The 57671-nt window shown below is 71.4% G+C and carries 41 protein-coding genes and 1 other RNA gene (1 of these 42 running past the window's edge); 15 read left to right on the top strand and 27 right to left on the bottom strand.

What is annotated here, in order from left to right; all coding sequences use genetic code 11:
• From BGP73_RS00220 to BGP73_RS00205, 4 genes are all read right to left on the bottom strand, one after another.
• Nucleotides 1–140, bottom strand: the 5' portion of a protein-coding gene (locus tag BGP73_RS00220) for an FAD binding domain-containing protein (RefSeq protein ID WP_069811089.1). The gene continues 757 nt to the left of window position 1, outside the view; the window shows 140 of its 897 coding nt (coding positions 1–140); its start codon is at nucleotides 138–140; its stop codon lies beyond the left edge, outside the window.
• A 338-nt stretch (nucleotides 141–478) separates the two neighbouring features.
• A complete protein-coding gene (locus BGP73_RS00215; RefSeq protein ID WP_069811087.1) occupies nucleotides 479–2197 on the bottom strand; it encodes a beta-N-acetylhexosaminidase in 1719 nt (572 codons plus the stop codon).
• 66 nt (nucleotides 2198–2263) lie between these two features.
• A complete protein-coding gene (locus BGP73_RS00210) occupies nucleotides 2264–2557 on the bottom strand; it encodes a DUF3039 domain-containing protein (protein WP_069811086.1) in 294 nt (97 codons plus the stop codon).
• A gap of 105 nt (nucleotides 2558–2662) precedes the next feature.
• Nucleotides 2663–3241: a YqgE/AlgH family protein gene (locus BGP73_RS00205; RefSeq protein WP_069811084.1), complete on the bottom strand. Its 579-nt coding sequence runs from the start codon at nucleotides 3239–3241 to the stop codon at nucleotides 2663–2665.
• A 294-nt stretch (nucleotides 3242–3535) separates the two neighbouring features.
• Between BGP73_RS00205 and murA the strand changes: the two genes are divergently transcribed.
• A complete protein-coding gene (gene murA / locus BGP73_RS00200) occupies nucleotides 3536–4870 on the top strand; it encodes a UDP-N-acetylglucosamine 1-carboxyvinyltransferase (protein WP_069811082.1) in 1335 nt (444 codons plus the stop codon).
• Nucleotides 4871–5071: 201 nt separating this feature from the next.
• Here the strand turns inward: murA and BGP73_RS00195 are convergent, their stop codons facing one another.
• The 9 genes from BGP73_RS00195 to ftsE all read right to left on the bottom strand — a co-directional run bounded on the left by BGP73_RS00195 (nucleotide 5072) and on the right by ftsE (nucleotide 15664).
• On the bottom strand, nucleotides 5072–5353 hold the full coding sequence (locus BGP73_RS00195; RefSeq protein ID WP_069811080.1) for an HU family DNA-binding protein: 282 nt from the start codon (nucleotides 5351–5353) through the stop codon (nucleotides 5072–5074).
• Between the two features lie 306 nt (nucleotides 5354–5659).
• Nucleotides 5660–7096, bottom strand: coding sequence for an NAD-dependent malic enzyme (locus BGP73_RS00190; RefSeq protein WP_069811078.1), 1437 nt, complete (start codon nucleotides 7094–7096; stop codon nucleotides 5660–5662).
• A 532-nt stretch (nucleotides 7097–7628) separates the two neighbouring features.
• Complete coding sequence (locus tag BGP73_RS00185; RefSeq protein ID WP_069812013.1) at nucleotides 7629–10031, bottom strand: HelD family protein; 2403 nt, start codon at nucleotides 10029–10031, stop codon at nucleotides 7629–7631.
• 223 nt (nucleotides 10032–10254) lie between these two features.
• Nucleotides 10255–11223, bottom strand: a complete 969-nt coding sequence (locus BGP73_RS00180) for a LysR family transcriptional regulator (protein ID WP_069811076.1) — start codon at nucleotides 11221–11223, stop codon at nucleotides 10255–10257.
• A gap of 471 nt (nucleotides 11224–11694) precedes the next feature.
• Nucleotides 11695–12073, bottom strand: a transfer-messenger RNA (tmRNA) gene (ssrA, locus tag BGP73_RS00175).
• A gap of 113 nt (nucleotides 12074–12186) precedes the next feature.
• Nucleotides 12187–12699, bottom strand: coding sequence for an SsrA-binding protein SmpB (gene smpB, locus BGP73_RS00170; RefSeq protein WP_374701103.1), 513 nt, complete (start codon nucleotides 12697–12699; stop codon nucleotides 12187–12189).
• Nucleotides 12700–12767: 68 nt separating this feature from the next.
• Nucleotides 12768–13931: a S41 family peptidase gene (locus BGP73_RS00165; RefSeq protein ID WP_069811073.1), complete on the bottom strand. Its 1164-nt coding sequence runs from the start codon at nucleotides 13929–13931 to the stop codon at nucleotides 12768–12770.
• Between the two features lie 68 nt (nucleotides 13932–13999).
• Entirely contained in the window at nucleotides 14000–14920 is a 921-nt protein-coding gene (ftsX, locus tag BGP73_RS00160; RefSeq protein ID WP_069811071.1) for a permease-like cell division protein FtsX, read from the bottom strand.
• 54 nt (nucleotides 14921–14974) lie between these two features.
• Complete coding sequence (ftsE, locus tag BGP73_RS00155; RefSeq protein ID WP_069811070.1) at nucleotides 14975–15664, bottom strand: cell division ATP-binding protein FtsE; 690 nt, start codon at nucleotides 15662–15664, stop codon at nucleotides 14975–14977.
• Between the two features lie 291 nt (nucleotides 15665–15955).
• Here ftsE and BGP73_RS00150 point away from each other — a divergent pair, with 291 nt between their 5' ends.
• Nucleotides 15956–16147, top strand: coding sequence for a hypothetical protein (locus BGP73_RS00150; protein WP_069811068.1), 192 nt, complete (start codon nucleotides 15956–15958; stop codon nucleotides 16145–16147).
• Between the two features lie 125 nt (nucleotides 16148–16272).
• Here the strand turns inward: BGP73_RS00150 and BGP73_RS00145 are convergent, their stop codons facing one another.
• The 4 genes from BGP73_RS00145 to BGP73_RS00130 all read right to left on the bottom strand — a co-directional run bounded on the left by BGP73_RS00145 (nucleotide 16273) and on the right by BGP73_RS00130 (nucleotide 21657).
• Entirely contained in the window at nucleotides 16273–16917 is a 645-nt protein-coding gene (locus BGP73_RS00145; protein WP_069811066.1) for an LPXTG cell wall anchor domain-containing protein, read from the bottom strand.
• Between the two features lie 288 nt (nucleotides 16918–17205).
• Nucleotides 17206–18312 (bottom strand): peptide chain release factor 2, encoded by a 1107-nt coding sequence (gene prfB, locus BGP73_RS00140; protein ID WP_069811064.1) that lies wholly within the window; start codon nucleotides 18310–18312, stop codon nucleotides 17206–17208.
• A gap of 136 nt (nucleotides 18313–18448) precedes the next feature.
• Complete coding sequence (locus BGP73_RS00135) at nucleotides 18449–19720, bottom strand: serine/threonine-protein kinase (protein WP_069811063.1); 1272 nt, start codon at nucleotides 19718–19720, stop codon at nucleotides 18449–18451.
• A 296-nt stretch (nucleotides 19721–20016) separates the two neighbouring features.
• A complete protein-coding gene (locus BGP73_RS00130; RefSeq protein WP_069811061.1) occupies nucleotides 20017–21657 on the bottom strand; it encodes a serine/threonine-protein kinase in 1641 nt (546 codons plus the stop codon).
• Nucleotides 21658–22084: 427 nt separating this feature from the next.
• Between BGP73_RS00130 and BGP73_RS00125 the strand changes: the two genes are divergently transcribed.
• From BGP73_RS00125 to BGP73_RS00100, 6 genes are all read left to right on the top strand, one after another.
• Nucleotides 22085–25462, top strand: a complete 3378-nt coding sequence (locus BGP73_RS00125; RefSeq protein ID WP_069811059.1) for an FtsK/SpoIIIE domain-containing protein — start codon at nucleotides 22085–22087, stop codon at nucleotides 25460–25462.
• Nucleotides 25463–26042: 580 nt separating this feature from the next.
• Nucleotides 26043–27368, top strand: coding sequence for an ABC transporter substrate-binding protein (locus BGP73_RS00120; RefSeq protein WP_069811057.1), 1326 nt, complete (start codon nucleotides 26043–26045; stop codon nucleotides 27366–27368).
• Between the two features lie 19 nt (nucleotides 27369–27387).
• A complete protein-coding gene (locus BGP73_RS00115) occupies nucleotides 27388–28743 on the top strand; it encodes a carbohydrate ABC transporter permease (RefSeq protein WP_079127091.1) in 1356 nt (451 codons plus the stop codon).
• Nucleotides 28740–29648, top strand: coding sequence for a carbohydrate ABC transporter permease (locus tag BGP73_RS00110; protein WP_069811053.1), 909 nt, complete (start codon nucleotides 28740–28742; stop codon nucleotides 29646–29648). Before BGP73_RS00115 ends, BGP73_RS00110 begins: the two co-directional genes overlap by 4 nt.
• Nucleotides 29649–30108: 460 nt before the next feature.
• Nucleotides 30109–31077 (top strand): DMT family transporter, encoded by a 969-nt coding sequence (locus tag BGP73_RS00105; RefSeq protein ID WP_069811051.1) that lies wholly within the window; start codon nucleotides 30109–30111, stop codon nucleotides 31075–31077.
• A gap of 143 nt (nucleotides 31078–31220) precedes the next feature.
• On the top strand, nucleotides 31221–31841 hold the full coding sequence (locus tag BGP73_RS00100; protein WP_069811050.1) for a LysE family translocator: 621 nt from the start codon (nucleotides 31221–31223) through the stop codon (nucleotides 31839–31841).
• A gap of 129 nt (nucleotides 31842–31970) precedes the next feature.
• Here the strand turns inward: BGP73_RS00100 and BGP73_RS00095 are convergent, their stop codons facing one another.
• The 3 genes from BGP73_RS00095 to BGP73_RS00085 form a co-directional block, all read right to left on the bottom strand.
• Complete coding sequence (locus BGP73_RS00095) at nucleotides 31971–36983, bottom strand: NAD-glutamate dehydrogenase (RefSeq protein ID WP_069811048.1); 5013 nt, start codon at nucleotides 36981–36983, stop codon at nucleotides 31971–31973.
• 468 nt (nucleotides 36984–37451) lie between these two features.
• Nucleotides 37452–38123, bottom strand: coding sequence for an HAD family hydrolase (locus BGP73_RS00090; protein WP_069811046.1), 672 nt, complete (start codon nucleotides 38121–38123; stop codon nucleotides 37452–37454).
• A 59-nt stretch (nucleotides 38124–38182) separates the two neighbouring features.
• Nucleotides 38183–38680, bottom strand: coding sequence for a DUF6912 family protein (locus BGP73_RS00085; RefSeq protein WP_069811045.1), 498 nt, complete (start codon nucleotides 38678–38680; stop codon nucleotides 38183–38185).
• Between the two features lie 359 nt (nucleotides 38681–39039).
• Between BGP73_RS00085 and BGP73_RS00080 the strand changes: the two genes are divergently transcribed.
• Nucleotides 39040–39567: an Rv3235 family protein gene (locus BGP73_RS00080; protein WP_244501034.1), complete on the top strand. Its 528-nt coding sequence runs from the start codon at nucleotides 39040–39042 to the stop codon at nucleotides 39565–39567.
• 137 nt (nucleotides 39568–39704) lie between these two features.
• On the opposite strand, the gene secA is transcribed toward BGP73_RS00080, so the two are convergent.
• Nucleotides 39705–42536: a preprotein translocase subunit SecA gene (secA, locus tag BGP73_RS00075; protein ID WP_069811043.1), complete on the bottom strand. Its 2832-nt coding sequence runs from the start codon at nucleotides 42534–42536 to the stop codon at nucleotides 39705–39707.
• A 323-nt stretch (nucleotides 42537–42859) separates the two neighbouring features.
• On the opposite strand from secA, the gene BGP73_RS00070 reads away from it, so the two are divergent.
• Nucleotides 42860–44065 carry a winged helix-turn-helix domain-containing protein gene (locus tag BGP73_RS00070; protein ID WP_069811041.1) on the top strand — a complete coding sequence of 402 codons (1206 nt, stop codon included), beginning with the start codon at nucleotides 42860–42862 and terminating at the stop codon, nucleotides 44063–44065.
• Here the strand turns inward: BGP73_RS00070 and BGP73_RS00065 are convergent.
• The 6 genes from BGP73_RS00065 to mtrA all read right to left on the bottom strand — a co-directional run bounded on the left by BGP73_RS00065 (nucleotide 44058) and on the right by mtrA (nucleotide 51602).
• Entirely contained in the window at nucleotides 44058–44801 is a 744-nt protein-coding gene (locus BGP73_RS00065; protein ID WP_069811040.1) for a response regulator, read from the bottom strand. The genes BGP73_RS00070 and BGP73_RS00065 overlap by 8 nt on opposite strands.
• 349 nt (nucleotides 44802–45150) lie before the next feature.
• Nucleotides 45151–45837: a ribosome hibernation-promoting factor, HPF/YfiA family gene (hpf, locus tag BGP73_RS00060; RefSeq protein WP_069811039.1), complete on the bottom strand. Its 687-nt coding sequence runs from the start codon at nucleotides 45835–45837 to the stop codon at nucleotides 45151–45153.
• A 381-nt stretch (nucleotides 45838–46218) separates the two neighbouring features.
• Entirely contained in the window at nucleotides 46219–46932 is a 714-nt protein-coding gene (locus BGP73_RS00055; protein ID WP_079127090.1) for a ComF family protein, read from the bottom strand.
• 81 nt (nucleotides 46933–47013) lie between these two features.
• On the bottom strand, nucleotides 47014–48867 hold the full coding sequence (locus BGP73_RS00050; protein WP_069812010.1) for an LpqB family beta-propeller domain-containing protein: 1854 nt from the start codon (nucleotides 48865–48867) through the stop codon (nucleotides 47014–47016).
• Complete coding sequence (gene mtrB, locus BGP73_RS00045; protein ID WP_069811038.1) at nucleotides 48857–50911, bottom strand: MtrAB system histidine kinase MtrB; 2055 nt, start codon at nucleotides 50909–50911, stop codon at nucleotides 48857–48859. Before mtrB ends, BGP73_RS00050 begins: the two co-directional genes overlap by 11 nt.
• Nucleotide 50912: 1 nt before the next feature.
• Nucleotides 50913–51602, bottom strand: a complete 690-nt coding sequence (mtrA, locus tag BGP73_RS00040; protein ID WP_212732769.1) for a two-component system response regulator MtrA — start codon at nucleotides 51600–51602, stop codon at nucleotides 50913–50915.
• A 409-nt stretch (nucleotides 51603–52011) separates the two neighbouring features.
• Here mtrA and BGP73_RS00035 point away from each other — a divergent pair, with 409 nt between their 5' ends.
• The 5 genes from BGP73_RS00035 to BGP73_RS00015 are packed head-to-tail and all read left to right on the top strand — an operon-like array spanning nucleotide 52012 to nucleotide 57533.
• Complete coding sequence (locus tag BGP73_RS00035; RefSeq protein ID WP_069811036.1) at nucleotides 52012–53277, top strand: DUF7544 domain-containing protein; 1266 nt, start codon at nucleotides 52012–52014, stop codon at nucleotides 53275–53277.
• Nucleotides 53278–53281: 4 nt separating this feature from the next.
• Complete coding sequence (locus BGP73_RS00030) at nucleotides 53282–53974, top strand: DUF4129 domain-containing protein (protein WP_069811034.1); 693 nt, start codon at nucleotides 53282–53284, stop codon at nucleotides 53972–53974.
• Nucleotides 53971–55248 (top strand): DUF4350 domain-containing protein, encoded by a 1278-nt coding sequence (locus BGP73_RS00025; RefSeq protein ID WP_069811032.1) that lies wholly within the window; start codon nucleotides 53971–53973, stop codon nucleotides 55246–55248. The genes BGP73_RS00030 and BGP73_RS00025 overlap by 4 nt, the downstream gene beginning before the upstream one ends.
• Entirely contained in the window at nucleotides 55229–56194 is a 966-nt protein-coding gene (locus BGP73_RS00020; protein ID WP_069811030.1) for an AAA family ATPase, read from the top strand. Before BGP73_RS00025 ends, BGP73_RS00020 begins: the two co-directional genes overlap by 20 nt.
• A gap of 25 nt (nucleotides 56195–56219) precedes the next feature.
• Nucleotides 56220–57533, top strand: coding sequence for a DUF58 domain-containing protein (locus tag BGP73_RS00015; RefSeq protein WP_069811029.1), 1314 nt, complete (start codon nucleotides 56220–56222; stop codon nucleotides 57531–57533).
• Nucleotides 57534–57671 lie beyond the last annotated feature (138 nt).

The raw sequence follows: 57671 nt of genomic DNA, 5'->3' as shown, positions 1-57671 counted from the left end.
CCGGAGTTGACGGCGGTCATCAGGTCGGTGCCGCCTGCGACGGGCACGGCGGTGGGCATCGCGGCCAGCGCCGCCACTGCCTCGTCCAGCGAGGTCGGCAGCGTCACCGTCTTCGCCGCCTGCGGTGCGTGCGTGGTCAACCCAGCTGCCCCTTCCCGGTGTCCCGCCTGTTCCGCGCGTTCCGGCTGTTCCGCCGTACGGTACGCGTTCACGACCCGGACGTGGCAACTCTGGCACATCTTCGCGGCTGCTCGAAGCGAGGATGCCCGAAGGGCGGTTACTTCCCGAACCTACGGTTTCCGGGGCTGTCACCCGTACCGGTGGATTGGCGCTGTTCGACTGAGCTGTACGCGTTGCGCCGCCGTGTGTTCGACGGCTCTCCGGCCGCGTCCCCATCGGCAGCGGGCACGGTCGCCGGCGGCATCGGCGGCCGGCGACGTCTCCCGACACCGCCCGGTCGCCGGCCGGTCGGCGCGCCTCAGCCGGCCGGGGGCGGTCCGTCGATCGGGCGTCCGAGAGTGCCGCTGACCCCGTCGGGCAGCGGGCGGCGCTGCCAGGGCCGGGGCCCGTCTGGCGGACGGTAGTCGACGCCCAGGGCGTCGAGGCGGGCGTAGTGGCCGGTCATCCGCGCCTCGAAGGCCGTGAAGTCCCGCTCCGCGGAGGGAGGCAGGGCGGACCAGGCGACCTCCGCGAAAGCGGCGAGCCGGGGGAAGACCTGGTAGTCGACCCGCTGCCGGGTCTCCGTCACCTCCGTCCAGACGTTGGCCTGCGCGCCGAGCACCCGTTCCGCCTGATCCGGTGTCAACTCCGCGGGCACCGGCTCGAACCGGTAGACGTCCTCCAGGGTGCGGACATAGCCGATCGGCATCGGCTCGTCGTCTCCGGGCGCCTGCCGGTGGTCGAGGTAGACGTGCTCCTCGGGGCACATCACGACGTCATGTCCGGCCCGGGCGGCCGCGATCCCGCCGGCGTAACCACGCCAGGAGGCGACCACCGGCCCGGGCCGGCCGCCCTCCGTCGGTCCACGGCCGCCGAGCCCGCCGCCCTCCAGGATCTCGTCCCACCCGACGAGGCGCCTCCCCCGGTCGCCGAGCCAGCGGGCGAAGTGCCGGACGAACCAGCTCTGCAACTCCTCCTCGCCCGCCAGACCGAGTTCGGCGATCCGGGCCTGCGCGGCGGGCGACCGCCGCCACTGCTCCTTGGGGCACTCGTCGCCGCCGACGTGGACATAGGGGGACGGGAAGAGGTCGAGGACCTCCTCCAGCACCCCCTCGTAGAAACGGAGGGTGGAGTCGGCCGGGGAGAGCACGTTGGGGCTCACGCCCCAGGTGGTCATGGTCTCCAGGGCCCGGGTGTCCACCGCGTCGCCGTTGCCCAACTCGGGGTAGGCGGCGATGGCCGCCTGCGAGTGGCCGGGGATGTCGATCTCCGGGATCACGGTGATGTGCCGCTGCGCCGCGTAGGCCACGATCTCCCGGACGTCGTCCTGCGTGTAGTAGCCGCCGTGCGGCCGCTCGTCCCACAGCGGGGAGGCGCGGTGACCGTACTTGGTGCGTCTGCGCCAGGCCGCGACCTCGGTGAGCCGGGGGTGCCGCCGGATCTCCAGCCGCCACCCCTGGTCGTCGGTCAGGTGCAGGTGGAGGACGTTGAGTTTGTGGGCGGCGAGCAGGTCGAGCCAGCGCAGCACACCGTCCTTCGGCGTGAAGTGGCGGGCCACGTCCAGCATCATGCCGCGCCAGCGGAACCGCGGCGCGTCCTCGATGCTTACGGCCGGCACCTCCCACCTCGCCGCCGGGTCCACCGGGGCCCGGCGGAAGGCGGCCGGGCCCAGCAACTGGCGGAGGGTCTGGCAGGCCCAGAACACCCCGGCCGCACCGCCTCCCCGGATGTCGATCCGCCGGGAGTCGACGGTGATCCGGTACGCCTCCGGAGATCCCGGGCCCCGCTGCCCCGCGAGTTCCGGGAGGAGCCCGAGGACGATCGCGCCGCCCGGACCGCCGCCCGGGTCCGGCCCGGGCGGCAGCGGAAACCCGGTGGCCGCCCCGAGGGTGTCGCGCAGCCAGCGCGCCGCCGACTCGCTGCCGGGCCCGGCGACCAGCGCCGTCCGGGCATCCAGGAGGAACGCTCCGCCCGGCCCCGGGGCCGACCGCAGCGGTTCGGGCAGCAGGGCGGCAGCGCGCGGACCGTCAGTGACCACGGCACCCCACCCCGTACCCGCCAGGGCCGGAAGAGGGGGAAGGCCGGGCCACGCCGGCCTCAGGGGCTACTTCTTGCCCCCGCCGTCGCCGCCCTTGCCCTTGTCGCCGCCCGCGGACATCGACTCGTAGATCTCCTTGCACATGGGGCAGACCGGATACTTCTTCGGGTCGCGGCCGGGCACCCACACCTTGCCGCAGAGCGCCACGACGGGCGTGCCCTCGAGCGCGCTCGCCATGATCTTGTCCTTCTGGACGTAGTGCGCGAAGCGCTCGTGGTCACCGTCGCCGTGTGAAACCTGCGGCGTCGGCTCTACGAGGGTGCCGGTCCCTGTACCGCGCTCGGGCTCAAGAGTGCTCATAGGATCCAAGGGTACCCAGGCACCGCGCGGAGGGCGGTACGCCCACCCGACCGACCGCCCCGGGCATCCGGCCCGCTTCGGCCCGCGGTCCGCCGCGGCGCGCGGTCAGTTCAGACTCGGGTCGTCCGGATAGGTGGCCACCATCGCGAGTTCGCTGCGCTGCCTGCGCAGGACCGCCCGCCACAGCCGCTCCGGATCCGGCGAGGAGACATCGCCCGGCTCGGAGTCGACGACGTACCACGCCCCCTCGGCGAGTTCGTCCTCCAACTGCCCGGGACCCCAGCCGGCATAGCCCGCGAAGATCCGCAACGAACCGAGTTCGGCGGCAAGCAGCTCCGGTGGCGCTTCGAGGTCCACCAGGCCGATCGCCCCGTGCACCCGGCGCCAGCCGAGCGGGCCACCACTGGACAGCGCGTCCGACTCCCCGGGCACCACCGCCACCCCGAGCGCCGAGTCCAGCGAGACCGGGCCGCCTTGGAAGACCACCCCGGGATCGCCGGCCAACTCCGCCCAGGAACCGAGGATGTCCTGGACCCCGACCGGCGTCGGCCGGTTCAGCACGATGCCGAGCGAACCCTGCTCGTCGTGGTCGAGGAGCAGCACGACCGCGCGGTCGAAATTGGGGTCGGCAAGCACCGGGGTGGCGACCAGCAGCCGCCCTGTGAGCGAGGACACCTCCGTCATGCTGTCAATGATCCCGCACCTTCTACTTCCGTGGGGAGTCGAAGGGCGAAGGTGGCCGAAGGAACCCGGGTCGTACGGCACGGGCGGCCGCACGCCCCCCATACGCCCCCGGGACGCCTTCGCAGCGCACCGCTGTCCGGCAGCCACCGAGAGCGACACTCGCCGCACAGGTGTTCCCATCCGGGTGCGGTGCAGGTCACAGCGGAGGCCCCGCGGCCACACGGGCTCACAGCGGCCGCCCGTCAGCCGCTTACCATTCCCTTGGCCCTGCCCGACTTCAGGAACGCGAGATCGATGACCGGCACCGACGATGTACTGCTTGTTCACGGCGGCACCCCGCTGGAGGGCGAGATCAATGTCCGCGGCGCGAAGAACCTCGTGCCGAAGGCCATGGTCGCCGCTCTGCTCGGCAGCGGACCGAGCCGGCTCCGCAACGTACCCGACATCCGCGACGTGCGCGTGGTGCGCGGCCTGCTGCAACTCCACGGCGTCACGGTCCGCCCGGGCGACGAACCCGGCGAGCTGGTCCTGGACCCCTCGCACGTGGAGAGCGCCAACGTCGCCGACATCGACGCCCACGCGGGTTCCTCACGGATCCCCATCCTCTTCTGCGGCCCGCTGCTGCACCGCCTCGGCCACGCCTTCATACCGGGGCTCGGCGGCTGCGACATCGGTGGGCGGCCGGTGGACTTCCACTTCGACGTGCTGCGCAAGTTCGGCGCGACGATCGAGAAGCGGGCCGACGGCCAGTACCTGGAGGCCCCGCAGCGGCTCCGGGGCACCCGGATACGGCTGCCGTACCCCTCGGTCGGCTCGACCGAGCAGGTGCTGCTGACCGCGGTGCTGGCGGAGGGCGTCACCGAGCTCTCGAACGCGGCGGTGGAACCGGAGATCGAGGACCTCATCTGCGTGCTGCAGAAGATGGGCGCGATCATCTCCATGGACACCGACCGCACCATCCGCATCACCGGCGTCGACAAACTGGGGGGCTACAACCACCGGGCGCTGCCGGACCGGCTGGAGGCGGCCTCCTGGGCGAGCGCGGCGCTCGCGACGGGCGGCAGCATCTACGTCCGCGGGGCCAGCCAGCGGGAGATGATGACCTTCCTCAACACCTACCGCAAGGTCGGCGGCGCCTTCGAGATCGACGACCACGGCATCCGCTTCTGGCACCCGGGCGGCCCGTTGAACGCCATCGCCCTGGAGACGGACGTCCACCCCGGTTTCCAGACCGACTGGCAGCAGCCGCTGGTGGTGGCCCTCACCCAGGCGTCCGGGCTCTCCATCGTCCACGAGACGGTCTACGAGTCGCGGCTGGGCTTCACCTCCGCGCTGAACCAGATGGGCGCCCACATCCAGCTCTACCGGGAGTGCCTGGGCGGTTCGGCCTGCCGGTTCGGCCAGCGGAACTTCCTGCACTCCGCGGTGGTCTCCGGCCCCACCAAGCTCCAGGGCTCGGACCTGGTCATCCCGGACCTCCGGGGCGGCTTCTCGTACCTGATCGCGGCTCTGGCGGCGCAGGGCACCTCGCGGGTGCACGGGATCGACCTGATCAACCGGGGTTACGAGAACTTCCAGGACAAGCTGATCGCGCTCGGCGGGAAGGTCGAACTGCCCGCCGGGGCCTGAGCGAGTCGACCGGAAGCGGATCCGGCGAAGGGCGGTCCACCCTCTCCGGGAGGCCGCCCTTCACGCCGCCGTGGGCTCCGCACCTCGGCGGGGCCGCTGCCCGGCGGCCACTTCCCGGCGCGAGGTCTGACGCGTGCACCCCCAGCGACCACTGGGGGTGCCCCCGAAGCGCGCGTCGGGTGGCCGCCGCCGGGAGGGGACTTACTTGCCCTTCGCGGCTTCCTTGAGCTTGGAGCCCGCGGAGACCTTCACGCTGTAGCCGGCGGGGATCTGGATCGGGTCGCCGGTCTGCGGGTTGCGCGCCGTGCGGGCGGCCCGGTGGGTGCGCTCGAAGGTCAGGAAGCCGGGGATGGTGACCTTCTCGTCGCCCTTGGCGACGACCTCACCGACGGTCTCGGCGAGGGCGGCCAGCACGGCGTCGGCGTCTTTGCGGGTCACCTCGGCGCGCTCGGAAAGAGCGGCCACCAGCTCACTGCGGTTCATATGTACTCCCGTGTTCTTCTTGCCAATGAGGCGTGAGATCTAAGCCGATGCTGCCAGGGCCCTCGGACAGTCCCCGGATCCGGGTCCGTTGCCGGACCCTCGCGCCCGGGTACGCATCCTGCCCCCACCTGCGGCGGGAAAGCCAATCCGGCACCCTGAATAGTCATCCATAAGCGTCACCGCCTCACTCGGTGACGCTCCGTAGCCCCTCAGCAGCGTACCGCGCGGGGTTACTTCAGGTTTCGCGGCTGTTTTCTGCCGATCAGCCTATGGGGCGGTTACGCCCCGTGCTCCACGACGCGCCGTTCAGGAGGTCGCGGTGGCCGGCTCGGCAGCCGCTCCGGCCGCCCGGGCGGCCTGGTTGACGGCGCCCGCCACCGCCCCCGCGACCTTGTCGTTGAACACGCTGGGGATGATGTAGTTCGCGTTGAGTTCGTCCTCGGCCACGACATCGGCGAGCGCCCGGGCGGCGGCCAACATCATCTCGGTGCTGACCGTGCGGGACTGCGCGTCCAGCAGCCCGCGGAACACCCCCGGGAAGACGAGCACGTTGTTGATCTGGTTGGGGAAGTCGCTGCGTCCGGTGGCGACCACCGCGGCGGTCTGCCGCGCCACCGTGGGGTCGACCTCCGGCTCCGGGTTGGCCAGGGCGAAGACGATCGCGCCCTCGGCCATCGATGCCACGTCCTCGCCCTGGAGGACGTTGGGGGCGGAGACGCCGATGAAGACGTCCGCGCCCGCGACGGCCTCCTTCAGCGTGCCGGAGACGCCCTCGGGGTTGGTGTGCTCGGCGATCCAGCTCAGCGTCGAGTCGGGGTCCTCACCGGCGAGGTCCTCGCGCCCGGCGTGCACCACACCGTGGATGTCGGCCACGACCGCGTGCTTCACCCCGGCGGCGAGCAGGAGTTTGAGGATGGCCGTGCCGGCCGCTCCGGCACCGGACATCACCACCCGGACGTCTCCGATCCCCTTGTCGACGATGCGCAGCGCGTTGGTGAGCGCGGCGAGCACCACGATGGCGGTGCCGTGCTGGTCGTCGTGGAAGACCGGGATGTCGAGCGCTTCCCGCAGCCGGGCTTCGATCTCGAAGCAGCGGGGAGCGGAGATGTCCTCGAGGTTGATGCCGGCGAAGCCGGGCGCGATGGCCTTGACGATCTCCACGATGGCGTCGCTGTCCTGGGTGTCCAGGCAGAGCGGCCAGGCGTCGATACCGGCGAAGCGCTTGAACAGCGCGGCCTTGCCCTCCATCACGGGCAGCGCGGCCTTGGGCCCGATGTTGCCCAGACCGAGTACGGCCGAGCCGTCGGTGACGACGGCGACGCTGTTCCGCTTGATGGTGAGACTGCGGGCGTCCTCGGGGTTGTTGGCGATCGCCGTGCAGACCCGGGCGACCCCCGGGGTGTAGACCATGGAGAGTTCGTCGCGGTTCCGGATGGGGTGCTTGGATGCCATCTCGATCTTGCCGCCGAGGTGCATCAGGAACGTACGGTCCGAGACCTTGCCCAGCGAGACGCCCTCGATGCCCCGGAGCTTCTCCACGATCTCGTTCGCGTGCTCGGTCGAACCGGCACCGATGGTGACGTCGATGCGCAGCCGCTCGTGGCCGGAGGCGGTGACGTCGAGGCCGATCACCGAGCCGCCCGAGGACTCCACGGCCGTGGTCAGTTGGCTGACCGAGGTACCGCTGGTGGGGACCTCAAGCCTTACCGTCATCGAGTAGGAGACGCTGGGCGCCGTTGCCATGGCCGACTTCCTCTGCTTTCCCATGTCAGGTGCTGCGACGCCCCCGGTAGGGGTGGCGAGGGCACGCTCGTTCGAATGGTCCCACCTACCAGTCGGTAAACGGTAACCACCCGAAGTACTGGAAAGTATTTTTTCACGAGCGGAGATGCTCGCTCTGTCTCGGCCCGACCAGCGACCGGCCGGATTCCTTGTTGAGCACCTTCAATGGTCGTTCGGGTGAGAGTGGGTTACCTCACACCCCAGCCGCCGACGGGCCTCGGGCACCAACGACGGCGGGCGCTCCTCCGTCTTACGAAGGGGCGCCCGCCGCAACCGATGATGACACCGACCCGCCATGCTCGCCTCGCGGCAAGTGGTCGCTCGAAGCGACAATGGTTGGGCCCGGGGGCTTGGATCGGGCCGGTGCCATAACCACCGTAACACCGTCGGCCGCGCGGATCAGCTGCACGATCCACCGAATTCCGGTCGCAGTTCCGGGGCCGGCCGAGGCCCGGTCCAGCGCTCCGCGGGAGGCGGCCGGCGGCCGGTTCCGTCAGTCCCGGAGCAGGTCCGGGACGCCGTCCGCGTCCGGCGCGTCCCGCTCCGCCGAGAGCACCGAGAGCCGCTGGGTGGCCCGGGTCAGCGCCACGTACAGCACCCGCAGCCCGACCGGGGACTCGTCGGCGATCTCGGCGGGCGACACCACGACCGTCGCGTCGTACTCCAGCCCCTTCGCCTCGAAGCTGCCCACCGGCACCACCCGGTCACCGAGACCGTCCAGCCAGCGACGAGCCTCCTGCCGACGGCCCATCGCGACGATCACCCCGACCGTCCCCTCCACCTGCGAGAGCAGTCGCTCCACCTCGGCCCGCACCGAGGACCCCAGCCCGCCGGCGGCGACGTCGAAACGGGGCTCGATCCCGGTCGAGCGGACCGCCTCCGGCGACTGGGCGCCGGGCATCGCCAGCGCCAGCACCCGGCCCGCCACCTCGGCGATCTCGGCCGGGTTGCGGTAGTTGACGGTGAGGGTGAACCGTTTGCGCGGGCGTCTGCCCAGCGCCTCGTCCCGGGCCTGCTCGGCCTCCTCAGGGTCGGCCCAGGAGCTCTGCGCCGGGTCGCCGACGACCGTCCAGGTCGCGTGGCGGCCCCGCCGGCCGACGAGCCGCCACTGCATGGGGGTGAGGTCCTGCGCCTCGTCGACGATGACGTGCGCGTAGTCCGTCCGCTCCTCCTCCCGCCGCTCGGCCCGACCGCGGCTCGGGGCGCTGCGGTCGGCGTAGGTGGTGACCTCGGTCAGTCCGGTGAGTTGGTCCAGCGGATCCGCCTGCCGCCGGCGCGGACGCGCCGGGGCCCCCAGCAGGCCGTGCAGTTCGTCCAGCAACGCCACGTCGTGGACGGACAGCGGACCGTTTCCCAGCGCGTCCAGCCGCCCCAGCGACCGGGCCAACGCCCGGGTCTCGGCGGGGCGGAGCAGCCGACGCGCCCAGCGCCCGAGCCGCCGCTCGTCGGCCATCGCGGCCAGCACTCGCCGCGGGGTGAGCTCCGGCCACCAGGCGGCGAGGAACTCCTGGAACTCCGGCTCTCCGGAGACGTCCTCGTCGAAGCCCTCTCGCACCTCGGCCAGGAGTTCGGGGTCGGTGAGGTGGCGGCCCGCGCCCGACTTCTCCCAGAGCGCGTCGAGAAGCAGCCTGCGGGCGCGCGGGCGCAGCAGGTTGACCGGGGCGGTACCGCCCAGCACCGCCCGGCGGATCTTGCGCAGTTCGCCGCTGTCCAGCTCGATCCTGGAGCCGGAGGCCAGCACCCGGAGCCGGCTGGGCGGCCCGGGCGGAGGAGTGTCCGCGGCCTCCGCGCCCCCGGGGCCCGCGGCGTCGTCGAGGGAGAGCTGACCGCTGCCGCTCTCCGCGGGCGCACCGGGGGGCGGGAGCTCCAGTGCGCCGCGGGCGGCCCGGCGAAGCACCCCGACCATCCGGGAGGAGCCCTTGACCCGGGCGACCTGCGCCTCGTCGTAGGCCGTCGCCTCGGCGCCGTCCACCAGCGACCCCACGGCCCGGATCGCCACCTGCCCCTCCTCGCCGAGCGAGGGCAGCACCCCTTCGGTGTAGGCGACCAGCAGCGGAGTGGGACTGACCACCAGGATGCCGCCGGCATAGCGCCTGCGGTCCTGGTAGAGGAGGTAGGCGGCACGGTGCAGGGCGACCGCCGTCTTGCCGGTACCCGGTCCGCCGCTGACCTCGGTGACCGAAGCCGCCGGGGCCCGGATCACCTCGTCCTGCTCGGCCTGGATGGAGGAGACGATGTCCCGCATGGCGTGGCTGCGTGCCCGGCCCAGCGCCGCCATCAGGGCGCCGTCGCCGACCACCGGCAGCGGGGCCCCGTCCCGGGTCACGCTCAGTTCCGGTCGGAGCAGGTCGTCCTCGACCCCGAGCACCCGGCGGCCCCGGCTGCGGATGACCCGGCGCCGGACGACCCGGCCCGGGTGCCTGGGCGTCGCCCGGTAGAAGGGCGCGGCGGCCGGTGCCCGCCAGTCGACGACCAGCGGTGTGTAGTCGGCGTCCAGGACGCCGAGCCGGCCGATGTGCAGCGTCTCGGCGATCTCCGCACGACCGGGGGCGCCGTCCTCCCCCGGGAGGACCGCGTCCTCGGCGGGTTCGACGGAGGTGTACGCGCCGTCCGGCCCGCGTTCGCCGTCCTTGCCCGGCAGCAGGTCGATGCGGCCGAAGAGGAAGTCCTCGAACTCCGAGTTGAGCCGGTTGAGGTGCACCCCGGCCCGGAAGACCTGGGCGTCCCGCTCGGCCAGCGCGCCGGGCGTACCGACGTGCACGTGCCGGGCGGCGTCGTCCATCAGGAACTCGGCCTCGTGGATCTTCTCTTCGAGGCGTAGGTACACCTCGTCCAGGTGGCGCTGTTCGCCGGCGATCTCCCGGTCCCGTGTCGACTCGACCGTGGCTTGCTGCATGGCTCCCTGCGCGGCCACCCGGGCCCCTTTCTGACGTATTGGGCAGCCGTCAACCGTACGCCAAGCGGGCTTGGGGCGCACGCGGCGCCGACTGGCTGGCGCGGCGGCTGTGAGCTGCCGGAAACCGCCGGCTCCGGATTGCCCGCTCACTCCGATCGGTGCCCGGAGGCGGTCGGGCGCCGTCGGGCAGCCCGCTTCCGAAAGTCCGCGGCCCCCCGGGTGTTCAGCCCCGCTCCGCCTCCTCCCGGGGGAGCCAGGAGCCCGGCGGCCGTTCCAACCAGCCGTGGGCGGCGGCCAGGTCACCGGCGGCCGCCCGCAACGCCGCCAGCCCCGGATGGTCCAGCCCGGGTCGCCACACCATGGACACCGGGGAGAGCGGCACGGGATCGGTGATCGGGCGCAGTACGGACCCGGGAACCGCCATGAACTGGACGCTCGCCAGCACGGGCCAGCCGAGCTTCCGCATCACCCGGGTGAACTCCGCCTCACCCTGGATCGGGGGGATCGGCGGGGCGATCCGGATCCCGCGGTCGGCGAACAACTGGACGGCGAGATCCGTCCACTCACCGGTTTCGCTGTTCCCCGCACCCGCGTACAGCATCTCCCCGGCGAGTTCGCCGAGGGGCACCGTCTCCCGGTCGGCGAGCCGGTGCCCCTCGGGCAGCAGCACGGCCAGCGGCTCGTAGCGCACCGGCAGGTGGTCCAGACGGGCGCGGATGGGGGCGGGCAGCCCGGCCACTCGGCCGAAGGAGACGTCGAGGCTGCCGGCGGCGATGTCGGCGGCGGCGCGGGTGAGCCCGGAGTAGTACCGGGCGAAGAACTCCGCCTCGGCGGGCGCGGTACGGCGGGCGGCCGACAGCACCCGGTTGCCGGTCGAGGCGTCCGCCGCCACATCGACCAGCAGGGGCCGCCGGAGGCCCTCGGCCGTGCCGGAGGCGGCGTCGACCAGCTCGCGCTGCGCGGCGAGTACCCGCTCCGCGTAGGGCAGTAGCCGCTCCCCCTCGGCGGTCAGGGCCACCTTGCGGGTGGTCCGGTCGAAGAGCCGGGTGCCCAGGGCGGTCTCCAACCGCCGGACGTCCCGGCTGAGCGCCTGCTGTGCCGTATGGAGCCGGGCAGCGGCTCGGGTGAAGTTTGATTCGGCCGCGACCATGACGAAGGCGCGCAGCAGTCTGGGATCGATGTCCTGGGGCACCGCCCCAGTTTCACAACCGAGGCGCGTGAATGGCTACCGAAGAGGTGTTGGACCGGGGAGGCGGTCCGGCCGGACAGTTGTCCCGTGATCCGATTCCTCGCCTTCCGGCCGATCGTCCCCTCCGATCCCCCGCTTCCTGATCCTCCGCCTTCCGGCCGTCCGCCCCCGGGCCTTCCGTCGTCGCGTTCCGAAGCCCTGCCCTCGGCCGGGCCCCGGAGGCCGGGCGCCACCATCCCGGCACTCGGCAGCGCACTCGGCCGGCTGGCGTCGGCCGTTGCGCGCGCTCGGGGCCACCGCACCCGCCGCGGACGGCCGACCGGCAGGCCGCTCACCCACCCACCTCCCGGGAGGGGTGACGCTCCCACCTCGCCCGATCAGGAGGACCCCACGCCGGACTGCCCTCGGGCATGACAAAGCGCCCTGCCCGATCCCACCACCGGTCGGGGCGGAGGGCTCGCGCAGGGCGCTTCACAGTGGAGATGGCGGGAATCGAACCCGCGTCCAACGGTGCGGAAACAGGGCTTCTCCGAGCGCAGTCCGCTGCGATTTTCTCGGCCCCGGAGATCACGCGGACAAGTCTCCGACGGGCTCAGCCACTGTTTGATTTCCCACCGACCTCCGTGGCCGAAGCCGGTGGTTTAGATCCCTAGCTGATGCCAGACACCGGGTCGGGATCGTCCCCGGGCTGACACTCCGCAGAGTCGCTGACTGTTAGATCAGGCAGCGAGGGCGAAGGAATCGCGCTTGTTATTGGCGATTATTTTTTGCGACATATGGTTAACGAGATCATTGCCGCTTCCTCGGCTCGCTTCCCCTGCCTCGACATCCGCTGTCGAAACCGATCATCCCCATGTTTTTTTGACAAGCACACCAGGCCGGGCCTGGCGGCGCTGCTGCCATCTTACGTGAACAACGCTCGACGGGGCCAGCGCATTCCCCGCCGGTCAGCTGGTGGCGGCCGGGTCAGCCGCGCTGCTGGCGGCGGACTGCGGAGATGGCCCGCTCGGTCTCCCTGCGGTCCTGCTTCTCGCGCAGCGTCTGCCGCTTGTCGTACTCCCGCTTGCCCTGCGCCAGGGCGACCTCGACCTTCGCCCGGCCGTCCTTGAAGTACAGCTGCAAGGGCACCAGCGTGTGACCGGTCTCCTGGCTCTTCCGCTCCAGCCGGTCGATCTCCGCCCGGTGGAGCAGGAGCTTCCGCTTCCGCCGGGCCGAGTGATTCGTCCAAGTTCCCTGCGCGTATTCGGGAATATGCACGTTGTGCAGCCAGACCTCGCCGGCGTCGAGCTGCGCGAAGCCGTCGACCAGCGACGCCCGCCCCTGCCGGAGGGATTTGACCTCCGTCCCGGTCAGCACCAGTCCGCACTCGTAGGTGTCGAGGATGTTGTAGTCGTGCCGGGCCTTCCGGTTCTGCGCGATCAGCTGCCGACCGGACTCCCTGGCCTTCTCTTTAGCCTTCTTCGTTTTCGCCTTAGCCATAGCCATGCCATTCTCGCACTACCGGCCCCCGCCTGCGATCTTCTTTCCGGCGGCCATCCGCCGACGGCTCAGTCCACGCCGAGACCGCTCAGCACCGTGCGGGCACGCTCCTCCGCACCGTTCTCGGCCAGCACCTCGGGCACGATCCCCCGGCCCTCCACCTGGCGGCCCTCCGGCGTCCGGTACCGCCCCACGGTCAGCTCGGCCACCGAGCCGTCCGGCAGTTCGCTGGGCATCTGCACCGAGCCCTTGCCAAAGGTACGGGTGCCCACCACCACCGCTCGGCCGCGGTCCTGGAGCGCCCCGGCCAGCAGCTCCGCCGCGCTCATCGTGCCGCCGTCCACCAGAACCACCAGCGGCAGTTCGGTGTTCCCGCCCGGCTCCGCGTAGAGGGTCCGCTCCTCCCCCCGTACGTCGTAGCTGGCCACCACTCCGCCGTCGAGGAAGACCGAGCAGATGGCGACCGCCTCCTGGAGCAGGCCACCGGAGTTGCCACGGAGGTCGAGCAGTACGCCCGCCTCCTCGTCCGCTCCCCGGACCGCCCGCCGTATCTCCGTGCCGACGCCGCTGCTGAAGGAGTTGACGTCGATGCGCAGCGCGCCGTCCTCGGTCCGCTCGGTGGTGACGTCCTCGGTGTCCAGCCAGGACCGGCGCAGCGTCTCCCGCCAGCTGCGCTCGCCGTTCTCCAGGCCGAGTTCGACCTGCGTGCCGACGGCGGCCCGCTCCCCGCCCCGCAGCAGCGCGACCACCTCGGTGACCGGTCTGCCGTCGACGCTCTCGCCGTCGATGGAACGGATCCGGTCGCCCTCCGTGATCCCGGCGCGTCCGGCAGGGCCCTCCGGCGTGGCCCGGGCCACCTCGATCCGGCCGTCGGCGTCCCGTCGGACCCAGAGCCCGACCCCGACGTACCGGCCCTCCAGTGCCTGCCGCAGTCCTTCGTACTCACGGGCGGTGTAGATCGCCGACCAGCGGTCGCCGCTGCGGCTCACCGCCTCGGCGGCGGACTTCGCGTCGATCTTCTCCTCGGCCGCCGCCTCGGCCACCGAGGCGGCGAGCGCTTCCCGTTCGGCCCTGGTCACCAGCGAGTCAGCGGTCTGCGCGCCCGGTTGCCGGGCCTCATCCCGCCAGGAACCGGCGGCCACCCCGGTGACGAGGACACAACCGACGGCCAGGGTCATGGCTGCCCCATGGCGAAAGCGGCGGGGCCGGACGAACATCAACGAGCCCGACATGCTGGTGAGTCTAGGCGAACGCCGAGACGCCGAACGGCCGGTTGGCGGTACGGCTCCTCAGCTAAAAGTCACACCTTGAGGTACTTGCGCAACGCGAAGAATGCGGCAAGGGCCGGCATCAGCAGAGCGATGGCGATGATCAGCGGCAACTTCACCAGGACGGCGTCCCAGCCGATGAAGTTGATGGACTCCAACTCCGTTGCCAGGGACAGCCCGTGGTCGATCAGGAAGTAACGGCCCACCACGAGCATGACGCAGGCGCCGATCCCGCCGAACAGCCCGGCCAGCGCCGCCTCCATGATGAACGGCATCTGGATGTAGAAACTCGAGGCGCCGACCAGTCTCATGATCCCGGTCTCCCGCCTTCGACTGAAAGCGGAGACCCGCACCGTGTTGACGATCAGCATCAACGCGACCACCAGCATCAGCGCCATGACCGCCAGAGCCGCGTAGTTCATCCCGTTGAGGAGGTTGAACAACTGCTCCAGGAGCCCCTTCTGGTCCTGCACTTCCTGGACCCCGGGCCGGCTGGAGAAGGCGCTGGAGATCACCCGGTACTTCTCCGGGTCCTTGAGCTTGACCCGGAAGGACTCCTGCATCTGGTTCGGGGTGACCGAAGGGGCCAGCGGTGAGTCGCTGAACTCCTCCTTGTAGTGCTTGTAGGCCTCCTCCGCCGTCTCGAACTGGACGCGCTCGACCACGTCCATCTTGGCGAGGTCCGCCTTGATCTCCTTCTTCTGGTCCTCGGTCACCGCCCCCCGGGTGCAGTTGGGGTCGTCGCTCTCCGCGTCGTTCTTGTTGCAGAGGAATATGGAGACGTTGACCTTGTCGTACCAGTAGCCCTTCATGGTGCTCACCTGGTCCCGCATCAGCAGGGTTCCGCCGAAGAGGGCGAGCGAGAGGGCGACGGAGACGACGACCGCGAAGGTCATCGTGAGGTTGCGACGGAGACCGACGCTGATTTCCGAGAAGACGAACTGGGCGCGCATGGTGTCCTTTCCAGATGGGGTCCGCGCTGCGGCAGGGGGGCAGCCCCGGCCTACTCAGTGCTGGTAGCCGTAGACACCGCGCGACTGGTCGCGCACCAGTCGTCCCTTCTCCAGCTCGATGACGCGTTTGCGCATCTGGTCGACGATCTGCTGGTCGTGGGTGGCCATCACGACGGTCGTACCGGTCCGGTTGATCCGGTCCAGCAGCTTCATGATCCCCACCGAGGTCTGCGGGTCGAGGTTACCCGTCGGCTCGTCCGCGATCAGCAGCATGGGCCGGTTCACGAACGCCCGCGCCACGGCCACCCGCTGCTGCTCACCACCGGAGAGCTCACCGGGCATCCGGTCGTCCTTGCCCCCCAGTCCGACCAGGTCCAGCACCTCGGGGACGGTCTTGCGGATGGTGGCCCGCGGCTTGCCGATCACTTCCAGGGCGAAGGCCACGTTCTCCCCCACCGTCTTGTTGGGGAGCAGCCGGAAGTCCTGGAAGACGCAGCCCAGTTGGCGGCGCAACTGCGGCACCTTCCAGTTGGACAGCCGCGACAGGTCCTTGCCCAGCACATGGACCGAACCGTGGCTGGCCCGCTCCTCCCGGAGCAGCAGTCGGAGGAAGGTGGACTTTCCGGAGCCCGAGGAGCCCACCAAGAACACGAACTCGCCCCGCTCGACCTCGAGTGAGACCTCCCGCAGGGCGGGGCGGCTCTGCTTGGGATAGAACTTGGAGACGTTGTCGAATCGGATCACGGATGCACCACGGTCGACCTGTAGAAGAGGGACACGGAAAGCCGGTCCACGGCCTTCCGTCGGTGAGCGTGACCTTACGCGAAGCCGGCTGGCAACGCGCAGCCGCCGTCGGAGGTTGAGCGATTGCTCACGGCGCCTTCAGCCACAAACCAGGCATTGCCGCGGGTAAGGCCCGGCCCGCTCGGGCGACGCGACCCGTCGGGAAGCTGGCACAGTGGTAAGGGGAGCGTACGTCTCTCCCCCGGGGACGACCGGGTGTCCGGGACGTCGCCCCAGTGAGGAGGAGATCGCATGACCTGCGACCGTCTGGTGTGCGCCAACTGCGCCGCACCCGTCAGCGAGGGCCGCTGCGCGGTGTGCCGGGCCAGCAGGGAGCGGCTGCACGGAGCCGGCGGCTTCTTCGCCGGACTCTCCCCCACGGGGCTCGTGGTGCTTCTCGTCGTACTGGCGGCGCTGGCGCTGTTCCTCAACCACGCCGCCTGAGACCGGCGGCCAGGGCACCCGGGAGACGCACCGCACAGGGCGATCCGGACACGAGCACGGGGCCCGGAACGCTCATCGCGTCCCGGGCCCCGCTTCGCGCTGTGTTACCGGCTGGCAGCCCTGTGTCAGGCTACGGCGCCGCCGCGGTTGATCAGGCGCGGCATCATACGGAAGCCGACACCACCCGCGATCATGGTCGCGGCGCCGATCAGCAGGAAGACGGTGGTCTCGGAGGTACCCGTCTCGGCGAGCTCCTCCTTGGCCTCACCCTGCTGGACGGGGGCCGTACCGTCGTTGTCGGTGTCCAGACCGCTGTCCGGACCATGGGCGTTGCCACCGTCGCCGCCACCACTGCCGCCGGCGCCGTCGGTCGGCTCCTCGGTGGGCTCAGCCGGACCGTCGGTGGGGTCGGAGGGCTCCTCGGTGGGCTCGGCCGGACCCTCGGTCGGGTCGGTCGGCTCCTGCGTCGGCTCCTGCGTCGGCTCCGTGGGACCCTCGGTCGGCTCCGTCGGCTCCTGCGTCGGCTCCGTCGGCTCCTGCGTCGGTTCTTCCGGGATCGATGTCGGGTCCTGGGTCGGCTCCGGCGTGTCCTTCCCCTTGCCGTTGCCAAGGAGGCCCACCTGCACGCCGTCCTTGCCGGCGTCCACGCTGATGATGCCGAGATCGAGCCCGACGGCCTGGGCCGCGCCGGTCGCGGTCAGCGACGCACCGGCGACGATCACCGCGCCCGCCGCCACCCGCGCCACGCGCAGCCGCGTCTTCTTAGTCATCTACTGCTACCCCCAGTAGCTGTGTCCGATGTGGGAGCAGCCCTGTTTGGTCAGCGGAGGATCGGGAGATCAGAGCTGTGGGATCGTGGCCCCGCCCTGCCCCGTTCACGCGTCCAGACACGGGCATGCCGCGCGTCAGCCTTCCCACTTTTCAGATCAGCGTCAAGGCGGTTACGGAGCATCATGTCCTGTTTGCAGTTAATTGGACCTCAGACGGGAACAGGACTGTGACGTACCGGCGCAACCGGCATGGACCGTGGGGGAACTGAAACCTCAGCGTTCGGGACTTCAGCGCTCGCGCTGCTTGCGCCAGCGAATGCCCGACTCGAGGAAGCCGTCGATGTCGCCGTCGAGGACGGCCTGCGGGTTGCCGACCTCGAACTCCGTCCGCAGGTCCTTGACCATCTGGTACGGGTGGAGCACGTAGGAACGCATCTGGTTGCCCCAGGAGTTGCCGCCGTCCCCCTTCAGCGCGTCCATCTTCGCCTGCTCCTCCTGACGGCGCCGCTCGAGCAGCTTGGCCTGGAGGACGTTCATGGCGGTGGCGCGGTTCTGGATCTGGGAGCGCTCGTTCTGGCAGGACACCACGATCCCGGTGGGGATGTGCGTCAACCGCACCGCCGAGTCGGTGGTGTTGACGCCCTGACCACCGGGCCCGGAGGAACGGTAGACGTCCACCCGGAGCTCGGACTCGTCGATCTCGATGTGGTCGGTCTGCTCGACCACCGGCAGCACTTCCACACCGGCGAAGGAGGTCTGCCGCCGGCCCTGGTTGTCGAACGGCGAGATCCGCACCAGCCGGTGCGTCCCCTGCTCCACCGAGAGCGTTCCGTAGGCGTACGGGGCCTGGACGGCGAAGGTGGTGGACTTGATACCGGCCTCTTCGGCGTACGAGGTCTCGTACACCTCGGTCTTGTAACCGTGCCGCTCGGCCCAGCGCAGGTACATCCGCTGCAGCTGCTCGGCGAAGTCGGCGGCGTCGACGCCGCCCGCCTCCGCGCGGATGTTGACCACGGCCTCGCGGGAGTCGTACTCACCCGAGAGCAGGGTGCGGACCTCCAGCTCCTCGACCGCCTTGTGTACCTCGGTCAGCTCCACCTCGGCCTCGGCCCGGGCGTCCGGGTCGTCCTCGGAGTCGGCGAGTTCGAAGAGCACCTCGAGGTCGTCGATCCGGCTGCGGAGCTCCTCGGCGCGGCGCAGCTGCCCCTGGAGGTAGGAGAGTCTGCTGGTGACGCGCTGGGCGTTCGCGGCGTCATCCCACAGGGTCGGCGCCGCCGCCTGCTCCTCGAGCGCGGCGATATCGGCCCTCATCCCATCGAGGTCCAGGACGGCCTCGATCGACTCCATGGTCGCGGCGAGGGACTTCAGCTCTTCGGAAACATCAACGACTGCCACACCACCAGCGTAACGGCTCCGACCGCGCCGTCGGACGTCTCAGCCCCCTTCGACGCCATGCGTTCCGTTCGGTCCGGGGGCGTTGAGCGCTGTGTGAGCGTTCCGTCACAACGCCGGGTGGTGGAGCGGGCGGGCCTCAGCCGCCCAGCAGGAGCCAACCGCCCACGCCCGCCAGCGCGACCAGCAGGGCCGCCGCCCCGCCGAACAGCATCCGGCGGCGGCGCGCCGCCTTCGAGACGGGATGCCGGGCGGAGCCGGGCCGCCGCTCTCCGGCGAGCCGTGGGAACCGGGCGGTGCCGCGGGGTCCGCCGGCCAGCTCGTCCGGTCCGGGCACCCGCATGCTGGTGTGGGTGTCGCGGTTGGAGTCCGGCGGCGTGGCACCGTGCACCAGCGGTACGGCGCTCCGTTTCGGCGCGGCGGGGACCACCGGGTCGGGCGCGCCGGGGGCCGGTGCGGCGGACGCGCCGCCGATGCCCTCCTCGCCCGGCTCGTCCACCTCCAGCGGCGGGAGGCCGACCAGGTCGGGGAGGATCTCCCGGAGCTGCCCGGCCATCTCCACCGCGCGCAGCCGGGAGGCGGGCGACTTGGCCAGGCACTGGACGATCAGCTGCCAGAGTTCGTCCGGGATGCCCGGCAGCGGGGCGACGGTCTCGGTGACGTGCCGGCGCAGGATCGCCCCCGGGTGGCCCCCGCCGAACGGGGTGAAGCCGGCGAGCAGCTCGTACAGGACGGTGGCCAGGGCGTAGATGTCCACCGCGGCGCGCGGCGGGAGCCCTTCGACGACCTCCGGGGCCAGGTAGTCCGGGGTGCCGATGATGTTCCGGGCCGACTGCTCGCGGAGTCCGCCCTGGCCGCCCTCCCGCCGGGCCCCCTCGCCGCCCGCGGCGCCCCGCAGCGCCCGGGTGCGGCGCGGGGCGTCGACCAGCCGGGCGACGCCGAAGTCGGTGAGGCGGGCCGGGTGGGAGCCGCCCGGCCCCAGCTCGCCGGCCATGTCCAGCAGGATGTTCTCCGGTTTGACGTCCCGGTGCACCACCCCGGCGGCGTGCGCCGCGGTGAGGGCGTCGGCGATGTCCGCGGTGATGGCGACGGCCGCCTCGGGGGCCAGCCGGCGCTCGCGCTCCAGCCGGGTGCGGAGGTCGGTGCCCCGCACCAGGTCCATGACGAGCGCCAGGTCGTTGCCGTCGACCACGAGGTCGCGGACCTTGACGATCCGGGGGTGCTCCAGGCTGAGCAGGCCGGTGCGCTCCTGCACGAACCGGCCGACGAGTTCCTCGTCCGAGGAGAGGTCCTCGCGGAGCAGCTTGATGGCGACCGGCCCCTCCGGGCCCTCCCCCAGCCACACCGTGCCCACCGATCCGCGGCCCAGGATCTGGTTGGCGCTGTATCGACTACCGATTTTCCGTGCCAAGGCTGCTCCGACCGTCCTTGTCCTGCCCCGGGCCGACGGGTCCCGGGGACTGGCGTGGCGACAAAGCTACGCGGGGATACGGCGGTTGGGCACTGACAGCCGCCCTCGACCGCCCTTTCCGGGCAGTGGGACCACCCGCCGGTGTCGGCGGATCCGAGGCGCCCGGGCCCTCGGCCCCTCCGGCCGCGCCCCGACCGCGTCCCGGCCGGCGGTGCGCGTCGGTCGGGTGGGCGGTTGCGGAGCGGACCCCGGCGCCGGACCTCGCGGGCGGGGTGGAACGGAGAGCGAGCGGCAGCTTACACGCCGGAGCTGTCCGAGCCTCCGCCGAGATCGGACACCCACTCCTTGGCGTCGCGGAGCCAGTCAGTGGTGGCCTTCCAGAAGCCCTTGGTCTGGTTGAACAGCTCGGGGAGTGAGGTGAACTCCCACAGCAGCCAGCAGGCGACGGCCAGGACCACCACGGTGAACAGGCAGCCTTTGAGGCAGCCCAGGCCGGGGATGCGCATCGGGTTGGCGCTGCGGCGGCGCTCCCGGCGCGGGCGGGGTTCGGGCTCGGGCGGCGGGGCGTACCGCTGGGGTGGCGGCTGCTGGCGGCGCGGCGGCTCCGGACGCCGGTGGTAGGGGACGGGCTCCGGCTGGTGCTGGTAGGGCTGCGCGTAGCCGGGCGGCTGCTGCTGGGGCGGGGGCGGTGCGACGCTCCGCTGCGGCCTGCGCCGCAGCGGGTCCTCGCTGGGGTCCAGGTACTGCACCTGGGTCTGCTCGTTGCGGTCGCGGGCGGCTCGCAGCTGCGTCTGCCAGGGATGCTCGCCGCCCTGGTCCGACTGCTGCCCGGCCCCGCCGGGGCCCGTCGACGGCATCACCCGGGTGGGGTCGGCCTGGGCGCCGGGCGGACCGGTGGTGGGGAGCACGCTGGTGGCCGCGTTGGGGTCGTGGCCGGGGGCGCTGCTCGGCAGCGCCTGGGTCGCGGCCGTGGCCGAGGGCGGTTCGGGATGGGTGCCGGGGACCGCGGTCGGCTGCGGGTCCGGGGCGAGGAGGGCAGCCACTCCGAGCGCCGCCTCGGCCGCCTCGGGGGTGGCGTGCGCACCGATGCCGGCGGCCACGGTGCGCAGTCCGCGGGCGAGGTTCTCGGCGCTGGGCCGCTCGTCGGGGTTCTTCCGCAGGCAGCGCTCCATGACCGTCCAGAGCGGCTCGGGAACCCCGGCGGGCCGGACGGGCTCCTCGCCGAGGTGCCGGTGGAGTACCTCCAGCGCCGTCCCGCCGGAGAACGGCGGCCGGCCGGTGGTCAGCTCGTAGAGCAGGATGCCGGCGCCGTAGATGTCCACGGCCGAGGTCTGCGGCCGGCCCTCGGCGGACTCCGGGGCGACGTAGGCGGGCGTCCCGACGAACTCGGCGGTCCGGGTCAGACCGGGTGAGTCGGCGAGCCGGGCGATGCCGAAGTCCGTCAGCATCGGACGCATCTGGGCCTCGCCGTCACCGTCGGCCCCGGCGAGCAGGACGTTGGCGGGCTTGAGGTCCCGGTGCACCACGCCGTCCCGGTGACTGGCGGCCAGCGCGTCCGCGATCTGGGCGGTCAGCAGCGCCGCGGCCACCGGGGTGAAGGGGCCGTTGTCGTGCAGGTAGCGGTGCAGGTCCGGGCCGTCGACGAGGTCCATCACCAGGGCGAGGAGATCGCCTTCGACGACCAGGTCCCGGGTGCGGACGATGTTGGGGTGGGTCAGCCGCAGCAGCACGGACCGCTCGCGCAGGAAGCGCATCACGACGTCCGGGTCGCTGGCCAGCTCCTCCTTGAGGACCTTGATCGCCACGGTCTCGCCGGGCTGGCCGGCGACCGCCGCCTCGGCGCCCGCAGTCTCCCGCTGGCGGGCCCGCCAGACGGTGCCCGTGGCCCCACGTCCGAGCGGCTGCTCGAGCAGGTACTTGCTGCCTACCGGCCGCACGTCATGAGCTCCCTGATCAGTGGTCCAAGTCTTCCGGTCCTCGGGCGCCGGGTGGCTCCGGATCTCCGCGGCCCGCCCGGTCCACTGTAATGCCGTGGCCGTCGTTGTGGCCTTGGTCCACGCGGTTCCCGACTCCGCCGGGCAGAGGCCCCACCGCCCCCGGGCAGGGCGGCAGAAGGACGGACATAACCGCCGTCGCGTGGACCTCGGCGGAACTTTTCGGACCGTAGCCGCCCATTCAAGATCATTTCTTGCTGATCACCCAGCGCGGAGCCGGTGGCTGGTGCAAAGATGCATCCCAGCATGGAGGGGTGGGGAGCGGGGGCTCCGAGGCTCCGTGAGACCTGTACATGCCGACTCGCCCGTACGCGGTGGGGGTCAGGGGTGGCCCTCGGCGCGGCCCGGGTGGAAGGGACTGCTGACGGCGATGCAGATCCGGCTGACCGTCCTCGGGCCGTACGACGGAACCGTCTACTCCCGCGATGTGCTCGTCACCGCCCCGGTGGGGACGGCGCTCGCCAGGGTGGCGAGCGGGCTCGCGGACGCGGTCGCCGCCCCGAGGCCGCCCGGTGTGGCGGCCCCGCCCGCCGGGGCGAAGGGCGCTGGGACCGGCCCCGCCGTCCTCTACTACGGCTACGAACGGCTGGACCCGCAGCGCTGCGTGCTGGGTGAGCCGCCTCTCGTCGACGGGGTGGTGCTGTCGCTGAACGCCCCCGTCGAACCCGGCCGGCACCCGGGGATAGCGCACGAGGCGGTCCAGGACACCACGGCTCCCCAACTCCATGTGGTCTCCGGGCCCGACGCGGGCGGGATCCACCTCCTGCACGGCGGGCCGGTCCGGATCGGCCGCTCCGCCGGCGCGGAGGTGCCGCTGAGCGATCCTGACGTCTCCCGGCTGCACTGTGTGGTGACCGTCACGGACGACGGGCTGGTCACGGTGGCCGACCTGGGCTCGACCAACGGGACCGTCCTGGACGGTTGCCCGCTCGACGGCCGGCCGGTGCCACTGCCGGCCGGGGTGCCGCTACGGGTCGGTGAGTCGACGCTCCGGCTGGTCGTCCCGGAGCAGGCGGTGGAGCAGTCCCGGCTGCCGGACGCCCCCGCCCGGGCCGCCGGAGCGACGGCCGGACAGCGGTCGGGGCCCCTGCCGACCACGCCGGACGGGCAGGGCCACCTGGTGGTGGCCCTCGGGGACGAGCCCCGGAACGGCGACCGGCCCGGCACCCCCGGCCCGGCCACCGGAGGCAGGGTTCCGCCGCAGGGCGGGGGCGCGACCGGCCAGCACCCGGGCTGGCTGACCGGCACCGGCGCCGCCTCCCCGGCCGACCCATGGGGCCGCCCAGGCCAGAGCACCCCGCTGGTCGGCGGAGAGGCGTCCGCCCGGGAGACCGGGGCCGGGTGGGAGCAGCGGTCCGGAGAACGGCCGGCGGGGACCACCACCCATGGCAGCGGGCTGATCGACTGGGGCGACCGCCCGGCCGCCCCAGGTATGCCGGCGGCGGGCACCGAGCCGCCGAACCAGCGGCGGGAGCGTGGCCTAGGAGGCTGGGCTCGGCGGCTGACCATGGGCCAGCGGGAGGATCCGGGCGAGCCCCGCGGCCTCCCGGACGGCTCCCTGGGCCCCTCGGGCGCCGCACCGGCGGTGGGCCACCGCTGGCCCGACCCGGCCGAGGTGCTGCTCACCGCCCTCCGCCCCGGCCGCCGACTCTGGGAACGCTGCCCCACCCACCCCGACGCCCTGGTCGCCCGGCTCGGCACCGATGACCGACCGGGCGCACCGGGCTCCCCCGTCACCGTCGACCTGCGGCGGCTCGGTGCGCTCGGCCTGAGCGGGCCGCGGGAGCGGCTGCTCGGACTCAGCCGCTCGGTACTGGCCCAGTTCGCCGCGCTGCTGCCGCCCGGTGCCCTGGAGATCGTACTGATCAGCGCGGAGCCGGGGTCGGCCGCCGACGAGCGGCGGACCGACTGGACGTGGCTGGGCTGGCTGCCGCAGCTGCGCCCGGCACACGGCCAGAGCTGCCGACTGCTCCTCGCCCACGACCCCGAGCAGGCGGCCACCCGGCTCGATGAGTTGGCCCGCCGACTGGACGACGGCCCGCTCGGCCCCGGCTGGGCCGCGGCGGGCCGGGCCGCGGTGGAGGCGGCGACCCGCGCCCACCAGGGCCCGTACACCGTGGTCGTGGTGGACGGCGACCCCGGTTCTCGCTCGCTGCGGGAGGCGACGGTCCGGCTCGCCGCGAGCGGGCCCGCCTGCGGCGTCCATCTCCTCTGCCTCGCGGAGACCCCGCCGGCCTCGCCCTCCTCGCCGATAGTGGCCACCTACGAACGGGCCCGGAGCATCTCCCCGGCGTTCGCCGAGTGCGGGGCGGTGGCCCTGCTCAGCGGGGACGTCGCCACGGCGCTGCGGCTGATAGCGCTCGGCCCCTCCGGCCCCGTCGACAACGGCGTCTTCGCGACCGTGGACGCGGTTTCGGCGGCGTGGGCCGAACGCTTCGCCCGGTCGTTGGCGCCGCTCCGGCTCGCCCACGCCGAGCCGGCCGGCGCGGCCGACGGCAGCGGCCCGCACCCCGGCCATCGTCCCGGAGCCCGCGCGGCGCTGCCCCAGAAGGTCCGGTTGCTGGACGAGTTGGGCCTGGCCCGGGCCACCCCTGCGTCGCTGCAGGCGCGTTGGGCGGCGGCCGAGGGGGACCGGGCCGACGGCGGACGGGCCCGGGCGGTGCTCGGCACCGGTCCGCACGGCGCGCTCAGCCTGGACCTCTCGGCGGAGGTACCGCACCTGCTGGTCGAGGGCGGGCCCGGCAGCGGCAAGACCGAGTTGCTGCGCTCCGCCGCGGCCTCGCTGGCCGCGGCGGACCGACCGGACCGGATCGCGCTGGTGCTGGTGGACGGCGCCGGGACGGAGCGCGGCGAGGGGCTGCGCGCCTGCACCGAACTGCCGCACGTCACAACGCACCTGGTGGCCTCCGACCCGATCCGGATGCGGGGGTTCGCCCAGGCGCTCAGCTCCGAACTCAAACGCCGGGCGGAACTCCTGGGCGACCTGGACTTCGCCGCCTGGCACCAGCGCCGGACCGTCTCCGAGCGGCTCGTCGAACAGCGCCGCTCCGGAGAGAACCCGAGCCGTCGGGGAACCGGCGGGCCCGGGGACAGGGAACCGGTGCGGAGCAGGGCTCAGCGCTGGGAGGCCGGGGCCGGTTCGCCGGCCGCCGCCGAAATTCCGGCGGATATCCCGGCGGGCGCCCCGGCGGATGAGCAGGGGGCCGCACCGGTCACCACGGACCTGCCCCGACTGGTGGTGCTGGTCGACGACTTCGACGCTCTGGCAGCGCCGGCGTTGGGCAGCCCCGGACGGCCCGCGGCCGGATCGATGGTGCGCGCCCTGGAGGCGGTGGCCCGGGAGGGTGGGCGGCTCGGGGTGCATCTGGTGGTCTCCACCGGCCGTCCCGACCTCACGGCGGACGGCGCGGTGGCCGCCCGGGCCGGACTGCGGGTCTGGCTGGAGGTGCTGCCGGCTGGAGCGGAGGGCGCGGTCGGGGGCTCGGCCGTGGTCGGACGGGGGCGGCTGCTCACCGCCGACGGCGCGCGGGTGGAGTTCCAGGCCGGCCGGGTCACCGGGCGCATTCCGCGTACGGCCACGCTGCGGCCCACCGTCGTTCCGTTGGACTGGGCGCGGATGGGCGACCCCGCCACGCGGCGGCCCCTGCGGGAACTGGGCAACGGGCCCACCGACCTGGCCCTGTTGGCGAGCGCGTTGCACCGGGCGGCCCAGTCCGTCTCCGCCGAGGCGGGGCCGGGACTGCTGTGAAACACCGTCAACGGTCGGCGTCGGCGGACGGATCTCGGCCGGTCGGGCGACGGCAGAGACGCGCGGAAGGGCTGTGCTGCGCGCCCCGGCGGGGCGGCCCTTCGGGCGCCGGGGCAGCCGAGTTCGCCCGGTATATCCGCCGGGTGCGCGCATTGCGACGCACCAAACACGCTCTGTGCGGTGTGCCAGCGTGTTTGCGGGACGGCCTGGAAAGACGCCAGGAACCGAGGAATTCTATAGAGTTGACAGCTTTCGCGCCAACTGCCAGCCCGTCAAACCCACTTTCGATCACAGGGGCATCACGATCTTGTCATCGGCGGCTCTCGCAGTATTGCGACTGGTCCCGCTCCGGAGATAGGACTGTCGACACGGGCGTCTAAAAGAGATATCGCCCCTGTGCGGTCGGCGATTCTTCCCGGTCCGCGCTTGTTGCGGCGGCTCTCACAGTGGGGGTCGCTGGAGGGACGGCAGGCACATGTTCAGCACACGGCAGATTTTCCGCATTTCCCGGGGCTCCGGAGGCGCCCGGGGCCTCTCGGGCCCCGCGCGAGCGCGAGCCTCTCGGACGGCCCGGACCGCGTTGGCGGTCGCGACCGCGAGTACGCTCGCCCTCACCGCCGCGGCTTGCGGCGGCGACGGCGACAGCGATGAGAAGGACTCCGGGAAGAAGAGCGCCCCCAGCGTCGAACTTCCCGATCTCAAGGGCCAGAAGCTCCAGGTTGGCGCGGTCTGGACGGGGGCCGAGGAGAAGAACTTCCGGGCCGTCCTCGACGAGTTCGAGGAGCGCACCGGTGCCAAGGTCAGCTTCGTACCGACCGGCGACAGCATCGCGACCTACCTCAGCACCAAGATCGAAGGTGGCAGCCCGCCCGACGTCGCGATGCTGCCGCAGGTCGGCGCTCTCCGCCAGTTCGCTGAAAAGGGCTGGATCAAACCCGTCAGTAACGACGTCCAGAAGCAGCTGGACAAGAACTACTCGGACGGCTGGCGGGACCTCGGCACCTATAAGGACAAGCAGTACGGCGTATATTTCAAGGTCGCCAACAAATCCCTGATCTGGTACAACACCGCGGCATTCGAGAATGCCGGCGTCTCCGAGCCGAAGACCTGGAAGGAATTCCTCGAGGTCGCGAAGACCGTATCGGCCTCCGGCGTCGCTCCGGTTTCCGTCGGCGGTGAGGACGGCTGGACGCTGACCGACTGGTTCGAGAACGTCTACCTCTCCCAGGCCGGACCGGAGAAGTACGACCAGCTCGCCGACCACGAGATCAAGTGGACGGACCCGTCCGTCGGTGAGGCACTGGAGACCCTCGGTGAGCTCTTCGGCGACAAGACCCTGATCGCCGGCGGCCAGAGCGGGGCGCTCCAGACCAGCTTCCCGAAGTCCGTCACCCAGACCTTCACCGGTGGCGACCAGCCGAAGGCCGCCATGGTCTACGAGGGCGACTTCGTCGCCGGCAACATCTCCGCGGACACCGACGCCGAGGTCGGCAAGGACGCCAAGGTCTTCCCGTTCCCGGCCGTCGGCGAGAACTCTCCGGTGGTCAGCGGTGGCGACGTGGCCGTGGCGCTCAAGGACACCGAGGGTGCTCAGGCCCTGATGACCTTCCTCGCCTCCACCGACGCCGCCGAGATCTGGGCCGAGGCGGGTGGCTTCATCTCGCCGAACAAGGAACTCGACCTCGACTCGTACACCGACGAGGTCCAGCGGGACATCGCCGAGGCGCTGATCGAGGCCGGCGACGACTTCCGGTTCGACATGTCCGACCAGGCCCCCGCGGCCTTCGGCGGCACCAAGGGCGAAGGCGAGTGGAAGGCCCTCCAGGACTTCCTGAAGAACCCCAAGGACGTCAAGGGTGCCCAGCAGCAGCTGGAGGCCGCAGCCGCCAAGGCCTACAAAAACTAACTGACGGATTCTCACCGACATGACAACCGCGACCAGGGAGGGCGCCGCCGCGACTGGCGCGCCCTCCCCACCCCCCGCCAGGAAGCGCGGCGTGCTGGGCACTCGTCCCTGGCTCGCCGCGTCTTTCCTGCTTCCCGCACTGGTGCTCCTCGGAGCGCTCGTCGTCTACCCGATCATCTACTCGATCTACCGGAGCCTGTTCGACGCCGCCGGCTCCGGGTTCGTCGGCCTGGACAACTACGTCCAGCTCTTCACCGACGACGGATTCTTCACCTCCGTCCAGAACAGCGTGATCTGGGCGATCGTCGCCCCGGTCGCCGCCACGGCGCTCGGCCTGATCTACGCCGTGCTGACCGAGCGGATGCGCTGGGGCACCGCCTTCAAGCTGGTCGTCTTCATGCCGATGGCGATCTCCATGCTGGCGGCCGGCATCATCTTCCGGCTGGTCTACGAGCAGGACCCGAGCCGCGGTGTGGCCAACGCCGTCTGGGTGGGGGTGCACGACACCTTCAGTGAGTCCTCCGCCTATCCGGGCGCCCGCCCGGGCCCGACGGCCGATCTGTCCCAGGCCAAGGACGGCACGGTCACCGGCAAGTCCGCGGTCCGCGCCGGCGATCCGGCCAACATCCCGCTGGTCGGCGTGCGGGCCGGCACGATCCCGGCCGACGCCTCCGACGCCAAGCCCGCACAGCCCGACGGCGACAAGATCACCGGCACGGTCTGGCTGGACTTCGCCAAGGGCGGTGGCGGCCAGCCCAACGTCATCGACAAGGGCGAGAAGGCCCTCGCCGGCGTGGAGGTCGAAGCGGTCAAGGACGGCAAGGTCGTCGCCACCGCCAAGGCCGGCGAGGACGGCACGTTCAGCCTTCCGGCCACGGCGGAAGGGGCGAAGCTACGGCTGCCGGCCGCCAACTTCGCCGAACAGTACAACGGCGTGAACTGGCTCGGACCGAGCCTGGTCACCCCCTCCATCATCGCCTCGTACGTCTGGATGTGGGCGGGCTTCGCGATGGTGCTGATCGCCGCCGGGCTGGCCGGCGTCCCCCGGGAACTGCTGGAAGCGGCCCGGATGGACGGCGCCTCGGAGTGGCAGGTCTTCCGGAAGATCACGGTGCCGCTCCTGGCCCCCGTGCTCTCGGTCGTCCTCGTCACACTGATGATCAACGTACTGAAGATCTTCGACCTGGTGTACATCATCGCGCCCGGACCGACCCAGGCCGACGCGAACGTGCTGGCCCTGCAGCTCTACCTGTCGGCCTTCGGCGGCGATCCCGACCACGGTGTCGCCAGCGCCATCGCCGTGCTCCTGTTGCTGCTGGTGGTACCGGTGATGGTCGTCAACATTCGCCGCATCCGGAGGGAGCGCCGCCGATGACCACTGCAACGGACACGGCATCGGCCCCGGCACCCGCGCCGGCGGCCGTGAAGAAGGAATCGGTGGCATCGCGCCTGGCGGCCCGGGCGAGCGGGGGCCTGGTGCAGTTCGCCCTCGTCGTGGTCGCGCTGTTCTGGCTGATGCCCACCCTGGGCCTGCTGGTCTCATCGCTGCGCAGTCCGAGCGACATTGCCGGCTCCGGCTGGTGGACGGTGTTCACCGCGCCGGCGCAGCTGACCACCGAGAACTACTCCAACCTGCTCAACAACGGTGCCATCACGCAGTCGTTGGTCACCACCCTGCTGATCGCGGTCCCGTCCACGCTGCTGGTCGTCATCATCGGCTCGCTGGCCGGGTACGCCTTCGCCTGCCTGGACTTCCCGGGCCGGGACTGGTGGTTCCTGCTGGTCGTCGGCCTGCTGGTGGTGCCGGTGCAGGTCGCGCTGGTCCCGGTGGCCAAGCTGTTCAAGACCGTCAGCCTCTTCGAGACGACGTTCGGCGTGGTGATCTTCCACACGGCCTTCGGGCTGCCGTTCGCCATCTTCCTGCTCCGGAACTTCTTCGCCGAGATCCCTCGGGAACTCATCGAGGCGTCCCGGTTGGACGGAGCGGGCGAGATCCGGCTGTTCACCCGAGTGGTCATGCCACTGGGCGGACCGGCGATCGCCTCGTTGGGCATCTTCCAGTTCCTCTGGGTCTGGAACGACATGCTGGTCGCGCTGATCTTCGCGGACAGCACCTCGCCACCGATCACGGTGGCGCTCCAGCAGCAGGTGCGGCAGTTCGGGAACAGCATCGACGTGCTGGCGCCGGGCGCCTTCATCTCGATGGTCATCCCCCTGGTGGTGTTCTTCGCCTTCCAGCGACAGTTCGTCTCCGGAATGATGGCCGGTGCGGTGAAGTAGCCCCCGCCAGGGCTGGGAAACCACCGCTGGCAACTGAACACCCCGGCTGTGCCGCCGTCCTCGCGGGGACGGCGGCACAGCCGCTTCCACGACGCGGTCTCACGCCCCGCGACCGGCGCGGGAAACGAGCCGGGGTGTCCGCCAACGCGTGATCGCCGCCTACGGCGCCCCGCCCCGTAGTCACGAGGGTTCCGAGCATTCCCAAGCGCTTTCGCCAGTCCCGCGAGCTCGGGGAGCCCCCGTTTTCGAGCTCCGGCTCATTCCGTCTAACGAACATGAGGTCGTTTTCGTCGGGGTCAACGAGCGTGAAACGGCTGGTGCCGGGCCGCAATCGGGTGAGCCTTGGGCGTCCCGCGGAAGGCGCCCACCCGGCCCCTCCGTGCCCGCCGCTACACCCTCATCCACGAAGAGCGGGCAAACGTCGTTGAACGTCGAAACGTCATAGCTCTACGGTCGCCCTATGACACTCTTGTCGGACCGCGTCCGCTCCCAGCACTGGTGGCCCCTCGCCGCAGCAGGGGTGACGGTCGTTCTCTGGGCGTCGGCCTTCGTCTCCATCCGCAGCGCGGGGAGCTCCTACTCCCCCGGCGCGCTGGCGCTGGGGCGCCTGGCCTCCGGAACCCTCGTACTGGGCCTGATCGTCCTGCTCCGCCGCGAGGGACCGCCCCCGCGCGCCGCCTGGCCGGGCATCCTCTGCTCCGGTGCACTCTGGTTCGGGGGCTACATGCTCCTGCTCAACTGGGGTGAGCGGGAGGTCGACGCCGGCACCGCGGCCATGGTGGTGAACCTCGCGCCCATCCTGATCGGGCTGCTGAGCGGGCGGCTGCTCGGCGAGGGGCTGCCGCGCCGCCTGTTCCTCGGCATGGCGGTCTCGTTCTCCGGCACCGTCGTCGTCGGACTGTCGATGTCCGGCTCCGGTCACGCCACCCTGCTGGGGCTGGTCCTCTGTCTGCTGGCCGCGTGCTCCTACGCCGGCGGCGTCGTCTTCCAGAAACCGGCCCTCGGGCACGCCAGCGCCTTGCAGGTCACCTTCTACGGTTGTCTGACCGGCACCGTGGTGTGCCTCCCCTTCACCGGCGCGCTGCTCACGGAATCCGCGCGCGCCCCGGTCTCCGCCACCCTCAACATGGTCTACCTCGGCGTGTTCCCCACCGCCCTGGCCTTCACCACCTGGGCGTTCGCCCTCGCCCGCACCACGGCGGGCAAGATGGGTTCGACCACCTACGTGGTGCCGACGCTCGTGGTGCTGATGTCCTGGATCGTGTTGGACGAGGTGCCCGGCCCCCTCACCCTGGCCGGCGGCGCGCTCTGCCTGGCCGGCGTCGCCGTCGCCCGTCGACCAGCTCGCCGGCGCTCCGCCACCGTCCCCGCCACCGCCCCGGTGCCGGCCGACCGCGAGCCGGTGGCGGAGTGCTCGGCCGGCTCCTGAGGAGCCAGGACCAGGGCTTCCCACCGCCTCCGAGAGGCGCGGCGCCGGACGGAGAAGGGTGCGGGAGGTGAGGCGGGGCCGAGGTTCCACCGAGACTCCCACCGGGCGGTCCGGCCCCCGCCACGGGATGTGAGACTGGGCGAATGTTCCCACAGTTCCTCGCCGCGGCCGGTGTGCTCGCCGTGCTGACCATGGTTCCCGGGCCGGACATGGCCGTTGTGACCAAGCGGGCCGTCTCCTCCGGGTGGCAGGACGGGCTGCGCACGATCGGCGGCATCACCACCGGCCTGCTGGTGTGGGGCGTCCTCGCGGTCGCGGGTCTTGCCGCAGTCCTCGCCGCCTCCGCCACCGCGTACACCGCGGTCAAGCTGGCCGGGGCCGCCTACCTGCTCTTCCTCGGTGTCCAGGCGCTGGTCCACAGCCGGCGCGTCCGGTCACGGCCGGTGGCCCCGGCCGGTGCCGCACCCGCCGGCAACCCCTGGCGTACCGGCCTGGTCAGCAACGTCTTCAACCCGAAGATCGCGGTCTTCTACACCGGGCTGCTGCCGACCCTGGCCCCCACCGGGCTCGCCCCGCACACCGGTATGGCACTGCTCGTCCTCGTCCACGCGGTGCTGACCACGGTGTGGCTCGGCGGCTACGTGGTGCTGCTGGCCAGGGCACGGGCGCTGTTCGAGAAGCCCGCCGTCCGCAGGGCCATGGAACGTGTCACCGGCTTCGTCCTGATCGGCTTCGGGCTGAAGGTCGCCGCGACCCAGCCCTGACCGGTCCCCGACCGAGCCCTCCCGAGCACCTGGGTTGCCGACCGGGCACCGCACCGTATCCGCACAGGCGGAGAGGGGCGGCCCGGAACACGTGGTTCCGAACCGCCCCTCCCGGGACCGCTCCTCGGATCAGCTGTGCGTGCGCAGCAGGGTGCGCATGGTGCGCATCGCCACCGAGAGGTTGGCGAGATCGAAGGAGTCCGACCCCTGGATCTCCTCCAGGGTGCCGCGAGCCCGCCCCAGGATCGAGGCGTTCTTCTGCTCCCAGGCGGCGAACCGCTGGTCCGGGGTGGAGTCGCCTTCGCCCGCCGACAGCACGTCCGAGGTGAGCGCCGCATGTGCGGCGAACAGGTCCTCGCGGATGGAGGCGCGGGCCATCGACTGCCACCGGTCGGCGCGCGGCAGTGCGACGATCTTGTCCATCAGCTGGCTGATCTGCAGCCGGTCGGCAAGGTCGTAGTAGACCTCGGCCACTTCGAGCGACTGAGCGCCGGTGCGGTCGGCGATCGCCACGATGTCCAGCGCCGGGAAGACGGCCGAGAAACCGGCCACCCGGAGCGCCAGTTCACCGGGGACGCCGGCCGCGAGCATCTCGTCCTGGGTGTCCTGGTGCCAGCTCAGGTCGGCGCCCTTGAGCAGCTTGGGCAGGTCCGCCCAGACCGACTCGACCCGCTCCTCGAAGAACTCGACGGTCTCGGCGAGCCGCAACGGCTGCGGACGGTTGTTCAGCAGCCAGCGGGCGCCTCGTTCCACCAACCGCCGCGAGTGCAGCCGGATCCGGGTCTGGACGTCGGCCGACACCTCGTTGTCGAGCGCCTCGACCGCGTCCCACACCCCGGCCAGGCCGAAGATGGCCCGGGCAGCGGTCTGCGCCCGGACGATCTCCTCCGTGGAGGCCCCGGTCTCCTCCCGCATCCTGTGCAGGAAGCTGCTGCCGGCGCTGTTGATGGTGTCGTTGACCAGCACGGTGGTGACGATCTCGCGGCGCAGCGCGTGGCCGTCGATCTGCTCGTCGAACCGCTCCCGCAGCGGCTTGGGGAAGTAGGCGTACAACAGCCGCTGGAGGTAGGGGTCGTCCGGCAGTTCGGTGTCGATCAGCTCCTCAGCGGTGGTGATCTTGTCGTAGGCCAGCAGGACCGCCAGCTCCGGCTGGGTGAGGCCCTGCCCCGCGGCGTGCCGCTCGCGGATCTGCCGGTCACTGGGCAGGAACTCCAGCTCCCGGTCCAGGTGGCCGTCGCGCACCAGCCGGCGGATGGCCCGGTGGTGGGCGTTGAGCAGGCTGGGCGCCTGGCTGACGGCGTTGGCGAGCGCGACGTTCTGCGCGTAGTTGCTGCGCAGCACCAGCTCCCCGACCTCGTCGGTCATCTCGGCGAGCAACTCGTTGCGCTGCTTGACCGTCATGTCGCCGCCCGCGACCACGGCGTTGAGCAGGATCTTGATGTTCACCTCGTGGTCCGAGGCGTCCACACCGGCGCTGTTGTCGATCGCGTCGGTGTCCACCCGGCCACCGGTGCCGTCGGGGCCGCCGGAGAGGGCGAACTCGATCCGCCCGAGCTGGGTCAGCCCCAGGTTGCCGCCCTCGCCGACGACCTTGGCCCGGATCTCCCTGCCGTCCACCCGGATCGCGTCGTTGCCCTTGTCCCCGACGTCCGCGTGGTTCTCCGTGGACGCCTTGACGTAGGTGCCGATGCCGCCGTTCCAGACCAGGTCCACCGGGGCCCGGAGGACGGCCTTCATCAGCTCGGCCGGGGTCAGCTTGGTGACGTCCTCCCCGAGCCCGAGCGCCTTGCGCATCTGGGGGCTGATCGGCACCGACTTGGCCGTGCGCGGGAAGACCCCGCCGCCCTCGGAGATGAGCTCGGTGTCGTAGTCGGCCCAGGAGCTGCGCGGCAGTTCGAACAGGCGCCGCCGCTCGGCGTAGGAGGTGGCGGCGTCCGGATCGGGGTCGACGAAGATGTGCCGGTGGTCGAAGGCGCCGACCAGCCGGATGTGTTCGGAGAGCAGCATGCCGTTGCCGAACACGTCACCGGACATGTCGCCGATGCCGACCACCGTGAAGTCCTCGGTCTGGGTGTTCCGGCCCAGCTCCCGGAAGTGGCGCTTGACCGACTCCCAGCCACCGCGGGCGGTGATGCCCATGCCCTTGTGGTCGTAGCCGGCCGAGCCGCCGGAGGCGAAGGCGTCGCCCAGCCAGTAGCCGTAGCTCTGGGCCACCTCGTTGGCGATGTCGGAGAAGCGCGCGGTGCCCTTGTCGGCGGCGACCACGAGGTAGGTGTCGTCGTCGTCGTGCCGGACGACGTCCTCGGGGTGCACGACCTCCCCGCCGACCAGGTTGTCGGTGATGTCGAGCAGTCCGGAGATGAAGGTCTTGTAGCAGGCGACGCCCTCGGCCATCCAGGCGTCCCGGTCCACCGAGGGGTCCGGCAGCCGCTTGCCGACGAAGCCGCCCTTGGCCCCGACCGGCACGATGACGGTGTTCTTGACCATCTGGGCCTTGACCAGGCCCAGGACCTCGGTACGGAAGTCCTCACGCCGGTCGGACCAGCGCAGGCCACCGCGGGCGACCTTGCCGTAGCGCAGGTGTACGCCCTCGACGCTGGGCGAGTAGACCCAGACCTCGTGGGCCGGCCGGGGGGCCGGCAGGTCCGGGATCGCCAACGGGTCCAGCTTGAACGACACGTAGCCGTGCGGCTCGCCGTTCCGCCCCGACTGGAAGTAGTTGGTGCGCTGGGTCGCCTTGATCAGGGTCAGGAAGGAGCGCAGGATGCGGTCCTCGTCCAGACTGGCCACCTGGTCGAGCGCGCCGTCCAACTCCTCCAGCAGGCCGTCGGTCAGCTCCGTACCGGCCCGCTGCCGGTGCGGGGAGAGCCGGGCCTCGAAGAGGCTGACGAGCAGCCGGGTGGTGTGGACGTTCTTGTGGAGGGTGACCTCCATGTAGTCCTGGCTGAAGGTGGAACCGGCCTGCCGCAGGTACTTCGCATAGGCCCGCAGCACCATGGCCTGCCGCCAGCTGAGTCCGGCGTTGAGCACCAGGGAGTTGAAGCCGTCGTTCTCCGCCTCGCCGGTCCAGACGGCGGTGAAGGTCTCCTGGAACCGCTCGCGGGCGTCGTCCGCGAGGTGGTCCCCGTCACGGCCGGCCTCGGGCAGTCGGAGCCCGAAGTCGTAGATCCAGACGATGCTCCGGTCGGCGAGACGCAGCTCGTAGGGGCGCTCGTCGACGACCTCCACGCCGAGCCGCTGGAGCACGGGGAGTACCGCGGAGAGCGACACCTGCGAGCCGGTCCGGTAGATCTTGAACCGGAACTCGCCGGGGGCCGCGCCGACGGGCTGGTAGAGGCTGACGGCGAAGCCGTGCTGCTCGTCGCGGTCGGTCAGCCGCTCCAGGTGCTGGAGGTCGGCGACCGCGTTGCGCGGCGAGTGGTCCGCCTTGTAGCCCTCGGGGAAGGCGTTGGCGTAGCGGTGCGCCAACTCGGCCCCGCGCTCCTCGCCCACCTCGGCGGTGAGGACCTCGACGAAACCGTCGGACCAGGAGCGGGCGGCCTCGGTCAGCCGCTCCTCGATCCGTTCGACGTCGGCGTTGTCGAGCCGGCGCAGCGCGGTGCCCGGGGCGACCCGGATGACGAAGTGCAGCCGGGAGAGGACCGACTCGGTGTTCCAGGCGGTGAAGTCGACGCTGGTGCCGTCCAGTTCCTCCTTGAGGATGTCGATGAGGCGGAGGCGGACGGCGGTGTTGAAGCGGTCGCGGGGGAGGTAGACCAGCGCCGAGTAGTAGCGGCCGTACTCCTCCTGACGGAGGTAGAGCCGCAGCCGGCGGCGTTCCTGCAGGTAGAGCACGCTGGTGGCGATCGAACGGAGCTGGTCGACCGGCGTCTGGAACAGCTCGTCCCGCGGGTAGGTCTCCAGGATCTGGAGGAGGTCGCGGCCGTCGTGGCTGTTGGGCGAGAAGCCCGCCCCGGAGAGGACTTCGGCGACCTTGCGCCGGATGACCGGCACCCGGCGCACGGACTCGGTGTAGGCGGCGGAGGAGAACAGCCCGAGGAAACGGCGTTCACCGATCACGTTGCCGGCCGAGTCGAACTTCTTGACGCCGATGTAGTCCAGGTAGGAGGGCCGGTGCACGGTGGCCCGGCTGTTGGCCTTGGTGAGCACCAGCAGCTTCCGCTCCCGGGCCTTCGCCCGGGCGTCGGCCGGCAGGCGGTTGAAGGACGGCGAGACGGCCTGGCTGTCGTCGGCGGTCCTGCGGCGCGGATCGGAGCGGAGGATTCCGAGGCCGGTGCCGGGAACGGCGCTGAGCACGTCCTCCTCGCCACCGCTCTCGTTCGGCACCGAGGAGAGGTCGTACTCGCGGTATCCGAGGAAGGTGAAGTGGTCCTCGGCGAGCCAGCGGAGCAGTTCCTGGGCCTCTTCGACCTCCTGCTCGGGCAGCTTGGCGGAGGTCAGCTCCCCGGGCAGTCCCTCGGCGATCTCCAGCGCGGACCGGCGCATCTTGCTCCAGTCCTCCACCGCCTCCCGCACATCGGAGAGGACCTGCCGCAGGTCGGCGGCGATCTGCTCGAGCTCGGCCGCGTCGTTCTCCCGGTCGATCTCGACGTGGATCCAGGACTCGGTGAGCGCGTCCTGCGGCCACTCGGCGTTCTCGTCACCGCCCTCGATGTTCTCGGTGCCGTCGGTGTGGGCACCGCGGCCGGAGTCGAGCACCTCCAGGAGTTCGCCGGCGACGTCCCGGCGGACGATCACCTGCGGGTGGATGACCCGGTGGATGCCACGGCCGAGCTTGGACAGCTCGTTGGTCACGGAGTCGACGAGGAAGGGCATGTCGTCGGTGATGACCTCGACGACCGTGTGGTGGCAGGTCCAACCGCTCTCTTCGACGGTGGGGGTGTGGACCTTGACGTTCGCGGTGCCCTGGGGGCGGTGCTCCGCGAGCCGGAGGTGGGAGAGGGCGGCGCCCAGGACGTCGACCGGGTCCCGGCCGTTGAGGTCCTCCGGCGCCGTGTGCCGGTAGAAACGCTGGAGAAAGGCGCCCCGGTTCTCCGGGGCGAGTCCCGATACCGGTCGCTGCTCTCCGGTCGGGCTGTTCTCAGCTACCCGGGTTGCTCGGACGAGCAGCTCGGTCTTGGCTTCATCCAGCTTGGTCTGCATGTCCTGTGGCTCCTGTCGCGCGCCCTTGCGTGACGTCGGTGGTGAAGGTGGCACGGCGTCGCGACGCGGCTTCGCCGGGCCGGTTCGACGTGGTGCCGGGATGAGGTATCGCCGGGCCGGCTTCGGCCGTATCGGGTGTACGAACCCGGTGCGAATGATCAGTCGTCGCCCCGGCGCCGTGGTGCGTCGGGCGCCGTTCCGGCACTGGGCCGAAGCCACGGAGGGCATGACCGCCCCCGCGGAATATCGCGCTGATCACGGCCCCAGGCTACCGCCCTTCCCCCCGGGGACGTCATGCACCGTTTGTGTACAACCCGCCTCATCGACTGTGCCGGTCTGGACAACAGCCCCGAGGTCTTTGGACAACACCGCAGGTATGGGCGGCTCGACCCGCGCCTGGAGGCGCTCCTCCGGCCGCGGCACCCACGCCCGGGGGCACGGCACGACGGAACTCCCGGCCACCACCGCTCAACCGACGAGCCGTTCGGCCGTCTCCACCGCCTCGGCGAGGGTGTCGACCACCGGCACCCCGGCGGTCTCCAGACTCCGTCGGCTGTGCGAACCACCGGTGTACAGCACGGCCTTGGCCCCTACATGCGCGGCCGCCGCCGCGTCGTCCAGCGCGTCCCCGATCACCACGGTGCGGGTCGCCGAGACCCCGTCGAGGGAGAGCAGGTGACGGGTCATCTGCTCGGCCTTGCCCGCGGAGGAGGGACCGGTCCGGCCGTCCACCCGGACGAAGTGCTCCGTTATGCCGTGCTTCCGTACGATCGGCACCAGTTCCTCGTGCGGTGCGAGCGAGCAGAGCGACTGTGTCACCCCCGCGGCCCGCCGGCCTGCGAGCAGTTCCCTGGCCCCCGAGGCGAGTTCGGCGGTGTCCACCAGCACCCGGTAGTGGCGGTGGAATGCCTCGTCCATCCGCTGCCACTCCGCGCTGGTGGGCAGCCGCCCCATGAGCCGCTCGTAGAAGCCGGGCACCGGGACCCGGTAGAGCTCCCGGTACCGGTCGAGCGTGATCGGCTCCATGCCGACCTCTGCGAACGAGGCGTTCGTCGCCTCGAGGACCGCGTGGAGATCGTGGAAGAGCGTGCCGTTCCAGTCCCAGACGATGTGCGCCGTCCGCTTCTCTGTCTTCCCCATGCCAAGACGGTACCGACGGGGTCTGACATCCCCCGGGGCCGGCCGGTGGAGGGGCTCGCTCACTCCCCGGTCAGGATCGGGATCTCCTGTGTCGCGTACCACAGCAACTCGTGGTCCTCCGCCCCGTCGACGGTGAGCCTGGCGTCCGCGTCCCCCCGGTCGGCCGCGTCCAGCGCCCGGGCGGCTCCGGCGATGTCCCGCTCGGCGCCGTCGGCGTCGACGTGCACCGCCGCCACCCAGCTCAGCGGCGCGGCCTCGGAGATCCGCACTACCCCGGCCGCCGCGCCCTCCGGATCGGCCGTCGCCGCGCCCTCGGGCACGTCCAGGGCGATGACCACCCGCCGGCGGGCGGCCTCCGGATCGGCGGCGAGCAGCCGGAGCGAACTCTGCGCGGCCCGGGTGAGCGCCGCGTACTCCAACTCCTCGACGTTGTCGGAGAGGTACCACTCCCGCAGGCCGGGGGTGACGGCGTGGGCCAGCACCGGCCCGGGGCCGATCTCGCCCGCCCGCGCGGACCCAGCGAGTCCGCTGAGGGTGGTGGGAACGTAGACACGCATTGCCGCCGCCTCCGTCAGATGCTGTTCTTCGGTGTTCAGATGACCGCCGGGCCGGGCACCCGGGCGCCGTAACCCGGCCGGGGGGCATCGGGCGTGGACAGCTTACGTTCGGCTTCCCCCTTTTGAGCTGTCAGGCGAAACGTCCATCCTCCTCCGGCTGCCCCCTAGGGAAGGCCCGCGCGCCCCACCACGCCAAGGCGGAGCCGGCGCGCCTTCAGCCGAATAGGCGAATCGGCCGCCGAACCGGCGGCGGACGCCTCCGCCTTGCACCTCACCCGGGCGGGCCGCTATCTCTCTGACCATCAAGTTACTGCCCGGTACGCGCCGGGCCCACACCGGGGGCGATCACCATCGACAGGTTGACCGGCAGCATCAGCGGCGGGGCTCGGGAAGGGACGACCGGCGCCGGCCCGCGCGGACTCCAGGCATCCGGGCGGCGGCCGGGGCGTGCCCGCAGCCGCCCGCCGCAGCGGCGCGACCCGCGGGGCCCCGGCCCCGCCCGGCGGAGCGAACTGGACCGGCTGCCCCGGTACTGGTTCGCCAACCGGCTGCTGCTCACCCTGAGCGGGCAGAAGCCGGTCCACTGGATGCTGGGCCACACGCTGGGGCCCGCCTACGAGCGGCTGGTCGAGTTGGCCCCGCTCCGACCGCTGGCCGCACCTCCCAGGTCCGGACCGGCTCTCCCACCCGGTCTCCGCCGACTGCCGGTCCTCCGGCGCTGCGACGAGTACCGGCCGAACCCCGGGGTGATCGAGGCGTTCGCGCGGATCTCCGCCGGCGAGGACCGGGTACGAGCCCTGGCCTTCCGCCTGGAGCACTGCCGGGACCGGCGCTGGCGCTGCTCGGCCGTGGACCTGGACGCCGGCACACCGGGGGTCCGGAGCTGACCGGCGGGCCCGGGGCCGCGAGCACCGCGCCAAAGCCCCGGGGCCGGCTCCCGCGGATGTGCGGGAGCCGGCCCCGACGGTTGCTCGAGCTCACGGCCGGGGTGCCCGGAGCGGGGAACCCCGCCCGGGCACCGGTGTCACTTCTTGCGCCGACGGCCCTTCTGGGCCTTGCGGCGCTCGGCCCGGGTCATCCCGTCCGCCGCGGAGCGAGCGGCCCCGCCGCCGTCGCTGGTCAGGTCGCCCTCGACCACACCGCCCTCGCCGTCCACCGTCGGCGCCGAGAAGTGCAGCCGGTCCGGCCGCTGCGGGCTGTCCAGGCCCTTGGCCCGGATCTCCGGCCGACCGCCCCCGGCGGCCACCGCCTCCTGCGGGACCTTCTCCAGGGAGGGCTTCTCCTCGGCCTCCGCCTCGGCCGCCACCGGCACCTCCTCGACCTGCTGCTCGACCTGGACCTCCAGGTTGAACAGGTAGCCGACGGACTCCTCCTTGATGCCGTCCATCATGGCCGTGAACATGTCGTACCCCTCGCGCTGGTACTCGACCAGCGGGTCCTTCTGGGCCATCGCCCGCAGGCCGATGCCCTCCTGGAGGTAGTCCATCTCGTACAGGTGCTCACGCCACTTGCGGTCCAGCACCGAAAGCACCACGCGCCGCTCGAGCTCACGCATGATCTCCGAGCCCAGCTGCTTCTCCCGGGCCTCGTACTGCTCGTGGATGTCGTCCTTGACGGCTTCGGCGATGAACTCCGCGGTCAGCCCGACGCGGTCGCCGGCCGCCTCCTCCAACTCCTCGATCGAGACCTGCACCGGGTAGAGCTGCTTGAAGGCGCTCCACAGCCGGTCGAGGTCCCAGTCCTCCGCGAAGCCCTCGACGGTCTCCGCGTGGATGTAGGCGTCGATGGTGTCGTCCATGAAGTGGATGACCTGGTCGCGGAGGTCCTCCCCTTCCAGCACCCGCCGGCGCTCACCGTAGATGACCTCACGCTGCCGGTTGAGCACCTCGTCGTACTTCAGGACGTTCTTACGGGTCTCGAAGTTCTGCTGCTCGACCTGCGACTGGGCGGAGGCGATGGCGCGCGTCACCATCTTGTTCTCGATCGGGACGTCGTCGGGCACGTTCGCCATCGACATCACCCGCTCGACCATCTGCGCCTTGAACAGCCGCATCAGGTCGTCGCCGAGCGAGAGGTAGAAGCGGGACTCGCCGGGGTCGCCCTGCCGACCGGAGCGGCCGCGCAGCTGGTTGTCGATGCGCCGGGACTCGTGCCGCTCGGTGCCCAGCACGTACAGCCCGCCGAGCTCCTTGACCTCCTCGAAGGCGGCCTTGACCGACTTCTCGGCGCTCTCCAGCGCCGCGGGCAGTGCGGCGGCCCACTCCTCCGGGTGCTCGACCGGGTCCAGCCCGCGCTGCCGCAGCTCCGCCTCGGCGAGGTCGTCGGGGTTGCCGCCCAGCTTGATGTCCGTACCGCGGCCCGCCATGTTCGTGGCCACCGTGACGGCGCCCCGGCGGCCCGCCTGGGCGACGATGGAGGCCTCTCGCTCGTGGTGCTTGGCGTTGAGCACCTCGTGCCGCACCCCGCGCTTCTTGAGCTGCTGGGAGAGGTACTCGGACTTCTCCACCGAGGTGGTGCCGACCAGGATCGGCTGGCCCTTCTCGTGCTTCTCCACGATGTCGTCCACGACCGCGTCGAACTTCGCGACCTCGGTGCGGTAGATCAGGTCCGACTGGTCGGCCCGCGCCAGCGGGCGGTTGGTCGGGATCGGCACGACGCCGAGCTTGTAGATCTGGTGGAACTCCGCGGCCTCGGTCATCGCGGTACCGGTCATACCGGACAGCTTGGTGTAGAGGCGGAAGAAGTTCTGCAGGGTGATCGTGGCGAGCGTCTGGTTCTCGTCCTTGATCTCCACCCCTTCCTTCGCCTCGATCGCCTGGTGCATGCCCTCGTTGTAGCGGCGACCGGCCAGGATACGGCCGGTGTGCTCGTCGACGATCATGACTTCGCCGTCCATGACGACGTAGTCCTTGTCCTTCTTGAACAGTTCCTTCGCCTTGATGGCGTTGTTCAGATAACCCACGAGGGGGGTGTTGACCGACTCGTAGAGGTTGTCGATCCCCAGCCAGTCCTCGACCTTCGTCACGCCGGACTCGTGGATGGCGACGGTGCGCTTCTTCTCGTCGACCTCGTAGTCCCCGGTCTCCTCCTCGCCCCGCTGCGGGTTGGCGGCCTCACCCCGGTTGAGCCGCTTCACCAGCTTGGCGAAGTCGCCGTACCACTTGGTGGCCTGGTCGGCCGGGCCGGAGATGATCAGCGGGGTGCGCGCCTCGTCGATGAGGATCGAGTCGACCTCGTCGACGATCGCGAAGTTGTGGCCGCGCTGGACGAGTTCGTCCTTGGCCCACGCCATGTTGTCGCGCAGGTAGTCGAAGCCGAACTCGTTGTTGGTGCCGTAGGTGATGTCGCAGGCGTACTGCTCGCGCCGCTGCGCGGGGGTCATGTTGGCCACGATGCAGCCCACGGTCAGACCGAGGAAGCGGTGCACCCGGCCCATCCACTCGGAGTCACGCTCGGCGAGGTAGTCGTTCACCGTGATCAGGTGCACACCGTCGCCCGAGAGGGCGTTGAGGTAGGCCGGGAGCGTACCGACCAGGGTCTTGCCCTCACCGGTCTTCATCTCGGCGACGTACCCGAGGTGCAGCGCGGCCCCGCCCATCAGCTGGACGTCGTACGGGCGCTGCCCGAGCACCCGCTTGGCGGCCTCACGCACCGTGGCGAACGCCTCGGGCATCAGGTCGTCCAGGCTCTCCCCCTCGGCGTACCGCTCCTTGTACTCGTCGGTCAGGGCGCGCAGCTCGGCGTCGGAGAGATTGACGAAGTCCTCTTCGATGGAGTTGACCTGGCCCGCGATGCGGTGCAGTTTGCGCAGGATCTTGCCTTCGCCTGCACGCATGATCTTGTTGAAGACGGACACGTAGGGTGGTCTCCTTGCCGGTCGGGCCTGGCATGGTCTGGTCGGGCGGGCGCGGTGGGTGGGCCATACCACGACCCGCCGCAACGGCCATCGTAAGACAGGAGCCGCCCGCATCGGGAGGTCCGTCGCACGAAGGCCGGTGTCGCCCTGCCCCACCGTACGGAATGCCCTGGTCCGAGAGCCGCCACACGGCCGCACCGCCGGGGCCCCCGCGCTCCGCCGCCCACGGGCACCCCGGGCCGCTTCCGCCGGTACGGCCGACGGCGGCGCCGGAGGTGCCGGTACCGGGGCCGCTGTCAGTACCCGGGTCTACAGTGCGCGGAATGACGACTCCCTCACCCACCGTCCGACTCTCCGCGGACGAGGCCCGCCGGATCGTACTGCGCGCCCAGGGGCTGCTCGGCGCTCCGGACCGCCGGGGCGGTGTCCGCGCCCTGCTGCGCCGGCTCGGGGCCGTGCAGCTGGACACCATCTCCGTCCTCGCCCGGTCGCACGAGCTGGTGCCGTACGCCCGGTTGGGTCGGGTGGGAAGAGCCGGGATCGAGGCGGCCTACTGGGGCGACGGCCGGTCGTTCGAGTACTGGTCGCACGCCGCCTGCATCCTGCCGATCGAGGAGTGGCCGCACTTCGCGTTCCGGCGTCGGGCGCGCGCCGCCCGGGGGCACCGCTGGCACGTCCTCCCGGAGCCGGCGCGCTCCTGCGCGGCGGTACGCGCCCGGCTGCGGTCGGAGGGCCCGCTGACGGCGGCGGAGCTGGGCGGTGCCAAGCGGGGCGGAGAGTGGTGGGACTGGTCGGAGACGAAGGTCGCCGTCGAGTGGCTGCTGGACACCGGCGAGGTGGTCTGCACCGAGCGGCGGGGCTGGAAGCGGGTCTACGACCTCGCCGAGCGGGCGGTACCGGCCGAGCTGCTCCACGACGACCTGAGCGACCGGGAGTGCCTGCGCCGACTGGTGGGGCAGGCCGGCATCGCGATGGGCGTCGCCACCGTGGCCGACCTCGCCGACTACCACCGGCTGCGGAAGGCCCAGGTGGAGTCGGTGGTCGCCGACTCGGGGCTGGTGCCCGTCGCGGTCGACGGCTGGGGGCGTCCGGCCTGGGCCGCCCCGGAGGCGCTGGCGACCGCACCCCGCGGGCGGCACCGCACCACACTCCTCTCGCCCTTCGACTCGCTGATCTGGGACCGCCCCCGGACCGAGCGCATCTTTGACTTCGTCCACCGGCTGGAGGCCTACGTCCCCAAGCCCCGGCGGACACACGGCTACTTCGCGATGCCCCTGCTCTCCGGCGGCAGACTGGTCGGCCGGGTGGACCCGGCCCGGGAGGGCGGTGTCCTGGTGGCACGGCAGGCGTCCCTGGAGTCGGCGAAGGCGGTCCGCCCGATGGCCGAGGCGCTCCTACAGGCCGCGGGCTGGGTGGGCAGCACGGAGGTACGGGTCGAGCGGGTCCTGCCGGCGCAGTTGCGCGAACCGCTGGTCGCCGCGGTCGACGAGGTCTCCGGACAGGGGCTGCCGGCGCCCGCCCTCACCTGATCTCGAGGATCTTCTCCCGCATGGCGTAGACCACCGCCTCCATCCTGGAGTGCAGCTGGAGCTTCTCCAGGATGTTGCGGACATGGTTCTTGACGGTGTTCTCGCTGATGAACAGCTCCTTGGCGATGTCCCGGTTGTTCTTCCCCGTGGCGACGAGTTTGAGCACCTCGAGCTCCCGGTCGGTGAGCCGGGGAGCGGGCACCAGCCGGCGGTCGTCGGTGCGCTGGATCATCGACTTGAACTCGGTGAGCAGCTTGGAGGCCATCGAGGGGCTGATCTGGGACTGACCGTCGGCCACCGCACGGATCGCCGCCGACACCTCGTCCGTGGAGATCTCCTTGAGCAGGTAGCCGGTGGCCCCGGCTTTGATCGCCTCGTAGAGGTCGGCCTCCTCATCGCTGATCGTCAGCATGATGATCTTCGCGCTGGGGGCCACCTCCTTGATGGCGCTGCACGCCTCGATCCCCCCGCGCCTGGGCATCCGGACGTCCATCAGCACGATGTCGGGCAGCAGGTCAGCCGCCTTGTCCACGGCTTCCGCGCCGTCCCCGGCCTCTCCGACGACCTCGATGTCCTCCTCCTGCGCGAGGACGATCTCCAGCCCCCGGCGGAACAGTTCGTGGTCGTCCACCACGAGCACCCGGATCGGCTCCGCACGGGGCCTGCCGGTGTCCGCCTCGGTGTCGTCGACGCGTTCGCCGGCGACACCGGACACCGCCCCGAAACTGTCCGCCATCGTTCCTCCCCCTGAAGGCCATGGCCCTTGAGTACGTAACGGGCCAACCGGTCTCCATCGAGCGTGGGTTGGCTACGAGAGCATGATTTCATGCCGCGGCGGTAGCGGAGCGCCTCCGCTGAGCGACCGCTGCCCGCGCCGGGGAGGTCTCCCCGCTGGGGAGACGGTTTCGACGCACTGCTGACGCGCGCGGGGCGCACGGGGGCTTTCGGGGAGGCATCGGGGGCACGCCCACACCGCCCCGCCCCCTCCGTGTCCCGCACTCTCTGCTGCGGTGCCACGAACCGGGGGGACGGTGTGGGCTGGCCGGCGGACCCTCAGACGCTGAGACCTTCAGACACTGAGACCTTCAGACACTGAGCGCGCCGCCGGCCCCCTCTGGCGACTGCTGGGTCAGCGGGTCGCTCTCCAGGTGGATGACGCCGTAGTCGTAGCCGTGCCTGCGGTAGACGACGCTGGGCCGCTTCGACTCCGTGTCGATGAACAGGTAGAAGTCATGGCCCACCAACTCCATCTCGTAGAGGGCCTGGTCCAGGCTCATCGGAGCCGCCACATGGGTCTTCTCCCGGACCACCAGCGGGCCGTCGCCCTGCACCTCGAGCGAGCCCATCCGCCGGGTGGGGACGGTCTGCTGCGGCTCCTCGGGGGTGCGGGCCGCCTCCCCGTTCAGATGGACGGCGAGCGGGGCGGTTGCCGCGGCGACGCTCATCGGCGTGCGTCCGCCGCGGTGCACCCGGCGTTTGTCCGCCTGCTTGCGGATCTGGGACTCCAACCTGGCCGTGGCCGCGTCCAACGCGGCGTACGGATCACCGGCGGACGCCTCGGCCCGGATCACCGGTCCCCGGGAGCGGAGGGTGATCTCGACACGGTCGGAACGGTCTGCCTGACGAGGGTTGTGCTCCTTGGACACCTCGACGTCGAGGCTCATCGCCTTACCGTCGAGCTTCTGGATCTTCTCCAGCTTCAGCTTCTCGGCCACGTGCCTGCGAAAGCGCTCGGGCACCTCGGTCTTTCGGCCCTTGACGACGATGTCCACGCAGAACTCCGTTCCCGGAGCACCCCGCTGTGGAGCGGAGCGCGTCCTCCTTGCTGGGGCCGGTGGGTCGCCTTCGGGGCGGGGCCCATCCGGCACGCGTCTGCTGCATCACCGCGGACCCCGATGGGACCGGAGCCGCGGCACTGCGACTTTCACCTCCTTCTCCCCACTGGAGGGGTCTGCCACCCCCCTCAGTTTTCAGAAGTAGACGAAAGCCCCTAGAGTCGGCTGATCTGATTTACGAGGCAATGTTCCGCCTCCCCTACCACGAAAGTAGCTCCAAAGGCCCTGGGATGACACCCCTGGGCCGTTCTCCAGTCCCGACCTCCTCTCCGGGAACTGCTTTCTCCCCTCTACCATCTGCAACGATCCGGTGACCGATCAGAGTTCCTGGAGCCGTCGGACCCCCGCATGGAAGACCGCGGGCGGGGCGGCCACCACGGCCGCCCCGGCGACCTCCCGGCCCGCCGCGGTCACCGCCCGGGCCGCTTCGGCCAGTGAGGCCCCGGTCGTCAGCACGTCGTCCACCAGCACCACCGGGAGGTCGCGCGCCGATCGAGCGGCGCGATCCGCCACCCCCAGGGCGCCGGAGAGGTTCGCCAACCGCTCCCGGGGACCGAGAGTGGACTGGTCGGCCACGGTCCGTCGCTGCCTCAGCAGGGCGATCACCCGCGCCGGATGGCCGGTCGCCCGCAGCCGCGCGGCGGCGGCCAGCGCGACACGGCGGGTGGGGTCGTGGCCACGTGCGGCCACCGCTCGCCGGGCGGACGGCACGGGGGTCAGGAGGAAGGGCCCGAACTCCGGCTCCGTGCAGGCCCGCACCGCCCTGGCGAGTGCCTCACCCAGCGGTCCGACCAGCCCGAGAGCGCCGCGTTCCTTGTGCGCCAGCAACACCTCACGCACCTCGCCCGCGTAGGGCGCCGCAGCGTGAACCGACGGCAGACCCGCCGGCGCGGGCCCCGGTCGCACCCGGCGGGGGCAACCACCGGCCAACAGGCCGCGGCACCGGCGGCAGAGCGCGGTGCGCGGCTGACCGCACCCCGCGCAGTCGGCCGGGAGGAGGAGTTCCGCGATCTCTCGCCACCATCCGCGCACCGCCCCAGCCTGCTCCGGAAGCGCCTCGCCCACCACCGCCTGTGGAAAACCCCGCCGGGCGGACGGCGGGGAACAGGCCCCTCAGCCGGGGTAGACCGGTGCCGACCCGTTCTTGCTCACCAACTGCCAGTTGGCGTCCGGGGGCAGCCGCACGATGCCGTCCTCGGAGTCGGCGATCAGCGGCTTGTTCTCGTCCTCCGAGGCCGCCACGGACTCCACCCCGCTGATGCCCGGCAGCGTCGGGGTGTTGGACGCCGATCCGTCGGTCTCGACGTACTGCAGCTGCTGCACCCCGCCGGCCTCCCGGCCGACGACCACGAGCCGGCTGCTGCCCGCCCAGGACGCGGAGTCCACCTGCTCCAACTGCGGAGTCACCAACCGCAGGTCGTTCACCGTCAACTGCGGCTTACCGGGTGTCTCGCCCGTCCGCTCCACACGCCCCAGTTCCAGGGAGGTCCGCCCGTCCCGCTCCACCAGCAGGGCGATCCGCACACCGTCCGAGGCCACCCGTAGAGCCTCGATCCGGCCGTTGCCGAGTGAGGGCACCACGACCTCCTCCGGCTGGGCGGTCCCGCCGCGAAGCCACAGCAGCCTGGGGCGTTCGGGGTCCCGGTCGGCGATCCAGAGGTCGCCGTGACCGTCCCAGCTCGGTGCCGTCAGACCGTCCGCCTCCCGCTTGGCGCCGCTCACCAGGACGGCGGGCCCGCGTTCGGCGCCCGACTGCATCGCGGCCACGTACAGCGACCGAGAGTCCAACGACACCCCCGCCGCGTACTGCTCGCTCCGGTCGATCCCGACCCACTTGAGGTGCGTCTGCCCGTCGCCGAAGGGACCCCGCACCCGGGAGGCCGCCACGTCCCCGGGGGAGAGCCTCGCCAACCGGTCGTCCTCGTCGATGAAGTACTGCTGCTCGGAGCGGCTCTTCAGACCGGCGGGGGCGAAGACCTGCGCCGCGCTGTGCGGCACGGTGCACAGCCGGGAGCCGTCCTCCCGGGCCAGCTCCACCTCGTCGACCTTGGCGGAGGCCAGGTCCTGGACGGTGAAGAGCACCTGGGCGGCCATCTGCCGGCACTGCGAGGGCCGCACGTTCGCACCCCGCTCGTCCAGCCGCACCCGCAGGCTGTTCGAGTCGTCCAGCGACAGGCTCTCCTCGGGATCGGCCAGCCCCGCGCCGGACGGGAACCGGGAGTCGGCGACCGGGTCCAGCCAGCTGCTCGGCCCCCGCAGCAGCGCCTTCACGCTCGAGGTGATCAGGTCGATCCGTTTGCGCAGGTACACCGGGTCGGCGACCAGCACCCCCTGCCCCCCGCCGGCCCCTTCGGAGGGCGGGGCCGGTCGTGCGAAGTAGTAGGCGTTGACCGAGCGGTAGATGCGTTCGAAGTCGGACTCACCGAGCACCAGACCGTCCGGAGGACCGTCGATCCGCCACTCACCGGACTCCTTCTTCAGCTGGACCCGGGTCTCGTAGACGCCCTCCTGCGGCCGGTATGCCTGCTTCTGGTCGACCAGGGCCCGCTGTCTGCCGCTGAGGACCGCGACGGCGGTGCCACTCTCCCAGTCGGCGGGCGTGCCCTCCAGCCTCGGGACCGGCCCGTCCGAGAGGACCGTGGTCTGGGAGAACGGCCGCCACTGCTCGGCGGCCTCCTTGGTGAGGTACTGGCGGGCGGTGTCGAAGTCCGCCTCGTCGCTGGTGGTCGCCTCCAGAAAACCCCGCAGGATGTCACTGGGGTGCTCGCCCTTCCGCGGCGGCACGCCGAAGACCTGGACCTGCGACTCGGAATCCGCGCGCTTGGAGGCGTCCACCCGGTGTACGCCGCCGCTGTCGGGCATGGAGGCGCAACCGGCGGTGAGGATCGCGGCGCACACCAGCACCACGACCGTCCGGCGACGCGACCGCCGCCCGCCTCCGAGGCGGCGACCGTGCTCAGAGTTCACGAGGCCGGCCCTCCCGATCCGCTGCGTGCCCCTCACCGCTGCCGGCAGCCGGCGACCTGTTCCCCGCCGGCACGGCACCGGCGGCACCGAGTCCGCCCGAAGCCCCCTGCGCTACCTGCCCGCCGTCACCGGGGGCGTCGGTACCGGACCGCGCCGCCGGTCGGGCCGTCCCCCCCTGCTGCGGCCGTGGTGTGGCGGCCGGACGTTCCGGCGCGGCCGGAGCCGGCACGGGAGCGCCGTCGGTCGCACCGGAGAGCGGAGGGTCGCCGGCGAGGTGGCGCCGGGAGTCCTCCGGTTCCAGGGGGATCGGCGAACCGCGCAGCGGTTCCTCCGCACTACGCGGCAGTGTCAGCCGGAACTGCGCCCCGCCCCCGGGCTCGCCCCACGCCTGCAGCCAGCCGCCGTGCAGCCGTGCGTCCTCGACCGCGATGGAGAGGCCGAGACCGGTGCCTCCGGTGGTGCGCGCCCGCGCCGGGTCGGCCCTCCAGAAGCGGTTGAAGACCCGCTTCGCCTCCCCCGGCCCGAGGCCCACCCCGTAGTCCCGCACCGCGACCGCGACCGCACCGTCCGCGCTGGCGAGCCGCACCACCACATCCCGCCCCTCGCCGTGTTCCACCGCGTTGACCACCAGGTTTCGCAGCACCCGCTCGATCCGCCGGGCGTCGACCTCGGCCACCACCGGCTGCTCTCCGCCCCGCACCAGGATCCTGCCGCCCTTCCGCTCGGCGAGCGGTTCGGCGCCCTCGATGACCCGCTGCACGATGTCCCGCAGGTCGACCGGATCCGCTTCCAGAGCCGCGGCACCGGCATCGAACCGGCTTATCTCCAAGAGGTCGGCCAAGAGCGACTCGAAGCGGTCGAGCTGGTCTCGGAGGAGTTCCGCGGAGCGGGCCGTCGCCGGGTCGAAATCCTCCCGGCCCTCGTGGATCACGTCCGCGGCCATCCGCACGGTGGTCAGCGGGGTACGCAGTTCGTGTGAGACGTCGGAGACGAAGCGCCGCTGCATCCTGGACAACTCCTCCAGCTGCTGGATCTTGAGCTGGAGGTTCTGCGCCATCTTGTTGAAGGATTCTCCCAGCCGGGCGATGTCGTCCTCACCGGTGACCTTCATCCGTTCCTGGAGCAGGCCGGCCGCCAGCCGTTCGGAGATCCCGGCGGCCATCCGCACCGGGGTCACCACCTGCCGCACCACGAGCCAGGCGATGGCGCCGAGCAGCACCACGACGAAGACCCCGGCGGTCGCCAGGGTTCCCTTCACCAGGCTCAGCGACTTCTCCTCCTGGGTGAAGGGGAAGAGGTAGTAGAGCTGGTAGGGATTGCCGTTGACGTCGTTGAGCTGCTTGCCGATGACCAGCGCCGGCTCCCGCTCCCCCGAGGCACGCACGATCCCGGTGTGTTGCTGGTAGGTGCCGGCCTCCTGGTCCAGGATGTTCCGCAGTTTCTGCGGGACGCTCCTCTCCGGCTGGACGTCGCCGGAGGCCCGGGGGGCCCGGGTGCCGCGACTGTCGTCCACGAAGGGCTGCTGGGTGTCGGAGCTGAGCGCCACCACCGAGTAGACGCCCTGCCCACCACTGGCCAGCTGCTGGACCAGGTCGGTCAGCCACACCCCCGAGTTCTGGGCCCCCCGCCCGCCGGCCGAGGCCCCGACCCGCTGCCCCCGGGCATCGGCGTCGGCCTTGTCCTGAGCCACCTTGAAGCCGCCGATGGCCTGACTCTGCGCGGCTCCCTGCTTGGCGTCCTGCAGGCCATTGCGCACCTGGCCGATGACGACGACCCCGAGCAGCAGCACGACGCCGAAGGACATCAGCAGCGTGGAGGCGACCACCCGGAGCTGGATGTTGCGGCGCCACAGGCGGACGGCCGGCAGCAGCGGCCTCCGCACCCAGCGAAGCAGCAGTCTCAGGACGGGGTGCACCGGACCACCCGGTGCCCCGTCCTGCAGCAGACTCCCGCCCTGCCAGAAGCGGTCGAAGAGCGATATCTTCCCGACCTGGTCTGTCGACCGCTTCTCGCCGCGCTCCGGAGCAGCGCCGCTCCCGATCATCTCAGCTCGGTCCGGCCTTGTATCCGACGCCGCGTACGGTCACCACGATCTCCGGCCGCTCGGGATCCTTCTCGACCTTCGAGCGGAGCCGCTGCACATGCACGTTGACCAGCCGGGTGTCGGCTGCGTGCCGGTAGCCCCAGACCTGCTCGAGCAGGACCTCGCGGGTGAAGACCTGCCACGGCTTGCGAGCCAGCGCGACCAGCAGGTCGAACTCGAGCGGGGTGAGCGCGATGGGGCGGCCGTCCCGCCTCACCGAGTGGCCCGCCACGTCGATCAGCAGATCTCCGATGGAGAGTTGTTCGGGCACGGGCTCCTCGGAGCGCCGCAGCCGGGCCCTGATCCTCGCGACCAGCTCCTTGGGCTTGAACGGTTTGACGATGTAGTCGTCCGCACCCGACTCCAGGCCGACCACCACGTCGACCGTGTCACTCTTCGCGGTCAGCATGACGATCGGCACTCCGGACTCGGCCCGGATCAGCCGGCACACCTCGATGCCGTCCCGACCCGGGAGCATCAGATCGAGAAGCACAAGATCGGGCTTGACCTCGCGGAATGCGGCCAGAGCCTTGTCACCGTCCGAGACGAACGACGGTTCGAAGCCTTCGCCCCGGAGCACGATGCCGAGCATCTCCGCCAGTGCGGTGTCGTCATCGACGACGAGGACGCGTCCTTTCATAATTGTCATCATCCCATTAGCTCTTCGTTACCTGGATGTCCTGATGCGCGGCCCCACCGGAGCGCCGTACCCGCGGAGCGCCTCCCGGCACTGTCGGTGACGGTCATCCACTGCCGCTCTCAGGCGTCTGACCTCGAACGCCGTTTCGCGCACCGCGATTCTGGGCAGCGCGCCCCGCGTCCCCCGTCCCCCTCCCTCGATCACAGTCTGTGACGTGATTTCTCTCACGTCCCCACGCATTACTCAACCAGTCCGCCCTGGCCGGTGCGGCGCCGGCCGATCGGAAGAAGCCCACGTCCCGGATCAGCCGGTACGGCACCGTGGCACGATGTCAGCCGAACCGTCCGTTGTGGCGCTTTCCGCAGGGCTGCTCTCCCGAACAGCACGGTCGAACGGCTGCCGGGACCATGAAGGAGCGATCATGAACGACTCCCCGGGCTGGACCTCGCCCGGTTCCACCTCCTCCGACGACTCGGAGCGTGGCGTTCCGGAACAGCGACCGGCAGAGCCCCCGTCCGGCGAGGGTACGTTCCCGCCAGCCGACTCGTCCGCCCAGCAGCCCCCTCCTGGCCAGTGGACCGCTCCTACGGGCCCCCGCCCTGGCCCGACCCCACAGGCCCCGCCGCCCGGCCACCCCGGCTGGGGGCGGGCTCCGGGGCCGCACTCGAAGTGGGCCGCACCGGCCATCGCCAAACCGGGAGTCATCCCGCTGCGGCCGCTGGGCGTCACCGAGATACTCGACGGCGCGGTCTCCACCATGCGGGCACACTGGCGCACCGTGCTCGGCGTCTCCTTCGCGGTGGCGCTCGTCGTCGAGTTCTGCTCGATGATGACGATCAGGATGTGGCTGGCGGACCTCCCCACTCTCGAAAACACCGAGTACGACGTTCCGCCGAGCTCCAGCGAGCTGCTGATCAGGACGGGTGCCAGCGTGACCGGCGACCTGGTCAACCTGTTCATCACCATGCTCGGTACCCTGCTCGCCACCGCGATCCTCACCATGGTCGTGAGCCGCGCGGTCCTCGGACGGACAGTGACCTTCCGAGAGACATGGCGGAGCGCCCGGCCCCAGCTCCCCCGGCTGCTCGGCCTCTTCTGTCTGCTCCCACTGCTCACCATCGCCGCAGCCGCGCTCCTGATGATGCCGGGAGCGCTCCTGCTCGCCGGCAACCCCTCTCCGGCCGGCGGCGCGCTCCTGCTGATCGGGGCACTGGCCGCGATCGTGGTGGCGGTCTGGATCTGGATCCGCTTCAGTCTCGCGGCGCCCGCTCTGATGCTGGAGAAGCAAGGCGTGATCAACGCCATGCGGCGCTCGGCGAAGCTGGTGCGCGGCGCCTGGTGGCGGATCTTCGGTATCCAGCTCCTCACCGTGCTCCTGGTCATGATGGCCGCGTTGGTCATCCAGCTCCCGATGATGCTCATCGGCCTGGTGGCCGGGGGTGAGGAAACCCTCAACTGGCTGCTCGGAGAGTCCGACGACATCGGCTGGGTCTTCCTGATCATCGCGGCTATCGGTGCGGTGATCAGCTCGACCATCACGCTGCCGATCAGTGCCAGCGTCAACGCGCTGCTCTACGTGGATCAGCGCATCCGCCGGGAGGCGCTCGACCTGGAGCTGGGCCAGGCCGCCGGACTGCCCGGATACGGCCCGGGCGGCTCGGGCGGCGGCCCCGTGGCGGAGGGCTGATGCGGTGAGCGTGACCGCGGTGACCCCCCGGGCACGCGCCGCGCTGGAGCACGCGGCGAACGGACCGGTGACAGTTCCCCGGCTGCCCGCCAGGGAGGCGGCTGAGCAGGAACTGTCCAAGCGGATGTACCACGAGAACGATCCGAGCCTCCTCGAGCGAGCGCTGGAGCACTTCTGGAACTGGGTCGGCGAACTGCTCCACGCGGCAACCGGAGCCACCCCCGGCGGGGCGTTCGGGATCGCCGTGGTCGTCGTACTGGTCCTCCTGCTGGTGATCGGACTCATACTCCGGCTCGGGCCGGCCCGGCGTACGCCTGCGGCCCGCGACGAGCTCTTCGACAACCGGCCCAGGAGTGCGGCCGAGTACCGCGCGGCCGCGGAGCTCCACGCCTCCCGACAGCGCTGGGGCGCGGCGATCCAGGAGCAGTTGCGGGCCATCGTCCGCTCCCTGGAGGAACGGGCGCTGCTCGACCCGCGCCCCGGCCGGACCGCCGACGAGGCCGCGGACGAGGCCGGACGTGCCCTCCCCGAGCACGCTGAACGCCTCCACCAAGCCGCGCGCACCTTCGACGAGGTGACGTACGGCGGGCGCAAAGGCTCTGCGGAGGAGTACCTCCGCGTCCAGGAGACCGATGGCATCCTGCGCGGAAGCCGTCCGGTGCTGCCCACCGCCGACCCGCTGGGGGCGGTGCGATGAGGCAGACCGCTCCGCGCGGAGCCGCCGAGCAGTCGTCGAGCCCAGCGGCCACCGCGGGGACATCGTCCATCGGGCGGAAACCGTGGTCGCGCTTCCGCGGCCCTCTGCTCGCCCTGGCCGTCCTGATCGTCGCCGGACTGGTCTTCGCCGCGATCGGCTCCGGGGAGCGCCACGGGCGGCTCGACCCACACTCCACCGACCGGTTCGGCAGCCGAGCGGTGGCCGAGCTCCTCGAAGACCACGGGGTCATCACCCGACTGGTCACCACCACCGAGGAGGCCGTCGCCGCAGCGGGGCCGGACAGCACCCTGCTGCTCGCCAACCCCGACCTGCTCTCGTCCGGGCAACGAGCCGAGCTGAGCGACACGGCCTCCCGGTTCGGGCGTACCATCCTGATCGCCCCCGGCCCTTCCTCGGTCGGGTTCCTCGTCCCCGGGGTCGATGCGGCGGGTACCTCCCCGATACGACCGCGCTCCCCCGAATGCGCCTTCGCCACCGCCGAGCGCGCCGGGACCGCCGAGACGGGCGGCCTGCGCTACACACACACCGGGTCCGGGGTGCAGGCCTGCTACCCGAGTTCCGGGCTGCCCACCCTGCTCCGGCTGCCGGGGCCCGCCGACAGCGACACCGTGGTCATCGGAGCCCCCGACGTCCTGTACAACCACCGCCTCGCCGAGCACGGCAACGCCTCGCTCGCCCTTCAACTGCTCGGTTCGCGGCCGCATCTCGTCTGGTACCTCCCCTCCCTGGCTGACACCGCGGCCGTCGACTCCGACGGCCCCGACTTCTTCGAGTTGATACCGGCGGGTTGGTACTGGGCCGTCGGGCAGCTCCTGTTGGCGGCCGCCCTCACCGCCCTCTGGCGGGCCCGCCGGCTCGGCCCGCTGGTCACGGAGGGGCTCCCGGTCCCGATCCCCGCCTCCGAGGTGACCGAGGGCCGCGCCCGCCTCTACCGGCGAGTGGGGGCCCGCGACCGTGCATCGGAGGCCCTGCGATCGGCCAGCCGGGCCCGGATCGCCCCACTCCTCGGCGTAACGGCAGCCCAGGCAGACCGACCGGACAGGCTCTGCCCCGCCGTGGCGGACCGGGTCGGGGTCCCCGTCCCCGTCGCGGAGCCGCTGCTCTTCGGTCCGGCGCCGAAGGACGATGCCGCACTCGTCAGACTCGCCACTGACCTGGACGACCTCGAACATCGCATCACCTCCGGCACCACATCGCCCGTTTCCCGGACCCTCTTCGAAAAGGACACCCACCGTGAGCGCCCCGACCACTGACAGCGCCCGCGCCTCCCTGGAGGCGCTGAGGACCGAGATCGCCAAGGCGGTCGTCGGTCAAGATCCCGCCGTCACCGGATTGGTGGTGGCACTGCTGTGCCGGGGACACGTCCTACTCGAAGGGGTGCCTGGCGTGGCCAAGACCCTTCTCGTCCGAGCGCTGGCCGCCTCGCTCCAACTCGACACCAAGCGCGTACAGTTCACACCGGACCTGATGCCGAGCGACGTGACCGGTTCCCTGGTCTACGACGCGCGCACGGCAGAGTTCTCCTTCCAGCCCGGGCCGGTCTTCACCAATCTGCTGCTCGCTGACGAGATCAACCGCACACCACCGAAGACCCAGGCCTCCCTTCTGGAAGCGATGGAGGAACGCCAGGTCACCGTCGATGGCACGGCACACCCCCTGCCCGACCCCTTCCTCGTGGCCGCCACTCAGAACCCGGTCGAGTACGAAGGCACATACCCCCTCCCCGAGGCCCAGTTGGACCGCTTTCTTCTAAAGCTGACGGTTCCACTGCCCGGTCGCCAGGACGAGATCGATGTACTGACCCGACACGCGGGAGGCTTCGACCCCCGCGATCTCGATGCCGCGGGCCTGCGCCCCACCGCCGGGCCAGCAGATCTGGAAGCGGCCCGGGAGGCCGTTGCCAAGACCACGGTCTCACCGGAGATCGCCGCCTATATCGTCGATATCTGCCGCGCCACTCGTGAATCCCCCTCGCTCTCCCTCGGTGTTTCCCCTCGTGGGGCCACCGCACTGCTCTCCACATCCCGCGCCTGGGGCTGGCTCACCGGGCGCGATTATGTGACGCCGGACGATGTGAAGGCTCTGGCCCTTCCGACACTCCGACACCGGATTCAGCTCCGGCCGGAAGCGGAAATGCAGGGCGTCACTGCGGACTCTGTCATTCAGGCGACGCTCGCCAACGTCCCCGTACCTCGCTGAGCCGACGAGAGCGACCCCTTCAGCTATGGCCCTCACCGGACGAACCGCCCTCATCGCCGCTCTCGGCGCCCTTGTCACCGGCCTTCTGCTCCCCAACTGGACCGGCGTTCTCGCCATCAATCTCCCCTTGCTGGTGGCAATTCTTGGTGACCTGGTCCTCGCCGCGCCAGTAGGCAGTCTCCGTTTCACCCGATCTGGTGATACATCAGTTCGACTTGGTGAGGGGGCGGAGGTACACCTCACCATCGCCAACCCAGCTGGTCGCACCCTGCGCGCCCTCCTTCGAGACGCCTGGCCCCCGAGCAGTTGGCACACGGAGACCCAGGCCTTCGCAGGCTCCCGCCACTCGCTCAGGATCCCCGCCGGTGAACGCCTCCGGGTCACCACTCGGCTCCATCCGACACGGCGCGGAGACCGTCATGCGGACCGGGTCACCGTCCGGTCGTACGGGCCGCTCGGGCTCGCAGCCCGGCAGGGACAGCACCGGGTTCCCTGGACGGTGCGCGTGCTTCCGCCCTTCACCAGCCGCCGGCACCTGCCCGCGAAACTCGCCCGGCTGCGGGAACTCGATGGTCGGACGAGCGTGCTGACCCGCGGCGAGGGGACGGAGTTCGACAGCCTCCGCGAGTACGTCCCCGGCGACGACACCCGGTCCATCGACTGGCGGGCCACCGCCAGACGGACCGAACTGGCGGTGCGGACCTGGCGTCCGGAGCGCGACCGCCGCATTCTGCTGATCCTGGACACCGGGCGTACTTCCGCCGGCCGGGTGGGCGATGTGCCCCGACTGGACGCCGCCATGGACGCCGCACTGCTACTCACCGCGCTCGCCGCTCGCGCCGGGGACCGTGTGGACCTGATGGCGTTCGACCGCCGGGTCCGTGCGACGGTCCAAGGGCGGACGGCGGGTGATCTCCTCCCCACCGTGGTGGCGGCGCTGGCGCCGCTCGAGGCGGAACTCGTCGAGACGGATGCCTCCGGGCTGGCGGCTGCGGCCCTCCGGATGGCCCCGCGCCGTTCTCTCATCCTCCTGCTCACCACACTGGACTCCGCTCCGGTGGAGGAGGGCCTTCTGCCCGTGCTGCCCCAACTCACCCACCGGCATTCCGTACTGCTCGCTTCCGTGGCCGATCCACGGGTCGCGGAGATGGCTGCGGCCCGGGGGACGGTCCAGTCCGTCTACCAGGCCGCTGCGGCTGCCAGGGCCCAGGCGGAACGGGAGCAGACCGCCGACCGTCTACGCCGCTACGGCGTCACGGTCGTCGATGCGGTCCCCGACCAGCTGTCCTCGGCCCTGGCCGACGCCTATCTGGCCCTCAAGAGCAGCGGCCGTCTCTGATGCCTCCTCCCTTCCGGGAGGACCTGAAGCGATCGGCAAGAGGCCCGGGAATACGAAAGAGGCTGGCCCAGGCCAGGGCCCGCTGGCCCCGACCGCAGCCCCTCAGAACGGACACCGGGATCCACCTCGGAAACAAAG

The organism is Streptomyces sp. TP-A0874 (assembly GCF_001748085.1).
GTDB lineage: Bacteria > Actinomycetota > Actinomycetes > Streptomycetales > Streptomycetaceae > Streptomyces.
This window is presented reverse-complemented; position numbering and strand designations above follow the sequence as displayed.

Bases quoted from the DNA above. Each gene is read 5' to 3' on its own strand.
- BGP73_RS00210 (WP_069811086.1), bottom strand. From the start codon at position 2,557: ATGAGCACTCTTGAGCCCGAGCGCGGTACAGGGACCGGCACCCTCGTA.
- BGP73_RS00205 (WP_069811084.1), bottom strand. From the start codon at position 3,241: ATGACGGAGGTGTCCTCGCTCACAGGGCGGCTGCTGGTCGCCACCCCG.
- murA (WP_069811082.1), top strand. From the start codon at position 3,536: ATGACCGGCACCGACGATGTACTGCTTGTTCACGGCGGCACCCCGCTG.
- BGP73_RS00195 (WP_069811080.1), bottom strand. From the start codon at position 5,353: ATGAACCGCAGTGAGCTGGTGGCCGCTCTTTCCGAGCGCGCCGAGGTG.
- BGP73_RS00190 (WP_069811078.1), bottom strand. From the start codon at position 7,096: ATGGCAACGGCGCCCAGCGTCTCCTACTCGATGACGGTAAGGCTTGAG.
- BGP73_RS00185 (WP_069812013.1), bottom strand. From the start codon at position 10,031: ATGCAGCAAGCCACGGTCGAGTCGACACGGGACCGGGAGATCGCCGGC.
- smpB (WP_374701103.1), bottom strand. From the start codon at position 12,699: ATGGCTAAGGCGAAAACGAAGAAGGCTAAAGAGAAGGCCAGGGAGTCC.
- BGP73_RS00165 (WP_069811073.1), bottom strand. From the start codon at position 13,931: ATGTCGGGCTCGTTGATGTTCGTCCGGCCCCGCCGCTTTCGCCATGGG.
- ftsX (WP_069811071.1), bottom strand. From the start codon at position 14,920: ATGCGCGCCCAGTTCGTCTTCTCGGAAATCAGCGTCGGTCTCCGTCGC.
- BGP73_RS00150 (WP_069811068.1), top strand. From the start codon at position 15,956: ATGACCTGCGACCGTCTGGTGTGCGCCAACTGCGCCGCACCCGTCAGC.
- BGP73_RS00145 (WP_069811066.1), bottom strand. From the start codon at position 16,917: ATGACTAAGAAGACGCGGCTGCGCGTGGCGCGGGTGGCGGCGGGCGCG.
- BGP73_RS00125 (WP_069811059.1), top strand. From the start codon at position 22,085: ATGCAGATCCGGCTGACCGTCCTCGGGCCGTACGACGGAACCGTCTAC.
- BGP73_RS00115 (WP_079127091.1), top strand. From the start codon at position 27,388: ATGACAACCGCGACCAGGGAGGGCGCCGCCGCGACTGGCGCGCCCTCC.
- BGP73_RS00110 (WP_069811053.1), top strand. From the start codon at position 28,740: ATGACCACTGCAACGGACACGGCATCGGCCCCGGCACCCGCGCCGGCG.
- BGP73_RS00105 (WP_069811051.1), top strand. From the start codon at position 30,109: ATGACACTCTTGTCGGACCGCGTCCGCTCCCAGCACTGGTGGCCCCTC.
- BGP73_RS00100 (WP_069811050.1), top strand. From the start codon at position 31,221: ATGTTCCCACAGTTCCTCGCCGCGGCCGGTGTGCTCGCCGTGCTGACC.
- BGP73_RS00095 (WP_069811048.1), bottom strand. From the start codon at position 36,983: ATGCAGACCAAGCTGGATGAAGCCAAGACCGAGCTGCTCGTCCGAGCA.
- BGP73_RS00090 (WP_069811046.1), bottom strand. From the start codon at position 38,123: ATGGGGAAGACAGAGAAGCGGACGGCGCACATCGTCTGGGACTGGAAC.
- BGP73_RS00085 (WP_069811045.1), bottom strand. From the start codon at position 38,680: ATGCGTGTCTACGTTCCCACCACCCTCAGCGGACTCGCTGGGTCCGCG.
- BGP73_RS00070 (WP_069811041.1), top strand. From the start codon at position 42,860: ATGACGACTCCCTCACCCACCGTCCGACTCTCCGCGGACGAGGCCCGC.
- BGP73_RS00065 (WP_069811040.1), bottom strand. From the start codon at position 44,801: ATGGCGGACAGTTTCGGGGCGGTGTCCGGTGTCGCCGGCGAACGCGTC.
- mtrB (WP_069811038.1), bottom strand. From the start codon at position 50,911: ATGATCGGGAGCGGCGCTGCTCCGGAGCGCGGCGAGAAGCGGTCGACA.
- mtrA (WP_212732769.1), bottom strand. From the start codon at position 51,602: ATGATGACAATTATGAAAGGACGCGTCCTCGTCGTCGATGACGACACC.
- BGP73_RS00035 (WP_069811036.1), top strand. From the start codon at position 52,012: ATGAACGACTCCCCGGGCTGGACCTCGCCCGGTTCCACCTCCTCCGAC.
- BGP73_RS00025 (WP_069811032.1), top strand. From the start codon at position 53,971: ATGAGGCAGACCGCTCCGCGCGGAGCCGCCGAGCAGTCGTCGAGCCCA.
- BGP73_RS00015 (WP_069811029.1), top strand. From the start codon at position 56,220: ATGGCCCTCACCGGACGAACCGCCCTCATCGCCGCTCTCGGCGCCCTT.